The organism is Isoptericola sp. NPDC055881, assembly GCF_053615895.1.
The window spans coordinates 1-42122 of sequence record NZ_JBSHCR010000039.1 but is presented as its reverse complement, the minus strand read 5'-3'; the positions used below and the strand labels follow the sequence as shown (position 1 = coordinate 42122).

The 42122-nt window shown below is 74.3% G+C and carries 40 protein-coding genes and 1 tRNA gene; 25 read left to right on the top strand and 16 right to left on the bottom strand.

Translation table 11 applies throughout. The features are described 5' to 3' along the window. Nucleotides 1-74: 74 nt before the first annotated feature. A complete protein-coding gene (locus ACWGKI_RS13090) occupies nucleotides 75-914 on the bottom strand; it encodes an aldo/keto reductase (protein WP_452187530.1) in 840 nt (279 codons plus the stop codon). Between the two features lie 183 nt (nucleotides 915-1097). Continuing rightward, a complete protein-coding gene (locus ACWGKI_RS13085; RefSeq protein WP_452187528.1) occupies nucleotides 1098-1829 on the bottom strand; it encodes a cation diffusion facilitator family transporter in 732 nt (243 codons plus the stop codon). Between the two features lie 127 nt (nucleotides 1830-1956). Between ACWGKI_RS13085 and ACWGKI_RS13080 the strand changes: the two genes are divergently transcribed. Continuing rightward, nucleotides 1957-2178 (top strand): hypothetical protein, encoded by a 222-nt coding sequence (locus ACWGKI_RS13080; protein WP_380243356.1) that lies wholly within the window; start codon nucleotides 1957-1959, stop codon nucleotides 2176-2178. A 19-nt stretch (nucleotides 2179-2197) separates the two neighbouring features. On the opposite strand, the gene ACWGKI_RS13075 is transcribed toward ACWGKI_RS13080, so the two are convergent. Continuing rightward, the gene (locus ACWGKI_RS13075; RefSeq protein ID WP_452187526.1) at nucleotides 2198-2806 is read right to left on the bottom strand and encodes a TetR/AcrR family transcriptional regulator; all 609 of its coding nucleotides are present in this window, start codon (nucleotides 2804-2806) and stop codon (nucleotides 2198-2200) included. 102 nt (nucleotides 2807-2908) lie between these two features. Here ACWGKI_RS13075 and ACWGKI_RS13070 point away from each other — a divergent pair, with 102 nt between their 5' ends. The 5 genes from ACWGKI_RS13070 to ACWGKI_RS13050 all read left to right on the top strand — a co-directional run bounded on the left by ACWGKI_RS13070 (nucleotide 2909) and on the right by ACWGKI_RS13050 (nucleotide 8197). Further along, nucleotides 2909-4105, top strand: a complete 1197-nt coding sequence (locus ACWGKI_RS13070) for an FAD-dependent monooxygenase (RefSeq protein ID WP_452187524.1) — start codon at nucleotides 2909-2911, stop codon at nucleotides 4103-4105. Nucleotides 4106-4198: 93 nt separating this feature from the next. Beyond that, nucleotides 4199-6160, top strand: a complete 1962-nt coding sequence (locus ACWGKI_RS13065) for an NHL domain-containing thioredoxin family protein (protein WP_452187522.1) — start codon at nucleotides 4199-4201, stop codon at nucleotides 6158-6160. Between the two features lie 103 nt (nucleotides 6161-6263). Beyond that, the gene (locus ACWGKI_RS13060) at nucleotides 6264-6884 is read left to right on the top strand and encodes a calcium-binding protein (protein ID WP_452187520.1); all 621 of its coding nucleotides are present in this window, start codon (nucleotides 6264-6266) and stop codon (nucleotides 6882-6884) included. A 48-nt stretch (nucleotides 6885-6932) separates the two neighbouring features. After that, on the top strand, nucleotides 6933-7337 hold the full coding sequence (locus tag ACWGKI_RS13055; RefSeq protein ID WP_452187518.1) for a DUF5655 domain-containing protein: 405 nt from the start codon (nucleotides 6933-6935) through the stop codon (nucleotides 7335-7337). Beyond that, a complete protein-coding gene (locus tag ACWGKI_RS13050) occupies nucleotides 7334-8197 on the top strand; it encodes a carbohydrate kinase family protein (protein WP_452187516.1) in 864 nt (287 codons plus the stop codon). The genes ACWGKI_RS13055 and ACWGKI_RS13050 overlap by 4 nt, the downstream gene beginning before the upstream one ends. 20 nt (nucleotides 8198-8217) lie before the next feature. Here ACWGKI_RS13050 and ACWGKI_RS13045 read toward each other — a convergent pair whose 3' ends face one another. Then, nucleotides 8218-8943, bottom strand: coding sequence for a response regulator (locus ACWGKI_RS13045; protein WP_452187514.1), 726 nt, complete (start codon nucleotides 8941-8943; stop codon nucleotides 8218-8220). Next, nucleotides 8940-10277 carry a sensor histidine kinase gene (locus ACWGKI_RS13040; RefSeq protein ID WP_452187512.1) on the bottom strand — a complete coding sequence of 446 codons (1338 nt, stop codon included), beginning with the start codon at nucleotides 10275-10277 and terminating at the stop codon, nucleotides 8940-8942. The genes ACWGKI_RS13045 and ACWGKI_RS13040 overlap by 4 nt, the downstream gene beginning before the upstream one ends. A gap of 121 nt (nucleotides 10278-10398) precedes the next feature. On the opposite strand from ACWGKI_RS13040, the gene ACWGKI_RS13035 reads away from it, so the two are divergent. After that, the gene (locus ACWGKI_RS13035; RefSeq protein WP_380243337.1) at nucleotides 10399-11160 is read left to right on the top strand and encodes a GAP family protein; all 762 of its coding nucleotides are present in this window, start codon (nucleotides 10399-10401) and stop codon (nucleotides 11158-11160) included. Nucleotides 11161-11184: 24 nt separating this feature from the next. On the opposite strand, the gene ACWGKI_RS13030 is transcribed toward ACWGKI_RS13035, so the two are convergent. Further along, nucleotides 11185-11829, bottom strand: a complete 645-nt coding sequence (locus ACWGKI_RS13030; RefSeq protein ID WP_452187509.1) for an HAD family hydrolase — start codon at nucleotides 11827-11829, stop codon at nucleotides 11185-11187. An 88-nt stretch (nucleotides 11830-11917) separates the two neighbouring features. On the opposite strand from ACWGKI_RS13030, the gene ACWGKI_RS13025 reads away from it, so the two are divergent. Beyond that, complete coding sequence (locus ACWGKI_RS13025; protein WP_452187507.1) at nucleotides 11918-12802, top strand: sugar phosphate isomerase/epimerase family protein; 885 nt, start codon at nucleotides 11918-11920, stop codon at nucleotides 12800-12802. A gap of 45 nt (nucleotides 12803-12847) precedes the next feature. Here the strand turns inward: ACWGKI_RS13025 and ACWGKI_RS13020 are convergent, their stop codons facing one another. Next, on the bottom strand, nucleotides 12848-13450 hold the full coding sequence (locus tag ACWGKI_RS13020) for a TetR/AcrR family transcriptional regulator (protein WP_380243334.1): 603 nt from the start codon (nucleotides 13448-13450) through the stop codon (nucleotides 12848-12850). A 52-nt stretch (nucleotides 13451-13502) separates the two neighbouring features. On the opposite strand from ACWGKI_RS13020, the gene ACWGKI_RS13015 reads away from it, so the two are divergent. Both ACWGKI_RS13015 and ACWGKI_RS13010 read left to right on the top strand, forming a co-directional pair. Beyond that, complete coding sequence (locus ACWGKI_RS13015) at nucleotides 13503-14069, top strand: DinB family protein (RefSeq protein ID WP_452187505.1); 567 nt, start codon at nucleotides 13503-13505, stop codon at nucleotides 14067-14069. 829 nt (nucleotides 14070-14898) lie between these two features. Then, nucleotides 14899-15930, top strand: coding sequence for a pirin family protein (locus tag ACWGKI_RS13010; protein WP_452187504.1), 1032 nt, complete (start codon nucleotides 14899-14901; stop codon nucleotides 15928-15930). Nucleotides 15931-15964: 34 nt separating this feature from the next. Here the strand turns inward: ACWGKI_RS13010 and ACWGKI_RS13005 are convergent, their stop codons facing one another. Then, the gene (locus ACWGKI_RS13005) at nucleotides 15965-17386 is read right to left on the bottom strand and encodes a hypothetical protein (RefSeq protein WP_452187503.1); all 1422 of its coding nucleotides are present in this window, start codon (nucleotides 17384-17386) and stop codon (nucleotides 15965-15967) included. Nucleotides 17387-17568: 182 nt separating this feature from the next. Then, on the bottom strand, nucleotides 17569-18039 hold the full coding sequence (locus ACWGKI_RS13000; RefSeq protein ID WP_452187501.1) for a nitroreductase family deazaflavin-dependent oxidoreductase: 471 nt from the start codon (nucleotides 18037-18039) through the stop codon (nucleotides 17569-17571). A gap of 100 nt (nucleotides 18040-18139) precedes the next feature. On the opposite strand from ACWGKI_RS13000, the gene ACWGKI_RS12995 reads away from it, so the two are divergent. Both ACWGKI_RS12995 and ACWGKI_RS12990 read left to right on the top strand, forming a co-directional pair. After that, nucleotides 18140-19024: a LysR family transcriptional regulator gene (locus ACWGKI_RS12995; RefSeq protein WP_452187499.1), complete on the top strand. Its 885-nt coding sequence runs from the start codon at nucleotides 18140-18142 to the stop codon at nucleotides 19022-19024. Beyond that, on the top strand, nucleotides 19021-19998 hold the full coding sequence (locus ACWGKI_RS12990) for a serine hydrolase (RefSeq protein ID WP_452187497.1): 978 nt from the start codon (nucleotides 19021-19023) through the stop codon (nucleotides 19996-19998). The genes ACWGKI_RS12995 and ACWGKI_RS12990 overlap by 4 nt, the downstream gene beginning before the upstream one ends. On the opposite strand, the gene ACWGKI_RS12985 is transcribed toward ACWGKI_RS12990, so the two are convergent. From ACWGKI_RS12985 to ACWGKI_RS12975, 3 genes are all read right to left on the bottom strand, one after another. Continuing rightward, a complete protein-coding gene (locus ACWGKI_RS12985) occupies nucleotides 19971-20939 on the bottom strand; it encodes an MBL fold metallo-hydrolase (protein WP_452187495.1) in 969 nt (322 codons plus the stop codon). The genes ACWGKI_RS12990 and ACWGKI_RS12985 overlap by 28 nt on opposite strands. Before the next feature lie 168 nt (nucleotides 20940-21107). Beyond that, nucleotides 21108-21181 (bottom strand) — tRNA-Gly (locus ACWGKI_RS12980). 125 nt (nucleotides 21182-21306) lie between these two features. Continuing rightward, entirely contained in the window at nucleotides 21307-21510 is a 204-nt protein-coding gene (locus tag ACWGKI_RS12975; protein WP_380244697.1) for a cold-shock protein, read from the bottom strand. Between the two features lie 615 nt (nucleotides 21511-22125). Here ACWGKI_RS12975 and dcd point away from each other — a divergent pair. From dcd to ACWGKI_RS12915, 12 genes are all read left to right on the top strand, one after another. Beyond that, nucleotides 22126-22701, top strand: coding sequence for a dCTP deaminase (dcd, locus tag ACWGKI_RS12970; RefSeq protein WP_380244698.1), 576 nt, complete (start codon nucleotides 22126-22128; stop codon nucleotides 22699-22701). A gap of 146 nt (nucleotides 22702-22847) precedes the next feature. Continuing rightward, nucleotides 22848-23966, top strand: a complete 1119-nt coding sequence (locus tag ACWGKI_RS12965) for a hypothetical protein (protein WP_452187493.1) — start codon at nucleotides 22848-22850, stop codon at nucleotides 23964-23966. Between the two features lie 160 nt (nucleotides 23967-24126). Further along, nucleotides 24127-25008, top strand: a complete 882-nt coding sequence (locus ACWGKI_RS12960) for an ABC transporter permease (protein ID WP_452187491.1) — start codon at nucleotides 24127-24129, stop codon at nucleotides 25006-25008. A 62-nt stretch (nucleotides 25009-25070) separates the two neighbouring features. Next, nucleotides 25071-26120, top strand: a complete 1050-nt coding sequence (locus tag ACWGKI_RS12955) for an ABC transporter substrate-binding protein (protein ID WP_452187489.1) — start codon at nucleotides 25071-25073, stop codon at nucleotides 26118-26120. An 11-nt stretch (nucleotides 26121-26131) separates the two neighbouring features. After that, complete coding sequence (locus tag ACWGKI_RS12950) at nucleotides 26132-26947, top strand: ABC transporter ATP-binding protein (protein WP_452187487.1); 816 nt, start codon at nucleotides 26132-26134, stop codon at nucleotides 26945-26947. Nucleotides 26948-27095: 148 nt separating this feature from the next. After that, complete coding sequence (locus ACWGKI_RS12945) at nucleotides 27096-30065, top strand: Na+/H+ antiporter subunit A (protein WP_452187485.1); 2970 nt, start codon at nucleotides 27096-27098, stop codon at nucleotides 30063-30065. Next, the gene (locus ACWGKI_RS12940; RefSeq protein WP_380244725.1) at nucleotides 30062-30646 is read left to right on the top strand and encodes a Na(+)/H(+) antiporter subunit C; all 585 of its coding nucleotides are present in this window, start codon (nucleotides 30062-30064) and stop codon (nucleotides 30644-30646) included. The genes ACWGKI_RS12945 and ACWGKI_RS12940 overlap by 4 nt, the downstream gene beginning before the upstream one ends. Beyond that, nucleotides 30646-32241: a Na+/H+ antiporter subunit D gene (locus ACWGKI_RS12935; RefSeq protein WP_452187483.1), complete on the top strand. Its 1596-nt coding sequence runs from the start codon at nucleotides 30646-30648 to the stop codon at nucleotides 32239-32241. The genes ACWGKI_RS12940 and ACWGKI_RS12935 overlap by 1 nt, the downstream gene beginning before the upstream one ends. Further along, nucleotides 32238-32852 (top strand): Na+/H+ antiporter subunit E, encoded by a 615-nt coding sequence (locus ACWGKI_RS12930; RefSeq protein WP_452187481.1) that lies wholly within the window; start codon nucleotides 32238-32240, stop codon nucleotides 32850-32852. The genes ACWGKI_RS12935 and ACWGKI_RS12930 overlap by 4 nt, the downstream gene beginning before the upstream one ends. Beyond that, complete coding sequence (locus ACWGKI_RS12925; protein WP_452187479.1) at nucleotides 32849-33244, top strand: monovalent cation/H+ antiporter complex subunit F; 396 nt, start codon at nucleotides 32849-32851, stop codon at nucleotides 33242-33244. The genes ACWGKI_RS12930 and ACWGKI_RS12925 overlap by 4 nt, the downstream gene beginning before the upstream one ends. After that, nucleotides 33241-33597 (top strand): monovalent cation/H(+) antiporter subunit G, encoded by a 357-nt coding sequence (gene mnhG, locus ACWGKI_RS12920; protein ID WP_452187477.1) that lies wholly within the window; start codon nucleotides 33241-33243, stop codon nucleotides 33595-33597. The genes ACWGKI_RS12925 and mnhG overlap by 4 nt, the downstream gene beginning before the upstream one ends. A 24-nt stretch (nucleotides 33598-33621) precedes the next feature. Then, complete coding sequence (locus ACWGKI_RS12915) at nucleotides 33622-34752, top strand: cation diffusion facilitator family transporter (protein ID WP_452187476.1); 1131 nt, start codon at nucleotides 33622-33624, stop codon at nucleotides 34750-34752. 65 nt (nucleotides 34753-34817) lie between these two features. Here ACWGKI_RS12915 and ACWGKI_RS12910 read toward each other — a convergent pair whose 3' ends face one another. The 4 genes from ACWGKI_RS12910 to ACWGKI_RS12895 form a co-directional block, all read right to left on the bottom strand. Beyond that, nucleotides 34818-35363, bottom strand: a complete 546-nt coding sequence (locus ACWGKI_RS12910; RefSeq protein ID WP_452187474.1) for a methylated-DNA--[protein]-cysteine S-methyltransferase — start codon at nucleotides 35361-35363, stop codon at nucleotides 34818-34820. Nucleotides 35364-35430: 67 nt separating this feature from the next. Further along, nucleotides 35431-37089, bottom strand: coding sequence for an AlkA N-terminal domain-containing protein (locus ACWGKI_RS12905; RefSeq protein WP_452187473.1), 1659 nt, complete (start codon nucleotides 37087-37089; stop codon nucleotides 35431-35433). Between the two features lie 75 nt (nucleotides 37090-37164). Continuing rightward, nucleotides 37165-38208: an alpha/beta hydrolase gene (locus ACWGKI_RS12900; protein WP_452187471.1), complete on the bottom strand. Its 1044-nt coding sequence runs from the start codon at nucleotides 38206-38208 to the stop codon at nucleotides 37165-37167. After that, a complete protein-coding gene (locus ACWGKI_RS12895; RefSeq protein ID WP_452187469.1) occupies nucleotides 38201-39265 on the bottom strand; it encodes an LppM family (lipo)protein in 1065 nt (354 codons plus the stop codon). Before ACWGKI_RS12895 ends, ACWGKI_RS12900 begins: the two co-directional genes overlap by 8 nt. Before the next feature lie 138 nt (nucleotides 39266-39403). Between ACWGKI_RS12895 and clpB the strand changes: the two genes are divergently transcribed. Then, the gene (clpB, locus tag ACWGKI_RS12890) at nucleotides 39404-42010 is read left to right on the top strand and encodes an ATP-dependent chaperone ClpB (RefSeq protein ID WP_452187467.1); all 2607 of its coding nucleotides are present in this window, start codon (nucleotides 39404-39406) and stop codon (nucleotides 42008-42010) included. Nucleotides 42011-42122: the final 112 nt, after the last annotated feature.

Below are 42122 nucleotides of genomic sequence, written 5' to 3'. Positions count from 1 at the left end.
TACGAAAACGGCGAGAATTCGCGACCGAATTCTCGCCGTTTTCGTACCCACAACACCCGGGGTGGCGGGTCGGGTCAGCGGCCGGTGTCGTTCATCTGGTCCGGGTGGGAGCCGATGCGCTCGTCGCGGTCGAGGCCCGTGATGGCGGCCATGTCCTCGCCGGTCAGCTCGAAGTCGAAGATCTCCAGGTTCTCCCGGATGCGCGCCGGCGTCGCGGACTTGGGGAAGACGACGTCGCCCCGCTGCACGTGCCAGCGCAGCACCACCTGGGCGGGGGTGCGCTCGTGCTCGGCGGCGATGCGCGCCAGGGTCGGGTCCTCCAGCACCCGCCCGCGGCCGAGCGGGGACCACGCCTCCGTGGCGATGCCGTGCTCGGAGTCGAACGCGCGGACCTCCTCGTTGCCGAACCAGGGGTGGATCTCCACCTGGTTGACGGCGGGCACCACGGTGCCCTCGTCGAGGATGCGGCGCAGGTGGTGCGGCTGGAAGTTGGAGGTACCGATCGCCCGCGCGCGGCCCGAGCGGTAGAGCTCCTCGAGCGCGCCCCACGCCTCGGCGAACCGGCCGACCGCGGGCAGCGGCCAGTGGATGAGGAACAGGTCCACGTGGTCGAGGCCCAGCTCGTCCAGCGACCGGTCGAAGGCCTCCAGGGCGGCGTCGTGCTCGTGGAACGCGTTGTTCAGCTTGGTGGTGACGAACAGGTCGTCACGCGGCAGGCCCGAGGCGGCGAGCGCCTCGCCGACCCCGCGCTCGTTGCGGTACATCTGCGCGGTGTCGATGTGCCGGTAGCCCGCCTCCAGGGCGGTCAGCACCAGCTCACGGGTGTCCTCCGGCGGGACCTTGAAGACGCCGTAGCCGAGCTGCGGGATCGACGTGCCGTTGTTCAGGGACAGGGACGGGATCGCGGTGCTCATCGCTCCATCCTGTCCCGCCCTGGCCCGTGACGCAGAGGGCGCCCGGGAGATGACCGCACCGCGTGATCGATCCCATGCCGTCCGGGCTCGCCCCGGGGGTCACGCCGGAGCAGGCTGGAGGGGCGTCCCCGCTCGTCAGCCCGACCCGGCGGGGCGGCCCGGCGTCATCGGCGCCGCCGGTGGTCAGCGTGGACCGGCCGCCTCGCCGCCGCGGGGTGAGCAGCACCCGTCGTCGCACCCGTCATCACACCCGTCCTCACACCCGTCGTCGCCCGTGAGGAGCGCGCCGACGGGCGTGCAGCAGGCGTCCCCCCGCCATGCCTCGACGCCCTCCTTCGCGGCGAAGCCGGCGATCACGAGGGCCGCGAGCGGGTCGGCCCAGGTCCAGCCGAGCGTGGCGTTGAGGACCAGGCCGACCAGCAGCACCGCCGACAGGTACGTGCACAGCAGGGTCTGCTTCGAGTCGGCGACCGCGGACGCCGAGCCGAGCTCTCGCCCCGTACGGCGCTCGACCCACGACAGGAACGGCATGACGGCGAGGCTGACGGCGGCGAGGACGATGCCGACGGGGGAGTGGTCGGGCTCGGCTGCGCCGAGGAGGGTGCGGGCCGCGTCGACGGTGACGAACAGCGCCAGCCCGAAGAACGACACGGCGATCAGGCGCAGCGCCGCGCGCTCGCGGCGGTGCGGGTCGGGCGCGGCGAACTGCCACGCGACGGCGGCGGCGGACAGCACCTCGACGACGGAGTCGAGGCCGAAGCCGACGAGCGCGGCCGAGGACGCGGCCCGACCGGCGGTGATGGCGACCACCGCCTCCACCACGTTGTAGACGATGGTGGTGGCCACGACCCAGCGGACCCTGCGTTCGAGCAGGGCGCGGCGGGCAGGCGGGACGGGGCGCAGCGCGGTGGTCACCCCACTGAAGGTACAGGGAACTGTGTACTGTCGGAAGGTCGTCCGCTCTCGGGCGCCGGCGTCCCGGCTCCCGGCCTGTGCCCCGGGGCGCCCGAGGCGCACAATGGGAGTCAGTCGGAGGTGTTCCATGGTCACGATCGACGAGGCGCGCGCCGCCAAGCCTGCCCTGCGCGAGGTGCTCCGGAGCGTCGAGGGGGTGCGCGGCGTCGGGCTCGCGCAACGCGGTGACGAGACGGACTGGGTGCTCCAGGTCAACGTCGTCTCCCTCGGTGCGCGCAAGGACGTGCCGCCGCAGGTCGACGGCGTCCCGGTCCAGGTGACCGTCGTCGGGGCGGTCACCGCGCTCTGACCCGGGGCCGCGGTCCGGCTCAGCGGGTCAGGTCGACCAGCGCCGACGCCTGGGCGAGCAGCTCGTCCGCGCCGACGGTGTCGGCAGGGTCGAGCAGCACGTGCGAGACCGCCCCGAGGAGCAGCATCTGCACGAGGGGGCCCTGCTCCGCGGGGAGCCCGAAGAGCGCGGCCAGCGCGGTGCGCGCCTCCGCGTTGGCGCCGGCCAGCGACGCCGCCCGCTCGGGGTCGCGCGCCGCGTCCGCGAGGAGCTCGAACTGCACCGCCCACAGGGTGCGGTCCTCCGCGGCCGAGGCGACCACGCGCTCCCAGACCGCACGGAACCGTTCGCCCGGCGTCGACCCGTGGTCCTCCGCGCCGATCGCCTCGAGGGTGTCACCCCAGTCGCGCAAGGCGTCGACGAGTGCGGCGTCGAGCAGCGCTTCCTTGCTCCCGAAGTGGTAGCCGATCGCCGCGAGGCTGACGCCCGCGGAGCTCGCGATGTCGCGGGCGGTGGTCCGCGCGTAACCCCGCTCCCGGAGGCAGTCGCGGGCCGCGACCAGGAGCGCCGCCCGGTTTCCGGGGGCCCTGTTCTCAGAGGTCGAGCTTCCGTCGGCCCCGGTCCCGGTGTTCTTGCTGCTGCGGGTCATGGCGCCATGTTAACTCAAACGTCTGAAACAAACGTCTTGCACAACTGTCTCAACCGTGGCTACGGTGGTCTCTGTCACGTTCCCTCGGCTGGAGGTCTTCCCATGAACCGCTCGATCCTCGTCTCCGGCGCAGGCGTCGCCGGCCTCGCCCTCGCCCACCGGCTCGCGGCGGGCGGTGACGACGTGACCGTCGTCGAGCGCGCGACGTCGCCTCGCGCCGGCGGCTACAAGGTCGACGTGCGGGGTGCGGCCCTCGAGGTCCTGGACCGGATGGGCCTGCTGGCGGAGGCGCGCACGATGCGGACCGAGGTGCGCGCGGGCACGGTCGTCGACGCTCGCGGCCGACGCGCGGCCAGCATGGACGGCGACACGTTCGGCGGCCGGGTGCACGACGACGTCGAGCTGCTGCGGGGCGACCTGCACCGCCTGCTGCGCGAGGGCGCGGCCGGGGCCGAGCACGTCTACGGCGACTCGATCGCGTCGCTCGACGACACGGCCGACGGCGTCGAGGTCGGCTTCGCCTCGGGGCGCACGGGCCGCTACGACCTGGTCGTCGGCGCCGACGGGCTCCGGTCCACGACGCGCAACCTCGCCTTCGGCCCCGACGAGAGGTACGTCGCGGACCTCGGCTACTACGTCGCCGTCGCGACCGTCCCCAACCGCCTCGGCCTCGACCGCGAAGAGGTCACCTACGTCGGGCCCGGCCGCACGGCCCTGGTGTACGCGACCGCGCGCGAGGAGGGCGCGCGGGCGATGTTCCTGTGGTCGTCCGGGCCGCTGGGCCACCAGGGCCTCGACCGCGCCGGCCGGGAGGGGCTGCTCGCCGAGGCCTACGCCGGCGAGGGGTGGGAGGTGCCCGCCCTGCTCGCGGACGTCCCCGCCTCGCCCGACCTGCTGTTCGACTCCCTGAGCCAGGTGCGCATGGACCGTTGGTCGCAGGGCCGCACCGTGCTGCTCGGGGACGCCGCGCACTGCGCCTCGCCGGCGTCGGGGCAGGGGACGAGCATGGCCCTGGTCGGCGCGTACGTCCTGGCGGCCGCCCTCGACGCCCATGACGACCACGTCGCGGCGTTCGCCGACTACGAGCGGACGATGCGCCCGTTCGTGGACGCGAACCAGGCTCTCGGACCGGCGAACATCAAGCGGATGGTCGTCGGCTCGCGCGGGCAGGTGCGCGCCTCGCTCGCGATGCTGCGGGTGATGGACAAGCTGCCCGGCAAGGAGCGGATGATGGCCGCGATGACCGCGCCCATCCACCGGGCCGCCCGCGCCGTCGAGCTGCCTGCGCTGGTGCACTGACCACGTCAGAGCGGCAGTTCGTTCGCTGGTCGGCAGCTCAAGCTGCCGACCAGATCCCGAACTGCCGCACGGAAACCGGGAGAGAATGCTCGGGTGACTTCTCCCACCCGACTGCCCCGTGTCCGCGCCTCCGAGCTGGTGGGTCGCGGCTGGCTCAACACCGGCGGCCGCGACGTCTCGCTCGCGAACCTGCGCGGAAGAGTCGTGGTCCTCGACTTCTGGACGTTCTGCTGCATCAACTGCCTGCACGTGCTGGACGAGCTGCGCGAGCTGGAGGAGCGCCACCGCGACGAGCTGGTGATCGTGGGGGTGCACTCGCCCAAGTTCGCGCACGAGGCGGACCCGGACGCGCTGGCCGCCGCCGTCGAGCGGTACGAGGTGCACCACCCGGTGCTCGACGACCCGGAGCTCGTCACCTGGGGCGCGTACACGGCGCGGGCGTGGCCGACGCTGGTCGTCGTGGACCCGGAGGGCTACGTCGTCGCGCAGATGGCGGGGGAGGGGCACGCGTCGGCGATCGAGGCGATCGTGGACGAGCTGGTCGCGGAGCACGACGCGAAGGGCACGCTGCACCGCGGCGACGGCCCGTACGTGCCGCCCACGCCGGCGCCCAGCACGCTGCGCTTCCCCGCGAAGGCAGTGACGCTGCCCGGCGGGAACGTGCTCGTCGCGGACGCCGGGCACCACTCGCTGGCCGAGCTCGCACCCGACGGCGAGACGCTCGTGCGGCGCATCGGCAGCGGGGAGCGCGGTCTGGTCGACACGCGGGGCGCCGGCCCCGACGAGCCGCGGTTCAGCGAGCCGAACGGCCTGTGCCTCGTCCCCGACGAGCTGCGGCCCGCGCTCGGTTACGACGTCCTCGTCGCGGACACCGTGAACCACGCGCTGCGCGGCGTCCGGCTCGACGACGGCGCCGTGACGACCGTCGCGGGCACCGGCGAGCAGTTCATGGTGGGCGGTCAGGAGAACATCGTCGGCGCGCCCCATACGTTCGACGCGAGCGCGGCCCACCGGGCGCGGTCGGTCCGTCTCAGCTCGCCGTGGGACGTCACGTGGTCGCCGCGGCTCGGCGTGTTCGTCGTCGCGATGACGGGGAACCACACGCTGTGGGCGTTCGACCCCCTGGCGGACGACGGGCAGGGCACGATGGCGGTCGTCGCCGGCACGATGAACGAGGGGCTGGAGGACGGCCCCGGCGCGGGCGCGTGGTTCGCCCAGCCGTCGGGGCTGGCGCCGGCGACCGGCCCGGACGCCGGGGACGCGATCTGGCTGGCCGACGCCGAGACGTCCGCCCTGCGCCGCGTCGTCCCGGACGGCACGGGGCTCGCCGTGACGGTGCACACCGCCGTGGGGCAGGGGCTGTTCGACTTCGGCCACCGCGACGGCCCGGCGGCCGAGGCGCTGCTGCAGCACCCGCTCGGGGTGGCGGCGCTCGCCGACGGCAGCGTCGTCGTCGCCGACACGTACAACGGTGCGCTGCGGCGCTACGACCCGGCGTCGGACGTCGTCACCACGCTCGCCACGGGCCTCGCGGAGCCGAGCGACGTGCTGGTCGAGGTGACCGGGGACGCGGTCCACCTGCTCGTCGTGGAGTCCGCGGCGCACCGGCTCACGCGGGTCGCGCTGCCGGCCGACGTCGCGGGCGAGGTGCTCGACGGCGGGGCGCGACGCGTCGCGCGCCCGGCCACCGAGGTCTCCCCGGGCGAGCTGCGGCTGGACGTGCCGTTCGTGCCCGCGCCGGGCCAGAAGCTCGACGACCGGTGGGGTCCGTCCACGGAGCTGCGGGTCAGCGCCACCCCGCCAGAGCTCCTGCTCGACGGCGCGGGCGACGGCGTCGACCTCGCCCGGGACCTCGTCCTCAACCCCGACGTCGCCGAGGGTGTGCTGCACGTGACAGCCAAGGCCGCGTCGTGCGACGTCGTCCCCCTCGGCCCGGACGGCGAGCCCGACCCGGGCGTCTTCCCCGCGTGCCACCTGGCGCAGCAGGACTGGGGCGTCCCGGTGCGGATCACGCCCGGTGGCGACGCGACCCTCGTCCTGCCGCTGCGGGGCTGACGCCCGCGCGGGATGAGAAGGCCCTCATCCCCGCTCCACGTGCCGCTCATCGGGCCGCCGCACGCTTCAGGTGTCCGCACCGGAACGACACGGAGGTTCTTCGATGAGCACGCACACCGCACCCCTGGGCCGCGCCCGCCGGATCACGGCGCTGTCCCTGGCGACGCTGACGGCCGCCGGCCTGTCCGCCACGGCCTTCGCCTCCTCCGCGCAGGCCGCCGCCCCCACCTGCTTCGGCCTGCGCGCGACGATCGTCGGCACGGACCGGGCCGACGACATCCGCGGCACGTCCGGGCGCGACGTCATCGTCGCCCTCGGCGGCGCGGACGAGATCGACGGCCGGGGTGGCGACGACGTGATCTGTGCCGGGTCCGGCAACGACGAGGTCGAGGGCGGCTGGGGGCACGACAAGATCAAGGGCGGCACGGGCCACGACGAGATCGAGGGCGGCTCGGGCAACGACCGGATCGAGGCGGGCAGCGGCAAGGACCAGGTCGACGGCGACAGCGGCCGCGACGTGATCAAGGGCGGGGACGGCAACGACCACCTCGAGGGTGGCTCCGGCAACGACTCGCTGTCCGGCGGGTCGGGCCGCGACCTCCTGGAGGGGCAGCGGGGCGACGACCGGCTGAGCGGCGGCTCCGGCACCGACGTCGTGCGCCAGGGCAGCGCGTCGGAGCGCGACGAGGACCGGTGGGAGGCCCGGTACGGCTTCGACGACTGAGTCCGGGTCCGCGGACCGACGTCGGTGGTGGCCGGTAGCGTCCCGGCCATGACCGACACCGCGAGCGGCGAGGGGCCGGCGGCGTGGACCGTCGACCGGCACCTCGCGGACCTGCCCGCCTCGACGCTGGCGCTCTACCGGGCGTTCATGGACCGGGCCGAGGGGATCGGTCCGTTCACGCTGGCCGTCTCGAAGTCGGCCATCACCCTCAAGGGGTCGCGCCGCGGTTTCGCCGGTGTCGTCCCGCGTGCCGGTGTGCTGCGCGGCTACCTCGACCTGCAGCGCGTGGTCACCGACCCTCGCATCACGAGCTCCGCGCCGTACACCCGGCGGCTGTTCGTGCACTACTTCCGCATCACGGAGCCCGGGCAGCTCGACGGCGAGTTCGTGGGCTGGCTGCGCGAGGCGTATGCCGTCGGCGCGGGCGCCCACGTCGGCAAGGTCGGCGGATGACCGGCCGCAGGGACGGCGTCCTCGTCGCCGGACCCGCCTCGTGGAACCGCATCGTGCACCTGGACGCGTTGCCGGAGCCGACCCCGCACACCGTGTTCGCGCGGGGCGCCTACGACACGGTGGGCGGGACGTCGGCCGGCAAGGCGCTCAACCTCGCCGGCCTGGGCCGCGGCGTCGTGCTGCGCACGGTCCTGGGCGACGACGACGAGGGCGCGCGCGTACGCGAGGTGCTCGACGACGCCGGCGTGCGCGTCCTCGCCGAGCCCGCGCCGGACGGGCGCACCGAGAGCCACCTCAACCTCATGGACGCCGGTGGCGGACGCCTGTCCGTGTACGTGCGCGCGCCCGGCGAGGTCCCAGCCTCCGGGCCCGTCTGGGACGCGACGCTCGAGGCGGTGGACACGGCGGCGACCGTCGTCGTCGACCTCGCCGCCCACTCCCTCCCGGTGCTCGCCGCGGCCGCCGAGCGCGGGCGCGACGTGTGGGTGGACCTCCACGACTACGACGGCGCCGCCGCGTTCCACCGCCCCTGGGCGGAGGCCGGCACGCACGTGTTCCTCAGCTCCGACCGGCTGCCCGACCACCGGGCCTTCATGGCCGACCGGCTCGCCGCGGGTGCGCGGCTCGTGGTGTGCACGCACGGGGCGCGCGGGGCCACGGCCCTCACCGCGGACGGGTTTCTCGACGTCCCCGCCGAGCGCGTGGACGACGTCGTCGACACGAACGGCGCGGGCGACGGCTTCTTCGTCGCGTTCCTCGACGCGCACCTGCGCGGGGCGGACGTGGCGGAGGCGCTCTCCGCCGCCACCGCGCACGCCGCCCGCGTGGTCCGCAGCCCGGGGCTCGCGCCGGTCTCCTGACGCGACCGCGGGCGCCGCGGTCAGGCCAGGCCGACGTCGCGCGCGACGATCGCCGCCTGCATGCGAGAGGCGACCCCCAGCTTGGCCAGCACCCGCGACACGTGCGTCTTGGCCGTCGCCTCGGTGATGACGAGCTCGTCCGCGATGCCCTGGTTGGACAGCCCCCGCCCCAGCGCGCCCAGCACGTCCACCTCGCGCGGGGTGAGGCCCGCGAGCCGAGGGTCGTCGTCCGGGGCAGGGACGGGCAGCCCGGCGCCGGGCTGTGGCGCGCCCTCCCCGGGCGCACCGGGAGTGGCCGACGGCGCGGCACCGGCCGTCAGCTGCGCGAGCACCCGCCGCGTGACCTCGGGTGCGAGGACGCCGTCGCCGGCGGCGACCCGCCGCACCGCGTCGAGCAGCGCGGCGGGCTCGGCCGACTTGAGCAGGAACCCGGCGGCTCCCGCCCGCAGCGCGCCGTCCACGTACTCGTCGAGGTCGAACGTGGTGAGCACCAGCACGTCGGCCAGGCCCTCCGCGGTGATGAGGCGCGTCGCCTCGATGCCGTCCGTCCCGGGCATGCGCAGGTCCATCAGCACGACGTCGGGCCGCAGCGCCCGCGCGTTCGCGACCGCGGCGAACCCGTCGGCGGCCTCACCCACCACCTCGACGCCGTCGGCGGCGTCGAGGAGCAGGCGGAGCCCGGCGCGGATCGCGGCGTGGTCGTCGGCGAGCAACACCCGGACCGGGCCGGGCGGCGGAGAAGTCATCGGGCCAGGTCTCCGTCCCGTGCTCCGGCGCCGTCCCGGGCTCCGGCGGGGACGCACGCCCGCACCACCCAGCCGCCGTCGGCCGTGGGCGCCGCCTCGAACGTGCCGCCGAGCGCCTCGGCCCGCTCGCGCATGGTCAGCATCCCGGTCCCCGCGCTGAGGGGGAGGGGCACCGCGTCCGGGCCGCCAGCCGGCCGCTCCGGTGGCGGCGCGTTGCGCACCTCCAGCGTCACGCCGGTGGCGGGGCCCGGCGCCCGGGCCAGCCGCACGGCGACCGGGGCGCCGGGCGCGTGCTTGCGTGCGTTGGTCAGGGCCTCCTGCGCGATCCGGAACAGGGCGTGCCCGACGGCCGCCGGCAGGTCGGCGCGGGCGACGTCGCCGGGGTCGTCCACCACGACCGTCGCTCCGCCCGCCCGGGCGCTGCCGACCAGGTCGTCGAGCCGGTCGAGCCGCCCCGGGGCCGCGAGCGGGTCGCGGGGCGCGTCGGCGCGCAGCAGCTCGATCATCGACCGCATCTCGGTGAGCGACTCGACCGCGCTCGCCCGCACCTGCTCGAGCGCGCCGCGGTCCCGGTCGACGTCCGGCGGGGTGCTGAGCGCCGCGCCCGAGTGGATCGCGATCGTGGACAGGTGGGAGGCGATGACGTCGTGCAGGTCGCGCGCCATCGCCGCCCGCTCCGCCTGGACGGCCTCGTGCCGGTCGAGCTGCGCGATGCGGGCGAGGTCGGCGGCGCGCTCGCGCTCCAGCTCGGCGGTGCGCGCGGCCTCGTCGGCCCGCGACCGCTCCAGCGCCGCCAGCTCGGACTTCTGCCGCACGTTGGCCGCCCACCACATGGGGACCAGCAGGATCGCCCCGAGGTTCAGGCTCATGGCGACGAAGGCGCGCACGTCACGTGTGGCCTCGCCGACGGCGACCGCCCCGGCGACGCTCAGGACGATCGCCGTGCCCCACAGCCATCGGCGGGCGGTGGCGCCCGACCACGTCGCCGCCGCGAACAGCAGGTCCCACAGGACGAGCAGGATGGCGAGGCTGCCGCCCCAGGCCAGGTCGACGAGCGTGACCGCGACGCCACCGGCGAGCGCCGGCATCGGGTGGTGTCGCTTGGCGAGCGTGAGGGCGCACCCCACGGCGAGCAGCGCGACGCGCCACCACGGCTCGGGGGTGGTCGCGCCGACGGGGCCGACGTCGAACAGGCCGACGAGGCCCACCTGCAGGAAGAGCCAGCCGAGCACGAAGATGCCGACCGCCGTGCGGACGTCCCCGCGCCGGTCGTCGCCGCCCCACAGCCGCGCGAGGCCGCCCAGGGTGTGGGGCGCGGCGCGGTCGGTGGTCACCCGGCCATCCCAGCACAACGGGGCCGCGGGCGGATCGTCCGAAGGAGGTATGCCGGCCGGTGCGCGAGGATCACTCGTCCGGCCGACGACGTCGTGGCGCCCGCCGCCGAGGATCGGTGGCATGGACCTTCCCTTGCAGCTCGGCGGCGTGGAGGGCGTCGGGCTCGGCGCCCTGGCGGGCGTGCTGGTGGTGCTCGCCCTCGTGGACTCGACCAGCTTCGGCACCCTGCTGATCCCGGTGTGGTTGCTCCTGGCCCCCGGTCGCCCCCGGGCCTGGCGCATCCTCGCGTATCTCGGCACGGTCGCCCTCTTCTACCTGGCGGTGGGCGTGGCGGTGCTGCTCGGGGCGGGCGCCTTCCTGGAGCGGTACGGCGACGTGCTGGACTCAAGGCCGGCCATGATCGTGCAGCTCTTGCTGGGTCTCGGCCTCTTCGCGCTGAGCTTCCGCTTCGACGGCAAGAGGGCCGCGGCCCGCGCCGAGCGCGAGGGTGCCCGGCCGGGGCGGCTGTCGCGGTGGCGGGCCCGCGCGACAGGGCTGGAGGGCGGGTCGCTGCTGCCGCTCCTGGGTCTCGCCCTGGGGGCCGCGGCGCTCGAGGTCGGCACGATGCTGCCGTACCTGGCCGCGATCGGCCTGATCACGACGTCGGACCTCGCGACGGGCGCCGGCGTGGGCGTGCTGGCGGCGTACTGCGTGGTGATGGTGCTCCCGGCGCTGCTCCTGCTCGGCGGGCGCCTGGTCGCGGCCCGTGCCGTCGACCCGCTGCTGCGCCGCCTGGACGGGTGGCTGTCCAGGAACGCGGCGGAGATGACGGGCTGGGTCCTCGGCATCCTCGGGGTGCTGCTCACGCTCAACGCGATCGGCGCCCTCGGCTGGACCGGGTGACGCCTGCCGCGCGCCCGCGGCCGGTCAGCCTGCCAGGAGGGCGGGCAGCTCGAGCAGCGAGTCGACGACGGTGGCGCGCGCCGCCTCGGGCCGCGCGGCGTGCAGGTAGCCCCACGGGCCGCGCCGGAGGAGGACGGGCAACATCCCGGCGTCCGCGGCGGGCAGGACGTCGTTGTCGAGGCGGTCGCCGACGTAGGCGATCTCGGCGGCGGGCAGGCCGCTGAGCTCGGCGACCTTGGCGAAGAACTCCGGGTCGGGCTTCTGCACCCCCCACTCGTCGGAGGTGCGGATCGCGTCGACGGGCAGGTCCATCGCCTCCAGCGCCGCCCGGGCCTGGGGCGGCTGGTTCCCGGCGACGACGACGGCGAGGCCCGCGGCGCGCAGGGCGGCGAGCGCCTCGCGCACGTCCGGGTACAGGTCGTCGGCGTCGAAGTTCTCCCGGAGCCCGTCGGGGTCGTCGAGCGCCCAGCGCTCGATCTCGGCGGCCACGTCGACGTCGGGCCGCACCATCTCGAACGCGCGCTGGTGCGACAGGTCGAGCGCGGCGCAGCCGCCCAGGATCCCGAGGAACGTCAGGGCCGGGACGCCCAGCCGGTCCGCCCACCGGGTCCAGATCCGGGTCTCGTCGATCAGGGTCTCGCCGACGTCGAACACCACCGCACGCACCATGCCCGCGACCCTATCGGGCACGCCGCGCGCTGCCCGAGGACAGCCGGTTGTCAGCCTCCGTTCAGCCGCTGCGGCTATCGTGCGGAGCATGGCTGGTGCCGACGAAGACGTGACCGTTCCCGTGACGCTCTCCACCGCGTCGGTCTACCCACGCCGCGCGGCGTTCGCTTTCGAGGTCGCGGCGGAGCTGGGGTACGACGGGGTGGAGGTCATGGTCTGGGGGGACCAGGCCACGCAGGACCCTGCCGCGCTGCAGCGGCTCTCCGACGAGCACGGCTTGCCGATCCGGTCGGTGCACGCCCCGACCCTGCTGGTGAGCCAGCGGGTGTGGGGCCGGTCGCCGGCGGACAAGCTGCGGCGCGCGGTCGACATGGCCGGGGAGCTGGGCGCGCCGACGGTCGTGGTGCACCCGCCGTTCCGCTGGCAGTACAAGTACGCCCGGCAGTTCCAGGAGCTGGTGCACGAGCTCAACGAGGCCAGCGTCCACCAGCCCGGTGGGGTCACCGTGGCCGTCGAGAACATGTACCCGTGGAAGCCGCGCTCGCGGGGCGACCGGGAGCTGAAGGCGTACCTGCCCGGCTGGGACCCGGCGGAGCACGACTACGACGCCGTCACCCTGGACCTCTCGCACGCCGCGATCGCGCACCAGGACGGGCTCGCCCTCGTGCACGGCTTCGGCGACAAGCTGCGGCACGTGCACCTCGCCGACGGGACGGCGTCGGGACGCGACGAGCACATGGTGCCCGGGCGCGGCGACATGGCCTGCGACAAGGTGCTGGAGGAGCTGGTGCGGCGCGGCTACGCCGGCGACGTCGTCGTCGAGATCTCGACGCGCAAGGCGCGCACCGCGAGCGAGCGGCACGCGGACCTGCAGGCGGCCCTCAAGTTCGCGCGGGCGCACCTGGCGTCCGTGCCCGAGCCGTACCAGCCGCCTCCGCCCGAGCACCACCACCTGCCCGCCGACGCCTGGTAGGCGTCAGGCGGCCGGGACAGGCAGCCGGACGGGTGGGGCCCGCCGTCAGGCGACGGGGACGCGGGCGCCGACGGCCCGCAGCACGAACGCCTCGGTGGCGCGGACGGCGCGTTCCCGAGCGTCGGGGTCGTCCGGGACGAGGCGGCCCGACAGGCACGCGTTCACCAGCTGCACGGTCGGCTCGATGTCCTGCTCGGGGAACTCGCCCTCCGCGATCCCGGCCCGCAGGATGCGCTTGAGGATGGACTCGACGATCTCCGCGTGCTCGCGCAGTCGTGCCTGCGTGGTGCGCGAGAGCACGGTGCGCAGGTCCGGGCCAGGAGCGAGGTGGAAGACGCGGGTGAGCTGCGCCTGCTGGCGGATGTAGGTGCGCAGCTGCTCCACGGGGTCGTCGACCTCGGCGAGCGCCCGCTCCAGGGTCTGCGCGTACTGCTCGGTCTCGTGGGTGATGAAGCCCAGCAGCAGCGCTTCCTTGTCCGGGAAGTGGTTGTAGACCGCGGTCCGCCCCACGCCGGCCGCCGTCGCGATGTCGGCGAGGGTGACCGAGTCGAAGCCGCGCTCGGACATCAGCGTCGACAGCGCGGTGAACAGCTTGTGCCGGGTCATCTGGCGGTGCTCGTGGAGGCTCTTCCCGATGATCTTGGGCATGCTGACATCATAGGCATCCGTTGTCAGCACCTCGGGACGCTAGGGTGCCGGTGTGACCGAGCCCACCGCACCGTCCGAGCCCGTGCCCGCCGACCGTCCGGCCAGCATCGTGCCCGACACCAAGGACTGGACCTGGGTGCTCGCGCGCCCGTGCCCCGAGTGCGGCTTCGTCGCCGCCGACGTCGCCGTCGCGGACGTCGGCCCCGCGGTCCGGGAGTCCCTGCCGCGGTGGCGCGCCGCCCTGGAGCGTCCCGACGCGGCGACGCGGCCCAGCCCTGAGGTGTGGTCGCCCCTCGAGTACGCCGCGCACGTGCGCGACGTCTTCCGGATCTTCGACGAGCGGCTGGCGCTCATGCTGACGCAGGACGACCCCGCGTTCGAGAACTGGGACCAGGACGTCACGGCCGTCGAGAGCGGCTACGCCCACCAGGTCCCGTCGGCTGTCGCGGACGAGATCGACGTCGCGGGGCACGTGGTGGCGGCGGCGTTCGATGCCGTCGACGCGGGACAGGAGGGGCGCACCGGCCGGCGGTCGAACGGGTCGGTGTTCACGGTGCTCACCCTCGGGCAGTACTTCCTGCACGACGTCGTGCACCACCTGCACGACGTGCGCGCCTGACCCGGGCGTCGTCCACAGGCTCTGTCCACAGGCACTGTCCACAACTGTCCCCGGCAGAACCCTCGTGCGCGCCGCGCGGCCCTCACCTGCGACGTTCCATGCTGGAACCGTGCCGGAGTTGACGGTCGACCCGTCACGAGCATGCCGCCAGAGCCGTGGAAAGGTGCCCGGAGCCGCGGAATTCCGCGGTTCCTGACGTGTCCGGGAGCCGGGTGCCCGGGCACTCGGAGGCGCGGCCACCGGTGCGTCGTCGTCGCTGGCGCGTGTCGCCCCCGGCGCGTCGTCCACAGATTTCTTCCACAGCCCTGTGGGTGGTGTGGGGATTCCGCGGGTGAGGTTGTGGACAAAGCTGTGGCCGGAGACCCGGCCGAAATTCTCCTCCCCGCACCCCTTGCACCGCACCCGTGGCGGGTCTAGAAACGTGCCTACCGGTCTTGTGGAGATCGGGTCGGCGTACCTCTTCAGAACGGCGGTCGCCTGCCCTCTCCCCGGGACACGGTCGACCGGAGAACGACGGGCCGTCCCGTACCGCGGTGCGGGTTGTGGGTGACGACACAGGTGTCTGTACGGGGCCGGAAGACCACCCGCGCCCGGCTGTTCGTGGAGAACGGGTTCCTGAGAGGCGACGACGCACCAGGCCTCGCGGACGGGACACGACGAGCGGTCGGGGTCGTGACGTCGCCACGGCACCCCTGGTCCCCGGGAAAGTCGACCAGGGGTACGCGGTTCTCCGAGGCCCCCCGGCCGCCCCGGGGGGCCTCGGCACGTTCCGGGCCGCCGCTGCCGCCGGCCGCTCCTCGGTCCGACCCCCGCGGCCTAGGCTCGGGCCATGAGCAACCTGGAGACGCGCCCCACGGAACGCACCTGCACCGCCGGTGAGCGACCGACCGGCGTCGAGCTGCTCACGGCGCGTGAGGTGCCGCTCGGCGGCCCGCGTGCCATGAACGTGCGCCGCACCATCCCGCAGCGGCAGCGCTCGCTCGTGGGGGCGTGGTGCTTCTGCGACCACTACGGGCCGGACGACGTCTCGGGCTCGGCGGGCATGCAGGTGCCGCCGCACCCGCACATCGGGTTGCAGACGGTCTCGTGGTTGTTCGCCGGCGAGATCCTGCACCGGGACTCGGTGGGGTCCCTGCAGACGGTGCGTCCAGGCGAGCTCAACCTCATGACGGCAGGCGTCGGCATCTCCCACTCCGAGGAGTCCCCGGCGCAGGGGCGGCCGCCGATGCTGCACGGGGTCCAGCTGTGGACGGTGCTGCCCGATGCGGACCGCCGGTCGGAGCCGCACTTCGAGCACCACGGTGACCTGCCGGTCGCGACGCACGACGGCGCGCGGGTCCAGGTGTTCATGGGTGCGCTCGACGTGGCGGGGGAGCGGCTGTCGTCGCCGGCACGCACGTACACCCCGCTGGTCGGCGCGCAGCTCGACCTGCCGGCGGGCGCGACCCTCGAGCTGGGCACCGACCCGTCGTTCGAGCACGCGCTGCTGGTGGACGCCGGGGACGCCGCCCTCGAGGGGGAGACGGTGCCTCCGGCGCAGCTCGGCTACGTCGCCCCGGGGCGCGACCGGCTGGTCGTGACCGCGGGCGCCGCGCCCGTGCGCGCCGTCCTCATCGGCGGCGAGCCCTTCACGGAGGACGTCGTCATGTGGTGGAACTTCGTGGGCCGCACGCACGACGACGTGGCACAGGCGCGTGCCGACTGGATGGCCCAGGTGGCGGACGACGGCGAGGCGTCGCCCACCCGGTACGCCGACGGTGCCACGGGGCGACGGTTCGGGCAGGTGCACGGGTACGCGAGCGGGCCGCTGCGCGCGCCCGCCCTGCCCGACGTGCACCTGCGGCCGCGCACCCGCCGCTGAGCGCGGTGCCGGGTGCGCGGCCGGGCGCCCCGAGTCAGGTCCGGGGGAACGTGACCCGCAGCGTGGCCGTGCCGTCCGTCGTCGAGCGCACCGTCAGCCGCAGCGCCCCCGAGCGGGTGGTGAACGTCGAGCCCTTGCGCAGGTTCGAGTGCCGGGCCGACTCCTTGCCCATCGGCACGATGAGGTGCTCGCCCGGGTAGGCCCAGGTCGAGCCCTCCCGGCCGAACCGGCTCACGGTGACGCCGTACGACACCGTGTAGTCGGACGCGGCACGCCAGGGCATGCCGCCCAGGTACGGGTAGCGCGCGCCGGACTGCCGGCGGAGCTCGACGTAGTAGTACTGGCCGGTCTTCGGGTCGACGGCGCGCAGCAGCGTCGGCCGGCTCGTGCTCCGGTGCCGGGCGTCGATCACGACGGTGCGGGCGCCGGACTTCTTCGTCACGGTGGCGACGTCGGACCCCGGTAGGACGCCCAACCGCTTCAGCTGGGCACGGGACAGGGGCGAGGTGCCCACGGCCGCGAAGTCGGACCCCATGAGGTCCATCGGGTCCAGGCCCTGGGCCATGCCGCAGCGCGGCGACGTGAAGCTGCCGTCGGGGGCGCCGGTGCACCACCCCACCCCGGAGTGCTCGAGGCCCAGGTTGTGGCCCAGCTCGTGCGCCAGCGTCGAGACCGCGGTCGCGTACTGGGCGTGGGAGAAGCGCGAGCTGCGGGCCTCGCCGTCGGCGCCGCCGAACAGGGAGAACGACCAGCCGCCAGGGTTGTCGCGGCTCGCCTTGTTCGGCAGGGAGCCGAGCCCCAGCGTGCCGAGGCACGTGTCGCCGTAGCGCGAGCCGCCCGGGTAGTCGCCCCGGACGTAGGGGAACAGCACGACGAGGTGCTCGCGCGTGCCCGGACCGAGGGTGCGGGAGTCGAACCATCCGGTGCCGTAGTGCGCCCGGCCGCCTGCCTTGACCTGCTTGAGGATGCCGCCCGTCGTCGAGCAGGACCCGTCCCCGGTCTTGATCCGTTCGATCGCCGAGCTGCGCACGAACTTGATCCGCCCGCCCGACTGTGCCGACCAGTACGCCGAGACCTTCGCCAGCAGCGCGTCGACGTCGCGGTCGCGCACCAGCTGGGCGGCACGGTTCTGCGTCATCCAGCGCGGCGTCGCGACGGCGACGTCCACCCGGTGCACGCTGCGGTCCGTCTGGGCCCGCATCGTGGAGCGTGCCATGTCGGGCGAGGCGCCCACGGCCGACTGCCAGCGGACGACGTCGTCGACGGTGCCGGCGCCGACGTCCGGGCGGACCGGGTCGATCGCACCGACGGTGGAGGCGGCGACGCCGGACGCCGCGACCGACGTGGTCGACGCCGCCGACGCGGTCGCCACGGGTGGTGCGCCGGACGCGGCGAGCGGCTCGGCGAGCAGTGCGGCGGTGACGAGGGCGGCGACGGTGACCGCGCGAGCCTGCATGACGTTCCCCCTGGGGCTCCGGCGTGGCGCCGGGAGGCGCGCACGGGTGCGAGAAGCGTAGGCGTCCCCCCGCGCTGCTGCCTGCCCGGTCCACGGTGACGTCGCCCGTCCGCAGGGTGAAATCGTCGCCCGGGGCTCCGGCGTCGCGCCCGAGCCCCCGAGGCGTCGCAGTGCGAGCGCGGTCAGAGCAGGCGGAGCTCCACCACGGGGACGACACGCAGCCAGTCGGCCTCGCCCTGCTCCCGGGCCAGGGGTGCGGCCCACTCCTCGAGCACCGGGCGCAGCTGCGCCCACGGGCCGGGGTGGGCGTCGGTGTACGCGCGCAGGACCGCTGCGCCCTCGTCGGGGGGCAGCACGACCGCCCGTGCCCGCGCGTCGCGCCGCAGGCCGAGGGAGACGAGCACCCGCGGGTCCGCCCGCACGTTGCGGAACCACTGCGACAGCGGCCCCAGGCCGGCGACGACGACGGCGCGGTCGCGTGCCGGCCGCGCGACGACCTCGAGCACGACGTACCGCCGCTGCCCGCTGCGGCGGCCGCGGTGCTGCATCATCAGCAGCCGCCCGCCGGCGAGGAAGCCGAGACCGGACCGGAACAGCCCGATCGGGGCGCGGACGAACCACCGGGTGTGCAGGGCGCGGGACGCGAGGCTCATGCCCTCGAACCTAGGTTCCGTCGCGCGCGCCGACACGTCGAGGGCGACTTCCCGCCCGCCGCGCCTGGCCGTGAGGGAGCCGGTGGGGATAATCGCCCGCGTGGACATCGAGAGCGGCTGCCGCGCGTTCGTCGCGGTGAGCGAGCGCCGAAGCTTCACCGGGGCGGCGTCGGCGATCGGTGTGCCGCAGCCGGTGGTCAGCCGCCGGGTCGCCGCCCTCGAGGCCCACCTGGGCGGAACCCTGTTCGACCGGACGACGCGCGAGGTGTTCCCGACCGCGCTGGGACGGCGGTTGCTCCCTGCCGCGCAGCGCGTCGTCGACGCGGTGGACGACCTGCGGGCGACAGCCGCCACGCAGGAGGCCGCTCCCGTGCGGCTGGCCGTCCCGGACGACATGTCGCCGACGGCCACGGCCACGCTGATCGGCGACGCCCAGCAGGAGGGCATCCTGCTGCGGGTCGTCCCCGCCCCGCCTGCCCGACGTGCCGAGCTGGTTCGGGACTCGCTCGCCGACGCGGCGCTCGTCGCCGCCACCACGGGCGCGGCGCGCTGGACGGCGCCGCTCGGGCTGGGCGGGTGCGGTCCGGACGGCGGGGCGCGGACGTATCTCGACGAGCTGGCACCCCGCCGCGGTGAGGGCGGTCCTGCGCGCCGCGTGTGGGTCACCCCGGAGGACGACAACGCCCTGGTGGGGGACTTCCTCGTGCGGCACGCCGTCGCCGCGGGGTGCCTGCCAGGACAGGTGCGGGTGGCGCCGCTGGTCCCCGGCCTGGCGGCCGTGACGACCAGCGCGGACCTGCTGCTGTGCACGCCGGCGCAGGCCCGCGAGCTGGGCCTCTCCTGGACGGCGCTCGGCGGGATCGACCTCGCCCGCACCTACCGCCTGGAACGCCGGGCCGGTGGCCAGGCGGCCGTGGACGCCGTCCTGGACACGTTGGCCGCGGCTGTCGCGCTCGCGCTGGGCGCGGCGGAGGTCGCGGCATGAGGGGCGGGTCCGGCGGGTCCGTGGTGGCGCACGAGGTCCGGCGCGTGCGGGACGACCTGGCAGACGCCGGGCTGACGGCCGGGATCCTCGTGCGCGACCTGGACTCCGGGCACGAGGTCGGCATCGACCCGCACCTGGACCTGCCGGTCGCCTCCTTGGTGAAGATCCCGGTGGCGCTGGCGACGCTCGAACGGATCCGCCGCGGTGATCTCGACGGCGGTACGCCGATCACGGTCGCCCCAGGGCGGGTCACGACCGCCGGGCCACCGGGCACGACCCGCTTCCGCCATCCCGCCTCGGTGGCGCTCGAGGACCTCGTCTACCTGGCCGTCTCGCTGAGCGACAGCAGCGCCTGCGACGCACTCCTCGCGCTCACCCCGCCCGCCCGCGTCGGGCAGCTGCTGCGGGAGCTCGGGCTGCCGGACATCGAGATCCGGCACGGTCTGGGCGAGCTGGGCGACACCCCCGTCGAGGCGCTGGAGCACCGGCATCCCGGCCTGGGCCACGCCTTCGCGGCGATGGCCACCACGGCGAACGGCGGCAGCGTGATCCGGTGGCTCGACGTGTCCGTGACGACGACCTCCTCCGCCCGGGTGCTGGCCGACCTCCTCGCCGCGGTCTGGGACCCGGACCGGCTGGACCCCGCGGTGTCTGCCCGGTTGCGCGAGCTGCTCGCCGCCAACGTGCACCGGCAGCGCCTGGCGCCGGAGTTCGACCGCGACTCCTCCCTCTGGTCCTCCAAGACGGGCACGGTGCTCAACCTGCGGCACGAGGCAGGCGTCGTCGAGCACGCAGACGGCGGCAGAGTCGTCGTCGTGGTCCTCAGCCGCTCCGACGTGCCGGCGGGCGCGCAGCCGGCCGCGGAGATCGTCCTCGGGCGGGCGGCGCGCCGGCTGCACGACCTGGTGCGTCGCACCTCGCCGCCCGCCCGGGGGGCCGCTCCTGGTCAGAGGAGGTCGAGCGGCGTCCGGTAGTCAGGCACGACGACCCGGGTGCGTGGCGAGGCGCGGCGGACCGACCGCACCATCGAGCGCAGCTGCCCGGCGGTCTTGGCGTCCTGCACGGTGGGCGGGTCGGTCGGCGGGGCCTCGAAGTGGTCCCAGTGGACGGGGACCACCAGCCGCGGCCCCCCGAGCGCGTCCATGAGCCGGGCGGCGTAGTCGCTGGTGACGTCGTTGGCAGGCACCGGCACGGCGACCGCGTCCGGCCGCAGCCCCCGCAGCGACACGTCGTCGAAGTCGCTCGCGCCCAGGAGCAGCACGCTGCGCCCCGAGGGCGCGCGCAGGAGGTACGCGAGGGTGTCGCCCTCCGGCAGGTCCGCGACGGTCGCCGGGGGAGCGGGCACGGTGTGCCGCACGCCGGGAAACAGCACGCCGCCGTTCCCGGAACGGCTGTGCAGCGACCGGACCGCGCGGACCACCAGGTCGCCCACGACGATCTCCTCGCCGCCCTTGAGCACCGCGACCTGAGCGGCGGCCGTCCCGAGGGACTGTGCGAGGTGGTAGCCGGTGAGGGTGGTGAACACCGTGCCGCCCCGGGTGGCGGCGATGTGCGGGACGTCGCCGAAGTGGTCCCAGTGCGTGTGGGTGACCAAGGTGGCGGTGACCGGGTCCGAGGCGTCCGCCGGTCCCAGGGCGGCATCGACGGCCGTGGGGTCCACCGTGAGCCCCGTGCTCGGCACGAACCGGCCCTTCGCCAGGCCGGTGTCGAAGCGGGTCAGGTAGGGATCCACGAGCAGCCGCGTCCGGGGCGAGCGGACCTGCCAGCCCGCGACGCCCAGCCAGCGGAACGTCGCGAAGCCGCCGACTCCCGTCGCTCGTGACGCAGCCAGGGCGGAGGGTGTGCCGCTCAGGGCTCCGGCGGCGGCCGTGCCGGCCGCGGCGAGCAGGGTCCGGCGGCGGACAGGGTGGGGCATGGTCGTCTCCTCAGGTCGTCGTGGTGACGACCGTGGCAGCCGGAGATCGATGCGCACCAAGACGGCGAGGCGCGTACTCATGCACGAGGTGCATGAGTGGCCGGTGGCTGCGTGCGGCCGTGCCCGAGAACGACGAAGGCCCGGACCGTGTCGGTCCGGGCCTCGCGATGGAGCGGGTGACGGGAATCGAACCCGCGCTGTCAGCTTGGGAAGCTGAAGTTCTACCATTGAACTACACCCGCGCAGCAGCACCTGACGGTGTGCGCGCCCCGATCATACCCAACGGGGACGGATGCTCCGAACCCCGTGCGTCGTCGTCGGGACAACCGGCGGCCGGCACGCCGCGGGCGGCGTGCCGGCGACGGCGTCAGAGCGGACGGATGTCCGAGGCCTGGAGGCCCTTGGGGCCCTGGGTGACCTCGAACTCGACCTGCTGGCCCTCGTTCAGGGTGCGGAAGCCGCTGGCCGAGATCGCGCTGTAGTGCGCGAACACGTCGGCGGTGCCGTCGGAGGGGGCGATGAAGCCGAAGCCCTTCTCCTCGTTGAACCACTTCACAGTTCCGGTGGTCATGTTGTCTTCTCTCGTTGATGCGACGGACCCGCGAACGTGGGTCCGGTCGTCGCGCCCGATCGGGCACGGACGGTGTGGGTGCGGGCTCGACGAGCGCGCACGGTGCCCTGGCGTGACGGGGCAGGAAGCCGCGTCGCCTGGGCAAGGGTGGGGACGACCGCGACCAGCCGCGTGTAGCGGTCGTGGACGTGGAAGCCGTCGGGAAGTCGGGTGATCATGCCGCCGTACTCGCCGTCGACCGTCGCGACCCACAGGTCGTCGTCGGCCCGGCGCCACACGGGGATCGATCGAGATTCGCCCTCTGCCGCAGACGCGGAGGCGGGCCGTTCGATGGTGGAAGAAGTGATGCTCTCTGCTCTCGCTCCGCGCTCGCTGGGCGGAGATCGTCGGTGGACAGCGGTGCTGTCACGTGCGCGGGACCATGCTTCGATGCCGTGGACCGAAGAGTGCCATGGAGTCGTTCCCCAGGCGTGCGCAGCGTCCAGGATACACGAGGCCGGACGCCGTCCGGCATCGGGGCCCCCAGGGAGCATGGTCGCGGCGGCTCAGCGCGCCACGCGCACGGTGCGTGAGCGTACGTGGGCGCCCGGCGGGCCCGGCGACTACCGTGTCCCCGTGCTGCTCTCCGACCGCGACATCCGGGCCGAGCTCGACGCCGGGCGGGTCGTCCTCGACCCGTACGAGGCGTCGATGCTCCAGCCCTCCAGCATCGACGTCCGCCTCGACCGGTACTTCCGGCTGTTCGACAACCACAAGTACCCGTTCATCGACCCGTCGCAGGAGCAGCCGGAGCTGACGCGGCTGGTCGAGGTCGCGCCGGACGAGCCGTTCGTGCTGCACCCGGGGGAGTTCGTGCTCGGCTCGACGTTCGAGTCCGTCTCCCTGCCCGACGACGTCGCGGCGCGCCTGGAGGGCAAGTCCTCGCTGGGGCGGCTCGGGCTGCTCACGCACAGCACGGCGGGCTTCATCGACCCGGGCTTCTCGGGCCACGTGACGCTCGAGCTGAGCAACGTCGCGACGCTGCCGATCACGCTGTGGCCGGGCATGAAGATCGGCCAGATGTGCTTCTTCCGGCTGTCGTCCCCGGCCGAGCACCCGTACGGCTCCGACGCGTACGGGTCGCGGTACCAGGGCCAGCGGGGCCCGACGGCGAGCCGGTCGTGGCAGTCCTTCCACCGGAGCACGGTCTGACCGGCGCGCGGGGCCGCGGCCCCGGGGCCGACGGCGGGGCGCAGGACGCGTTCCGCGACGGGTCGCGTCGTCGCTACGCTCGGTCCCGCCGCGCCGGCACCGGCGCGGGGCGCACCGCGTCCGTGTCTCGGAAGGAGCTCCGCCAGATGGCCCAGCACCAGCCTGCCCTGCCCCCGCTTCCGACGGTGTCGGCGCAGGGTCACCAGGCCCGCCACCTGCTCGGGGTGCCCGCCGACGTCGTCGTCGACGAGATCGAGGTGCTGGCGATGTCGCGCTTCGTCGGCACGCGCTGGGACGTGGTGCCGGCGGACCTGCCCGGTGCCGACGTCCCGGTGGGCCGGATGGCGAACCCGGGGGAGCCGGGCGTGCTGCGGCTCTCGCGGCACAGCGCCCTCTCGGGGCCGTACGCGCCGTCCGGCAAGGGTGTCGACGCGGGGCTGCCGCCCGGCACCGAGATGGTCTTCGACGTCGTGTGCCCGCGGGAGCGCTGGGACGACGCCACCCGCTTCGGCGGCGACCGGGACGGCATCGGGCGCGCGTTCCCCGCGGCGCTGCCGAACCGGGAGGAGGAGCGCGTCGTGCAGTGGCTCGTGCAGGCCGCGCGTCGCCTGGGCGGCTCGGTACGCCTCGACGTCGCCGGCACCTGGGCCGACGACGACGGCGGCCGGCGCAGCGCCGGGCCGGGCGTGGTGCTGACGCCGGACCCGGGCCGCGACGTGGACCTCACCGTGTACTCCGACATCTGGCTGGACCCGCAGGCCGCGCACCGCGTGCTGCAGGCGGTGCACCCGCGCGTCGTGCTCGCCACCGAGGGCAAGCCCTACCAGGGCCCGCCGCGCGGGCTCGCCGACCGCCCCCTGTACCCGGGCGAGCCGCTGGACCCCGAGGTCCGCAAGGCCATCCACGAGCGGGCGGACGACGTCGACATCGACGCCCTGCAGGCGCCGATGGTGCTGGACGCCTACGGGCTGACCAGTGACCTCGGCCTCGACGGGTCGATCACGGTCGAGGTGGTCGGCGACGAGACCCTCCCGCTGCTGGTGCGGGAGTTGCCCTGGGCGGCGTCCGGTGCCGTCTGCTACCACGTGCGCTGGGACGCCCCGGACGTCTACGAGGCCAACCAGGAGTTCCCGCAGGCGGCGCACGTCGTCGCGCGGCGCCGCGCGGCGGACCTCGTCGGGAAGATGGCGGTGGCGATCCACGCCGCGGTCGGCGGCGAGATCGCGGACGAGTCCGACTTCCTCCTCGCGCCCGAGGACCTCTGACCGCCTCTCTGCTTGGTGCTCTCCCTGCCACGCTCCTTGCCGCGCTCCGCTCCCGACGGGCCTGGCCTGCCTGTTTGACACCCCCTGCGGACGCCGCTTAGCGTTCACCTCGGAAAGCGTATTCCGCGAGGTTCATCACAGTGGCGTGAGGAGCAGCATGGTGACGACGACACCGGGGTCGGCGATCGGGCGCACGAGCCGAGCGGTCGAGGAACCCCAGAACGAGGCACGGCGCGCACGGCCGCTGCCCGCACCCGTGCGCTGGGCGCTGGACCAGTGGCGGCCCATCGCGTTCGTCGTCGCGCTGTTCCTGGTGTGGTGGTTCGTCACGGCGCAGGGGCTCGTCGCGCCCTACGTGCTCCCGTCGCCCGCGGACACCTGGGCGGCGGCGACCGAGAACGTCGACTACCTGCTGCACCACACGTACGTGACGACCTACGAGACCGTCGTCGGCTTCGTGATCGCCGTCGTGGTCGGCGAGCTGGTGGCCGTGCTGATGGCCTACTCGCGCAACACGGAGAAGACGCTCTACCCGATCATCCTCGTGGCCCAGGTCATCCCGAAGATCGCCGTCGCCCCGCTGTTCGTCGTGTGGCTCGGCTTCGGGCTGGCGCCCAAGATCACCGTCGCCGTGCTCATGGCGTTCTTCCCCGTGGTGGTCTCCGGCCTGGCCGGGCTGCGCTCCGTGGACCCCGAGATCCTGCAGCTCACCTCGACGATGGGCGCGAGCCGCGTCAAGACGTTCGCCAAGGTGATGTTCCCGGCCTCGCTGCCGCAGCTGCTGTCCGGCCTCAAGGTGGCCGCGACGCTCGCCGTCACGGGCGCCGTCGTCGGCGAGTTCGTCGGGGGCAACGACGGGCTCGGCTACGTCATCCTGCAGGCCAACGGCAACATCGACACCGCGATGCTCTTCGCCGCCCTGTTCATCATGTCCGCCCTCGGCATCGTCCTCTTCGCCGTCATCCAGGTCGCCGAGCGCTTCCTCATCGGCTGGCACGCGTCGCGGCGCCTCGAGTCGGCCGCGACCACCGTCGCGGCCTGACCGCAGTCTCCGTGCGCCACCCGCGCAACCCGCAGGACCCCCACGTGCAAAGGAGCACCCAGATGTCTCTCCGATCGTCCGTCCGGTCGAAGGCCCTCGTCGCCGCCTCGGCCGTCTCCGCCGTCGCCCTCACGCTCGCCGCCTGCGCGCCGTCCACCGACGGCGGCACCGAGGCCGAGGCCCAGGGCGCGGCCGACGCGACCGACGTCACCCTGATGCTCAACTGGTACCCCTACGGCGAGCACGCCCCGTTCTACTACGGGCTCGAGGAGGGCATCTTCGCCGACCACGGGATCAACCTGAAGATCGAGGCCGGGCAGGGCTCCACCAAGACGGCCCAGGCCGTCGGTGCCGACCAGGTCCAGTTCGGGTGGGCCGACACGCCCGCCGTGCTGGCCAACATCGACAAGGGCGTCAAGATCCGCAGCCTGGGCGTGTTCCTCCAGACCACCCCGTCGTCCGTGCAGGTCTACACCGACTCCGGCATCAAGGAGCCCGCAGACCTCGCGGGCAAGACGATCGCCGTCTCGGCGGGCGACGCCCCGACCACGACCTTCCCGCTCTACCTCGAGGCCGCCGGCGTGCCCGAGGACGCGGTGACGCAGCAGAACCTCGACCCCGCGGGCAAGATCTCGGCGATGCTCACGGACAAGGTGGACGGCCTCATCGGGTTCGCGCACGACCAGGGCCCGACGATCGCCGCCAAGAGCGGCCGGGACATCACGTACCTGCGCTACTCGGACGTCGGGCTCAACTTCTACAGCAACGGGCTCATCGCCTCCGAGGGCACCATCGAGTCCGACCCCGACCTCGTGAAGGAGATGGTCGCGGCGACGTCCGAGGCGTTCGCCGCGGCCGCCGAGGACCCGGACGCCGCCGTCGCCTCCATGGAGGGCAAGGACCCGCAGATGCCCGCGGCCGACGTGCTCACCGAGCAGTGGAAGCAGACCATCGACCTGCTGCACACCGACGCCACCGCCGACGAGGCGCCCGGCGTGAACGCGCCCGAGGACTGGGCGGCGACCCTGGACGTGCTGTCCAGCTCCGGCCTCATCGCCGAGGGCACCACGGCAGACGACTACTTCGACGACTCGTTCGCCCCGGCGAACTGAACGGAGGCGTCATGACCACCACGACCACGGGCGGGCTCTCGGGCGGGACCACCGCGACCGACACCGTCGTCGACGTCGAGGACGTCTCGGTGACGTTCCGCAGCCGTCGGGTGTCGACACCCGCGCTGGGGTCGGTCGACCTCCGGCTCGCGCGCGGCGAGTTCGTCACGATCGCGGGGCCGTCGGGTTGCGGCAAGTCCACGCTGCTCAAGGTCGTGGCGGGCCTGACCGCCCCGACGACGGGGCAGGTGCGGCTGCGCGGCGAGGTGGTGCGGGGGCCCCGTCAGGACATCGGCTTCGTCTTCCAGCGCGCGGCGCTGCTGGAGTGGCGCGACGTCCGGGCGAACATCCTGCTGCAGGCGGAGATGCGTGGCATGGACGGCGCCACCGCGCGGCGGCGGTGCGACGAGCTGGTCGAGATGACCGGGCTGTCCGGCTTCGAGAAGGCGATGCCGCACGAGCTGTCGGGCGGCATGCAGCAGCGCGTGTCCCTGTGCCGCGCCCTGCTGCACGAGCCGGACGTGCTCCTCATGGACGAGCCGTTCGGCGCGCTCGACGCGCTCACCCGGGAGCGCATGAACGTCGAGCTGCACCGCATCTGGCGCGAGACCGGCATCTCGGTGCTCCTGGTCACCCACTCGGTGGCGGAGGCGGTGTACCTCGCCAACCGCGTCGTCGTCATGGGCCCCCGCCCGGGCACGATCATCGAGGAGCTCACGGTCGACCTGCCGGCCGAGCGCGACTACGGCGAGACGGTGCGCGACGCCGAGTTCGGCCGGGTCTCGGGGCGGGTGCGCGAGCTGCTCGGGTCGCCCGGCGGGGACTGACGACGCGGGCCGCTCCCCGCCCCGCCAGCCCGAGAGGGCGGGGAGCGGCCCGGGTCACACGCACGTGTCAGCTCGTTCGCACCGGGACCATCGCTTGTTGCCGGTAAGGTAAAGGGCATCGCCCCGCCCCTCGACCGGACGGAGTGCTGTGCTCCCAGTGCTGCTCTTCACCTTCCTGCTGGCCCTCGCGGCGCCGGCTCTGGTGGCATGGCTGGGCAGACGGGCGTTCTGGGTGCTGGCCCTCGGGCCGGCGTCGGCGGCGGCCTACGCGCTCGCGATGACCCCCCGGGTCACGGCGGGAGACTTCCCGACCACCCAGGTGCCGTGGGTCCCCGGCCTCAACCTCTCGATCACCCTGCAGCTCGACACGCTGGCGTGGTTCATGCTGCTGGTGGTCGGCGGCGTCGGCGCCCTCGTCCTCCTGTACTGCTCGGCCTACTTCGCGCGCGACGCCCTCGGGCTGGGGCGGTTCGCGGCCGTCCTGACGGCCTTCGCCGCCGCGATGGTCGGCCTGGTCGTCGCCGACGACCTGCTGCTCCTGTTCGTGTTCTGGGAGCTCACGACCGTCTTCTCCTACCTGCTGATCGGCCACTACGCCGACCGCAAGGCCTCCCGCCGCGCAGCGATGCAGGCCATCGTCGTCACGACGGCGGGCGGGCTCGCGATGCTCGTGGGGCTCATCATCCTCGGCGTCGCCGGCGACACCTGGCGCGTGTCGGAGCTCGTCGCAGACCCGCCGTCGGGTACCGCCGTCACCTGGGCGGCGGTGTGCCTGCTGGCGGGCGCGGCGACCAAGTCCGCGCTCATCCCCTTCCACTTCTGGCTCCCTGCGGCCATGGCTGCCCCGACGCCGGTGTCCGCCTACCTGCACGCCGCGGCCATGGTGAAGGCCGGCGTCTACCTGGTGGCGCGCTTCGCCCCCGCGTTCGCCGACCTGCCCGTGTGGCGGTGGCTGGTCCTGGTCCTGGGCGGCGGCACCCTGTTGCTGGGCGGCTACCAGGCGCTGCGCCAGCACGACCTCAAGCTGGTCCTCGCGTTCGGCACCGTCTCCCAGCTCGGCCTGATCATCCTGCTGCTCGGGCTCGGCTCGAAGGCGCTCGCGCTCGCCGGCCTGGCCATGCTCGGCGCGCACGCCATGTTCAAGGCGGCGCTGTTCCTCGTCGTCGGGGCGGTCGACGTCGCCACCGGCACGCGTGACCTGCGCAAGCTCTCCGGGCTGTGGCGGACGATGCCGTTCACCGCGACGGCCGGCGTGCTCGCGACCGCGTCGATGATCGGGTTCCCGCCGTTCGCCGGGTACGTCGCGAAGGAGGCCGCGCTCGAGGGCCTGTGGCACGACGTCACGCACGGCGCCGGGACCGTCGAGGCGGTCGCGCTGGGCGCGCTCGTGGTGGGGTCCGCCCTCACGGTGGCGTACGGCCTGCGGTTCGTGTGGGGCGCGTTCGGCACGAAGCGGCGCCCGGGGGCGGAGGCCGTGCGCGGGGAGGCGACGACGCGCGACGCCGCGGCGGAGCCCGCGTCGGCGACGCCCGTGCGGCGGCAGCCGTGGCTGCTCGTCACCCCGCCCCTGGTGCTCGCGGCCCTCGGCCTCGCCGTCGGGCTCGTGCCGGCCGTCGGGGAGCGGCTGCTCGCCCCGTACGCGGACCTCTACCCGACGGGCGACGCGGGCCACCTGACGCTGTGGGGCGGGTTCACGCCCGTGCTCGCGCTGACCGTGCTCGTGCTCCTCGCCGGCTTCGTGCTCTTCTGGCAGCGGTCGCGGGTGGAGCGGGCCCAGGACTTCTTCTGGTCGCCGCGCAGCGCCGAGGTCACCTACCGGCGCACCATGCGCCGCCTGGACGACCTGGCCGCCGACGTCACCGCCGCCACGCAGCGCGGTTCCCTGCCGGTCTACCTCGGCATGATCCTCGTGGTGCTCGCCGTCGCCCCCGGCGCGGTGATCGCCACCGGTCTGGTCGGCGGCACGCCGGGCCTGCAGGTCGTGGCGTGGGACCGTCCGGCCGACGCCGCCGTCGTCGCGATCATCGCGATCTCCTGCGTGCTCGCCGCCCGTGCGCGCCGCCGCCTCAAGGCCGTGGTGCTCGTGGGCGTCGCGGGCTACGCCAACGCGACGCTGTTCATGCTGCACGGCGCCCCCGACCTCGCCCTCACGCAGGTGCTCTGCGAGACGATCACGCTGGTCGTGATGGTGCTGGTGCTGCGACGCATGCCGCCGTACTTCACCGACCGGCCGCTCGCCGCGAGCCGCTGGGTGCGGCTGGTGCTGGGCGTCGTGACCGGGCTCGTGATGATGGCGCTGACCGTCGCCGCCCCGCTGGTGCGGGTGGCCACGCCCATCAGCACCCACTTCCCCGACGAGGCGTACACGTGGGGCGGCGGCAAGAACATCGTCAACGTGACCCTGGTGGACATCCGCGCCTGGGACACCGTCGGCGAGATCTCCGTCCTGCTCGTCGCGGCGACCGGCGTCGCGTCGCTCATCTTCCTGCGCCAGCGCAGCGGAGAGGTGCTGCGCCTGTCCCGCGTGGAGGAGGTCAGCCGGCCCGACCCGCACACCCGGCGGGTGTGGCTCGCCGCCGGCAGCACCATGGAGCCCGAGCGACGGTCCGTGATGTTCGAGGTCATCACCCGCGTCATCTTCCACGCCATGATCGTGTTCGCCCTGTTCCTGCTGTTCAGCGGGCACAACGCGCCGGGCGGGGGCTTCGCCGCGGGGCTCGTCATGGGCATCGCGTTCACCGTGCGCTACCTCGCGGGCGGGCGGTACGAGCTCGGTGAAGCCGCGCCCGTCAGCCCCGGCGTGCTGCTCGGCACCGGCCTGTTCCTCTCCGCCGGCGTCGGGCTCGCCACGCTCGTCGCCGGGCAGGAGGTGCTGCAGAGCACCGTCCTCAACCTGCACGCTCCCGTCCTCGGCGAGATCCACCTGGTGACGTCGCTGTTCTTCGACATCGGCGTGATGCTCGTCGTCGTCGGGCTGGTGCTCGACCTGCTGCGCACGCTCGGCGCCGAGATCGACCGGCAGGGCCCGCTGCCCGCACGCACCCTCGTCGGCGAGGTCGCCGCGCCCGGCGCGCCCGACCCGGCAGACGACGCCCGGCACGAGGAGGCAACCCGATGACCGTCCTCGAGAACACCCCCTCCGCCGTGCTGGTCCTCGCGATCGGCGTGCTCTTCGCGACCGGCGTCTACCTGATGCTGGAGCGCCCGCTCACGCGCGTGCTGCTCGGCTTCGTGCTCATCGGCAACGGCGTCAACCTCATGCTGCTGGTCATGGGCGGCCGCTCCGGGGCGTCGCCGATCATCGGCAACGCCCCCGACGGCGTGCGGATGAGCGACCCGCTGGCGCAGGCGATGGTGCTCACCTCGATCGTCATCACGCTCGCGCTCACCGCGTTCGTGCTGGCCCTGGCCTACCGGTCCTGGCAGCTGCACGGGCACGACGAGGTCGCGGACGACGTCGAGGACCGCCGCGTCGCCCGGCACGCCGCCCTCAACGCGCCCGCGTTCGAGGACGCCGACGACACCGAGCTCGACCAGACGCTCGACGAGGAAGCCGCCGACGCGCACGACGACGTCGACGACAGCGACGACGACCGCCGCGAGCGCCGGGCCGACCGCAGGACCGGGCCGACGCACGACGCGGGCGGCGCGCCCGGCACGGGCGGCACGGGCGGCACGGACACCGAGGAGCGCCCGTGATGCCGTGGTCCGTCGAGACGCTCGTGCCGCTGCCGGTCATGCTGCCGCTGTTCGCGGCCGGTCTCACGCTCGCCCTGCACCGGCACGCCCGCGTGCAGCGCATCATCAGCGTGACGGCGCTCGCTGCCGCCCTCGCCGCGTCCGTGGGGCTGCTGTTCGCCGCCGACTCCGGGCCGATCGTCGTCGAGGTGGGCAGCTGGGCGGTGCCCGTCGGCATCGACCTGGTGGCCGACCGCATCTCGGCGGTGATGCTCACGGTCTCGTTCGTGATGCTGCTGTGCGTGCTCCTGTACTCCCTGGGCCAGGGCGTCCCCGAGGGCGACGACGACCCGGAGGGCAGGCGCGGCGACCCGATCCCCGTCGCGATCTTCCACCCGACGTTCCTGATCCTGGCCGCGGGCGTGGCGAACGCGTTCCTCACCGGCGACCTGTTCAACCTGTACGTCGGCTTCGAGATCCTGCTCGCGTCGTCGGCGGTGCTGCTGACCCTCGGGGGGACGGCCGAGCGCGTCCGGGCCGGGTCCGTGTACATCATCGTCACGCTCATGTCGTCGCTGCTGTTCCTCACGGCGATCGCGCTGATCTACGGCGCGACCGGCACGGTGAACATGGCGCAGCTCGCGGAGCGGCTGCCGGACATCGACCCCACGGTGCGCACCGCGCTGCAGCTCCTGCTGCTGCTCGCGTTCGGGATCAAGGCCGCGATCTTCCCGCTGTCCGCGTGGCTGCCCGACTCCTACCCGACGGCGCCGGCGCCGGTCACGGCCGTGTTCGCCGGCCTGCTCACCAAGGTGGGGGTGTACTCCATCCTGCGCACGCAGACCCTGCTGTTCCCGGACAACCCCACCGTGGACCAGGTGCTCATGGTGCTGGCGCTGCTCACGATGGTCATCGGCATCCTGGGCGCCGTGGCGCAGAACGACGTCAAACGTCTGCTCTCGTTCACCCTCGTCAGCCACATCGGCTACATGATCTTCGGCATCGCGCTGGCCACCGAGGCGGGCACGGCGGCGGCCGTGTACTACGTGGTGCACCACATCTCTGTCCAGACGGCGCTGTTCCTCGTCGTCGGGCTCGTCGAGTGGCGGGGCGGGTCGACGTCGCTCGACCGGCTCGGCGGCCTCGCGAAGCTCGCGCCAGGGCTGGCCGTGCTGTTCTTCGTGCCCGCGCTGAACCTGGCCGGCATCCCGCCGTTGTCGGGGTTCCTGGGCAAGGTGGGGCTGCTCACCGAGGGGGCGCGCGTCGGGACGGGGCTCGCGTGGGTGCTGGTCGTGGGGTCGGTCGTGACGTCGTTGCTCACGCTCTACGCGATCGTCAAGGCGTGGAACAAGGCGTTCTGGCAGGCGCCGTCGAAGGAGATCGAGTCCGACGTGCCGCTGCCGCGCGGGATGGTGTGGCCCACGGGGGCGCTCGTCGCCTTCGGCCTGCTGCTCACCGTCGTCGCCGGCCCGCTGTACGGCTACGCGGAGCGTGCCGCCACCGCGTCGATGGACGGGCACACGTACGTGGACGCCGTCTTCCCCGGCGGGGCGGACCGCGGCCAGGGGGAGTCCGTCGCGGTGAGCGACGACAGCCACGACGGAGGTGACCGGTGAGCCCGTACCCGCGCCGACGACCCGCCGAGCTGCTGCGAGGGCTGGGTTCGCAGTGGCACGCGCTCACGCTGCTGACCGCGATCTGGGTGCTGCTGTGGGGCGACCTGTCGTGGGCCAACGTCATCGCCGGCGCCCTGATCGCCGCCGTCGTGGTCACGCTGTTCCCGCTCCCCGACGTCACGATGCACGGCACGGTGCGGCCGTGGCCTGTCGCCGTCCTGGTGGGCAGGTTCGTCTCCGACCTGTTCCTCGCGTCGTTCGAGGTCGCGTGGACCGCCGTCCGGCCCGGTCCGACGCCGCAGGGCGCGATCGTCGCGGTGCGGCTGCGCAACCCCGAGGACGCGTACCTCACCATCACGGCCGTGATGTCGTCGCTGGTGCCCGGGTCGCTCGTCGTCGAGGCGCGGCGCAGCACCGGCGTCGTCTACCTGCACGTGCTCGACATCCAGGGCGCCGGCGGGCCGGAGGCGGTGCGTCGTGACACGCTCGCGCTCGAGGAGCGTGTGCTGCGTGCGTTCGCCAGCAGGTCGCTGCTCGCCCGATGCGGGCTCGCGCCCGACGACGACACCGCGGGTGCCGTGCACACCGGACGTGGAAAGGGGGACGCATGATCCTCGCCGCCGTGATCGCGGCGGCCGTGCTCGTGGCCGTCGCGGCGATGCTCGCGCTGGTCCGGGTCGAGCGCGGTCCGTCCATGCTCGACCGCGCCGTCGCCCTCGACGCCCTCACCATCACGCTGGTCGGTGCCATCGCCATCGAGGCGTTCTGGTCGCGACGCACCGAGACCATCCCCATCCTCGTCGCGCTCTCCATGGTCGGCTTCGTCGGCTCGGTGACGATGTCGCGGTTCGCCGCGAAGGAGCCCGACGGCGAGTGGCGGGTCCGCACGCCGGAGGAGGTCGCGGCCCAGGCGCGGGCCGCCGACGTGCCCCGCGGCGAGCAGCGCGACGGGCCGCGCGGCGCCGAGGCCGAGCCGGAGGACGACGGAGGTGGCTCGCGATGACCCACGTCGAACCGGGCGTGTGGACCACGATCGCCGACACGGTCGCCGCCGTGTGCCTGCTCGCCGGGGCCTTCCTCACCCTCGCCGCGGGCGTCGGGCTGGTCCGGTTCCCGTCGCTCCTCGCCCGCATGCACACCGTCACCAAGCCGCAGGTGCTGGGGCTGGTGCTCATGCTCGCGGCGCTCGCGCTGCGCGTGCGCAGCTGGTCGGCCGTCGCGATGCTCGTGCTGGTCGTCGCGTTCCAGCTGGCGACGTCTCCCGTCGCCGCGCACATGGTGGGACGGGCCGGCTTCCGCACCGGCAAGGTCGACCCGCAGGACCTGCGCCCCAACGAGTTCGGCGAGCCCGACTGACCCTCGGCTGGTAGACCGGGGCGCATGCGCCCTGCCGAGCCCCCTGTCGATCCTCCTGCCGGTCCTGCCGCCGGTCCTGCTGCCGGGCCCTCCACCGGGCGACCCGACGAGCACCCCGCCGGCGGTCCGGCCCAGCCCGACCCGTTCGCCGCGCTCGCGCGGCCTGCCGAGCCCGAGCCCGGTGCCGCCCCGCCGCACCCGGGCGTCAGCCCGCGCGTCGTGCAGGACACCGACGGCGGCGAGAGCACGCTCACGGTGGTCATCGCGTTCGCCGCGAACGCCGTCGTCGCCGCCGCGAAGACCGCGGCGGCCGTGATCACCGGCTCGGCGTCCATGCTCGCCGAGGCCGTGCACTCGTGGGCGGACACCGGCAACGAGATCTTCCTGCTCGTCGCCGACCGGCGCTCCCGCCGCCCCGCCGACCACCTGCACCCGCTCGGCTTCGGACGCGAGGCGTACGTCTGGTCCATGTTCGCGGCCATCGGCCTGTTCGCCGTCGGCGCGGGCGTGTCCATCACGCACGGCATCCAGGAGCTGGTGCACCCCGAGCCCGCCAGCGACTACGGCGTCGCCTACGCCGTGCTCGGCGTGGCGTTCGTGCTCGAGGGCGTGTCGTTCCTCCAGGCCAGCCGGCAGGCGCGCGCGGAGGCGAAGAAGGCGGAGCACGACGTGCTGCACCACGTGCTCGTCACGTCCGACCCGACGCTGCGGGCCGTCTTCGCGGAGGACGCCGCGGCGCTCGTCGGGCTCGTCGTCGCGTTCGCCGGTGTGCTCGCCCACCAGCTCACCGGGTCGCCCGTGCCGGACGCCCTCGGGTCGATCGTCGTGGGCGTCGTCCTGGCGGTGGTGTCCCTCGTCCTGGTGGACCGCAACCGCCGCTTCCTCGTCGGCGAGGCGGCGCGGCCCGAGACCCGGGCCGCCGTGCTCGCGCACCTCGTCACCATGCCGCAGGTGGAGCGCGTGACCTACCTGCGGCTGGAGTACGTCGGGCCGCGGTCCCTGTACCTCGTCGCGAGCGTCGACCTCAGCGGCAACGAGCCCGAGTCGAACGTCGCCCGGCGGCTGGACGACCTCGAGCGGGCCGCCACCCGGGTGCCCGTCATCGCCGGTGCCGTCTTCACCGTCTCGACCCCGGAGGAGCCGTCGCTGGTGTGACGCCCGCCCCTGACCCGTCCGGCATCGTGCGTGCTGACTTGATCCTCAAACTCGCCGTTCGAGGATCAAGTCAGCACGCTCGATGACGTTCCGGCGGGGGCGTGCTGGGCCTCGTGCGCGAGGAGGCTGCGCTTGACGTCGAGGCCGTACCGGAAGCCGCCGAGGCTGCCGTCGGTCCGCAGCACCCGGTGGCACGGGACGAAGAGGGCGGCCGCGTTCATCGCGCACGCGCCGGCGGCCGCGCGGACGGCGGCGGGCCGTCCGGAGAGCTCGGCGTACCGGGTGTACGTCACCGGCTCGCCGGCGTCGACCGTGCGCAGCACGTCCCACGCGTGCGCGCGGTACGGGCCGGACACCTGCCGGACGGGGACGGCGTCGATCGCGCGCACGTCGCCGGCGTAGTAGGCGCGCACCGCGGCGACGGCGGGCGCGACCGCCGGGTCGTCGTCCGGCACGGGGACGGTCGCGGCGGGCCGGACGTCGGGGTGGGTGAGCCCGACCAGCGCGTCCGCGTCCGTCGTCCAGCCGGAGGCGAGCACCGTGCCGTCGGGTGCGACGACGACGGTGAACGGGCCGTCGGGGGTGGTCAGGGTGGTGGTCCGAGCAGACATGGTTTCTCTCCGTGATGTCGGATGCCGAACAGGTGGTTGTACCCGGAAAGCGGGTCGAGAAGGTGCGTTACCGCCTGGTCGGCGGGAGGGCGGCGCGCCACAGGTGCATGGCGGCGTACGAGCGCCAGGGCGCCCACTGCTCCGCGCGGGCGGCGAGGGCGCGGGATCGGGCGGCACGCGGTGCGTCGTCGGGCACGCCGGGCAGGTCGATGCCCGCGGCGGCCGCGCCCGCGAGGAGGGCGACGTCGCCGTCGAGCCAGGCGTCCGGGTCGCGCAGCACCCGCATCGCCACGTACGCCGCGGTCCACGGGCCGATGCCGCGCCGGGCGACGAGCGCGGCGCGCAGCTCGTCGCCGTCGTCGCCCACGCCGACGGCGAGGGAGCCGTCGTCGAGCGCGCGGGCCGTGTCCGTGACGGTGGCCAGCGACCGGGCGGGCAGGCGCAGGTGGTCGGCTGCCGACGCCGCGACCTGGGCGGGCGTCGGGAACAGGCGGGTCAGGCCGGGCACTGCCGAGTCGTAGGCGCTGCCCGCGCCGGCGGCGAGCCGGCCCAGGTGGGTGCGGGCCGCGGCCACGCTGATCTGCTGGCCGACGATGGCGCGCACCACGATCTCGTGCGGGTCCACCGTCCCGGGGACGCGCAGCCCGGGGGTGCGGGCGACGAGCGGCGCGAGGGCGGGGTCGTCGGCGAGGGTGGTGTCGACGGCGGCCGGGTCGGCGTCGAGGTCGAGCAGCCGGCGCAGCCGCGCCACCGCGACGGAGACGTCCGCGGCGGACGCGAGCTCCAGCCGCACCGCCACCCGCCCGCGCCCGACGCCGGGCCCCGCGACGACCTCGGCCGCGCCCGGGCCGTGGGGCAGTCGCAGCGTGCGGGCGTACCGCACGTCCGCGCCGGAGAGGTCGGCGACCTCCACGCCGTCGACGGCGCGGGCCGTGAGGAACGCCACCACCCCGCGGGCGTCGTACGGCTCGCGGACCGGCAGCTCGAGGTCGAGCCGGACCCGGGCGACCTCCCCGCCCGCCCCGGACGCCGCACCGCCGGCGAGCACCTGCTCGCCCGCGGTCCCGGGCGGCACGACGCGAGCGCTCGCGCGTGGGACGGCGGTGGGACGGCGTCGGGCGCGGGCGCGCAGGTCGCTCGGCGTGGTGTCGAAGACCTCGGCGACGGTGTCGTTGAACTGGCGGATCGAGCCGAAGCCGGCGGCGAACGCGACGTCCGCGAGCGGCATGTCGGACCCGACGACCAGGCTGCGGGCCGTCTGCGCCCGCTGGGCACGGGCGAGGGCGAGAGGGCCGGCGCCGAGCTCCGCCGACAGCATCCGGTGCACGTGCCGCGCGCTGTACCCGAGGCGGGCGGCGAGCCCGTCCGTCCCCTCGCGGTCGACGACGCCGTCCGCGATGAGCCGCATCGCGCGCCCCGCGAGGTCGTGGCGCAGGTCCCAGGCCGGGGTCCCGGGCGCGGCCTCGGGCAGGCAGCGCTTGCAGGCGCGGAAGCCGGCCTCGTGCGCCGCCGCCGACGTGACGTAGAAGGTGACGTTCTCCGGCTTGGGCGTGCGTGCGGGGCACGACGGGCGGCAGTAGATACCGGTGGAGCGCACGGCCGTGAAGAACTGCCCGTCGAACCGGGTGTCGCGGGCCGCGATCGCCCGGTACCGCTCCGCGAAGACCTGCGGGTCCTCCGTCCTCGCGGTCTGGGCCGGGGTGCTGGGCCGCGCTGTCGTCGTCATGTCCTCATCCTCACGCGAGCCCGGCGTCTCGGGCTAGCGGGAATCGGACATGGCTCTAGACGCGCGGGCCGGTGGTTACGGGAGCGACTCGACCCAGTCGAGGACGGTGACGAGGTACGTGTCGCGGGCGGGCTGTGGTGAGAGGGCGAGGTCGTGCGCGCCGCCGGCGACGGTCCGCACCGTGACGTCCCTGCCCAGACGTGGGGCGCGGTCGCGGATGTGCACGACGTCGAGCACGGAGTCGGTGGTCACCAGGTCGGGGTGCCACGACCGCGCCGGGCCGGACCGGTCGGAGGCCAGCACGAGGATCGGGATCGTCAGGTCCAGGCCGTGCGCGACCCGACGGTGCGCGCGCCGCACCGAGCGCAACCAGCCGGCGCGGACCGGGAAGCCGGCGTGGGGCTTCCACGCCAGGTCGAAGTCCCACTCGCCGCCCGTCTCGCGGTGCAGGGCCGTGCCGTAGTGCTCCCCGAGCGAGCCCACGGCGAGCCGAGGCGCGAACCGCCCCACCACGTCGATCGCCCAGGTCGCCGGGCCGCGCATCAGCCAGCTCTCGTTGAGCTCCAGCCACGGGCTGTTCAGCACCAGCGCGTCGGCCCGGCCTGGCCGTCCGTTCGCCCACAGCGGGGCGATCAGCCCGCCTGTCGAGTGCCCGAGCACCACCAGCCGTTCGTGCCCCGCGGCGCGCACGACGGCGGCGGCCGCGTCGAGGTCCTGCGCGTACAGGGCCAGGTCGTCGACCAGGTTGGGGTCGCGGCCGGCGGCCACGTGCGCGGCGAGCGCCCGCCCGTGGCCGCGCAGGTCGACGGCGTAGAAGGCGTACCCGCGCGCGGCGAACGCCCGCGCGACGTGCGGGTGGAGGAAGTAGTCCACGAACCCGTGCACGTACAGCACGGCGATGCGCGCCGGCCGACCAGTGCCCGCCCCCGGAGAAGGAAGCGCGGGCGCTGCCAGGGCGGCTGGTGTCGGGCCGGCAGGCTCCGGGGTGGACGGCACGTGCCGCACCAGCACGGCCTCCGCACCGCCGGGCAGCGGGAGGGTCCGCGCCTGGAACTCCGGGCCGAGGATGTCCTCGCGCCAGGGCCCAGCGGGGGCCGGCGCGGCCTGCGCGTCAGGCACCCTGCGGCGGGTCGGTCGGGCGTCGGGCACCCGGCGCGGCCCCCGGGCCGTCGGGGCGGTCCTGGTCCGGCCGGGGCTCGACGGGGCCGGGCTCCTGGCGGTACGCCTCCTCCTCGCCGGGGCGCCCGGGCTCCAGCGGCTCTGCGACGGGGCCGGTCGAGGTGTCCGCCGCAGGCCCGGCCGGCGGTGCGGGCTCGGGCTCGAAGGGCTCGGCGATGGGGCCGGTCGTCGGCGTGGTCGGCGTGGTCGGCGCGGTCGGCGCGCCGCCGAAGACCTGCTCGTGCGGCGTCGGTCCCGCCGCGGGCACGGTCCCGGGGGCAGCCTCCGCGGCGAGCGCGGCGTCCCCGGAGGCGGAGCCCGTCACGGGCGCGGGCCGGCGGTTGTTCCGCACGACGAGCCACACGACGAGCGCGATGACGACCAGGCCGATGACGAGCCCGACGATCCACCACGGGAACCCGCCCCCGCTGTCGGCGGCACCCACCGCGTGGATCTCGGTGGTCTCGCCGAGCTGCGGCGTCCAGGTGACCGTGTTGCCCTCGATCTGGCCGCTGGCGTCGCTCACGGCACCGGGGAAGGTGATGGAGATCTGCACGTCGAAGGCGTCCTGCACCTTCTGCGGGAGCGACTTGAGCTGGTCGGCGCCCTGGGACAGGTCGAGCGTGCCGTCGACCACGTAGTTGTCGCCGTCGCGCGTGATGGTCAGGTCCTCGTCGCCCGACCCGGACATGTCGCCGATCGGCGTGTCGGTGAACGTGTACTTGGTGCCCGTGTACTCGTCGTCGGAGTACGGCTCCTGCGTGGCGCCCTGCGGTGCGGACTGGCCCACCTCGCCGCCGGCCTGCTTCCACAGGTCGCCGGGCTTCATCCCCATGGTCTCGGCCAGGCTGTTGGAGACCGCCATGATCATCGTGCCGGAGACGGTGTCGTCCTCCGACAGCGTCATGTCCAGGTCGACCTTCATGCACCCGGACAGGGCGAGGAGTCCGACGGCGGCGAGCGTCGCCGCGATCGCGGTGCGGAGGCGGCGCAGCGGGCCGCGGGCTGGAGTGGTCACCGGCCCAGCATCCCGCAGCGCCGCGCGGTGAGCCACCGGGCGTCCACAGGGGCTTGCGTCCAAAGTTGAGCGGAATAGACTCAACTTTGACGACGTTCCCTCCACAGACGTCTTTCCCGTGTCATCCCCGGAGGTTCCATGGACATCAAGCTCACGACCATGTCGCAGCAGGCGCTCGGCGACGCCGTCCAGTCGGCGGCCGCCGCCGGCAACCCCCAGCTCGAGCCGGTGCACCTGCTGCAGGCGCTGCTCCAGCAGTCGGGTGGCGTGGCCGTCGGCCTGCTCGAGGCCGTCGGCGCCGACGCCCAGCAGATCGGCCAGCGCGCCCGCGCGGCCCTCGTGGCGCTCCCGCAGGCCAGCGGCAACGCCGTCGCCCAGCCCTCGCCGTCGCGCGCGATGAGCGCCGTCCTGGAGAACGCCGGCAAGGAGGCGGAGGCGCTCGGCGACGAGTACGTCTCCACCGAGCACCTGCTCATCGCCCTGGCCGCCGGGCAGTCCGCCGCCGCGCAGGCCCTGGCCGGGGCGGGCGCCACCGCCGACGCCCTGCGCGCCGCGCTGCCCGCCGTCCGCGGCTCGTCGCGCGTGACCAGCCCGAACCCCGAGGGCACCTACAAGGCGCTGGAGCAGTACGGCACCGACCTCACGCAGCGCGCCCGGGACGGCCGGCTCGACCCGGTCATCGGGCGGGACGCCGAGATCCGCCGCGTCGTGCAGGTGCTCAGCCGCCGCACCAAGAACAACCCCGTCCTCATCGGCGAGCCCGGCGTCGGCAAGACGGCCGTCGTCGAGGGCCTCGCCCAGCGCATCGTCGCGGGCGACGTGCCGACCTCCCTGCAGGGCAAGCGCCTCGTCGCGCTCGACCTGGCCGGGATGGTCGCGGGCGCCAAGTACCGCGGCGAGTTCGAGGAGCGGCTCAAGGCGGTCCTGGAGGAGATCACCGCGTCCGACGGCGAGGTCGTCACCTTCATCGACGAGCTGCACACCGTCGTCGGCGCCGGGGCCGGCGGCGAGGGCGCCATGGACGCGGGCAACATGCTCAAGCCGATGCTCGCCCGCGGCGAGCTGCGGCTGGTGGGCGCCACCACCCTCGACGAGTACCGCGAGCACATCGAGAAGGACCCCGCGCTCGAGCGCCGGTTCCAGCAGGTGTTCGTCGGTGAGCCGTCCGTGGAGGACACCGTCGCCATCCTGCGCGGCCTCAAGGAACGGTACGAGGCGCACCACAAGGTGACGATCGCCGACTCCGCGCTCGTCGCCGCCGCCGCGCTCTCCGACCGGTACATCACCGGCCGCCAGCTGCCCGACAAGGCGATCGACCTCGTCGACGAGGCCGCGTCGCGCCTGCGGATGGAGATGGACTCCTCGCCCGTCGAGATCGACGAGCTGCAGCGCGCCGTCACGCGCCTCGAGATGGAGGAGGTCGTGCTCAAGGAGTCCGACGACGCCGCGTCGAAGGACCGCCTGGAGCGGCTGCGCGCCGACCTCGCCGACACGCGCGAGCAGCTCGCCGCGCTCACCGCGCGGTGGGAGTCGGAGAAGGCAGGGCACAACCGCGTCGGCGACCTGCGCGCCCGCATCGACGAGCTGCGCACGGAGTCCGACCGGCTGCAGCGCGAAGGCGACCTCGAGTCCGCCGCCCGGCTGCTGTACGGCGAGATCCCGCAGGTCGAGCGCGAGCTCGACGAGGCAGAGCGCGCCGAGGCGTCGCAGGAGGCCGAGGACGTCGCGGACGCCCAGGCGCCGATGATCGCCGACAAGGTGGGCTCGGACGAGATCGCCGAGGTGGTCTCCGCCTGGACGGGCATCCCCGCCGGACGCCTGCTGCAGGGGGAGTCCGAGAAGCTCCTGCACATGGAGGACGTCATCGGCGAGCGCCTCATCGGCCAGAGCGACGCGGTCCGGGCGGTGTCCGACGCCGTGCGGCGCTCGCGGGCCGGCGTGGCCGACCCCGACCGGCCGACCGGGTCGTTCCTCTTCCTCGGCCCGACGGGCGTCGGCAAGACGGAGCTCGCCAAGTCGCTCGCGGACTTCCTCTTCGACGACGAGCGCGCCATGGTGCGCATCGACATGTCGGAGTACTCCGAGAAGCACTCGGTCTCGCGGCTGGTCGGCGCGCCCCCCGGGTACGTCGGCTACGAGGAGGGCGGGCAGCTCACGGAGGCCGTGCGGAGGCGGCCCTACTCCGTCGTCCTGCTGGACGAGGTGGAGAAGGCGCACCCCGAGGTCTTCGACATCCTGCTGCAGGTGCTCGACGACGGGCGGCTCACCGACGGCCAGGGCCGCACGGTCGACTTCCGCAACGTCATCCTGGTGCTGACGTCGAACCTGGGTTCGCAGTTCCTCGTGGACCCGGCCCTCGACGACGACGCCCGCCGGGAGGCCGTCATGGCGGCCGTGCGCGCGTCGTTCAAGCCGGAGTTCCTCAACCGGCTCGACGACGTCGTGGTGTTCGACGCGCTGAGCGTCGAGGAGCTGGGCGAGATCGTCGACCTGCAGGTCGCGGCGTTCGCGCAGCGGCTGGCCGACCGGCGCATCACGGTGGACGTCACGCCCGCGGCGCGGGAGTGGCTGGCGCTGGAGGGCTTCGACCCGGCGTACGGCGCACGCCCGCTGCGGCGACTGGTGCAGCGCGAGATCGGCGACCGCCTTGCCCGGGAGCTGCTCTCCGGCGCGGTCACCGACGGCGGGGCCGTCGTCGTCGACCTGGACCCGGCCGCCGCGGGCCTCAGCGTCACGCCGAGGTAGTCGGACCCGTGCCGAGGTAGCACGAGACCTGCCGAGGTAGGTGGACACGTGCCGAGGTAGCACGAAAGCCGCCGAGGTAGTCGGAAGGGGCGGCCCGCATCCTGTGCGGGCC

Bases quoted from the DNA above. Each gene is read 5' to 3' on its own strand.
- ACWGKI_RS13090 (WP_452187530.1), bottom strand. From the start codon at position 914: ATGAGCACCGCGATCCCGTCCCTGTCCCTGAACAACGGCACGTCGATC.
- ACWGKI_RS13080 (WP_380243356.1), top strand. From the start codon at position 1,957: ATGGTCACGATCGACGAGGCGCGCGCCGCCAAGCCTGCCCTGCGCGAG.
- ACWGKI_RS13075 (WP_452187526.1), bottom strand. From the start codon at position 2,806: ATGACCCGCAGCAGCAAGAACACCGGGACCGGGGCCGACGGAAGCTCG.
- ACWGKI_RS13070 (WP_452187524.1), top strand. From the start codon at position 2,909: ATGAACCGCTCGATCCTCGTCTCCGGCGCAGGCGTCGCCGGCCTCGCC.
- ACWGKI_RS13060 (WP_452187520.1), top strand. From the start codon at position 6,264: ATGAGCACGCACACCGCACCCCTGGGCCGCGCCCGCCGGATCACGGCG.
- ACWGKI_RS13055 (WP_452187518.1), top strand. From the start codon at position 6,933: ATGACCGACACCGCGAGCGGCGAGGGGCCGGCGGCGTGGACCGTCGAC.
- ACWGKI_RS13050 (WP_452187516.1), top strand. From the start codon at position 7,334: ATGACCGGCCGCAGGGACGGCGTCCTCGTCGCCGGACCCGCCTCGTGG.
- ACWGKI_RS13045 (WP_452187514.1), bottom strand. From the start codon at position 8,943: ATGACTTCTCCGCCGCCCGGCCCGGTCCGGGTGTTGCTCGCCGACGAC.
- ACWGKI_RS13035 (WP_380243337.1), top strand. From the start codon at position 10,399: ATGGACCTTCCCTTGCAGCTCGGCGGCGTGGAGGGCGTCGGGCTCGGC.
- ACWGKI_RS13030 (WP_452187509.1), bottom strand. From the start codon at position 11,829: ATGGTGCGTGCGGTGGTGTTCGACGTCGGCGAGACCCTGATCGACGAG.
- ACWGKI_RS13025 (WP_452187507.1), top strand. From the start codon at position 11,918: ATGGCTGGTGCCGACGAAGACGTGACCGTTCCCGTGACGCTCTCCACC.
- ACWGKI_RS13020 (WP_380243334.1), bottom strand. From the start codon at position 13,450: ATGCCCAAGATCATCGGGAAGAGCCTCCACGAGCACCGCCAGATGACC.
- ACWGKI_RS13010 (WP_452187504.1), top strand. From the start codon at position 14,899: ATGAGCAACCTGGAGACGCGCCCCACGGAACGCACCTGCACCGCCGGT.
- ACWGKI_RS13005 (WP_452187503.1), bottom strand. From the start codon at position 17,386: ATGCAGGCTCGCGCGGTCACCGTCGCCGCCCTCGTCACCGCCGCACTG.
- ACWGKI_RS13000 (WP_452187501.1), bottom strand. From the start codon at position 18,039: ATGAGCCTCGCGTCCCGCGCCCTGCACACCCGGTGGTTCGTCCGCGCC.
- ACWGKI_RS12990 (WP_452187497.1), top strand. From the start codon at position 19,021: ATGAGGGGCGGGTCCGGCGGGTCCGTGGTGGCGCACGAGGTCCGGCGC.
- ACWGKI_RS12985 (WP_452187495.1), bottom strand. From the start codon at position 20,939: ATGCCCCACCCTGTCCGCCGCCGGACCCTGCTCGCCGCGGCCGGCACG.
- ACWGKI_RS12975 (WP_380244697.1), bottom strand. From the start codon at position 21,510: ATGACCACCGGAACTGTGAAGTGGTTCAACGAGGAGAAGGGCTTCGGC.
- ACWGKI_RS12965 (WP_452187493.1), top strand. From the start codon at position 22,848: ATGGCCCAGCACCAGCCTGCCCTGCCCCCGCTTCCGACGGTGTCGGCG.
- ACWGKI_RS12955 (WP_452187489.1), top strand. From the start codon at position 25,071: ATGTCTCTCCGATCGTCCGTCCGGTCGAAGGCCCTCGTCGCCGCCTCG.
- ACWGKI_RS12950 (WP_452187487.1), top strand. From the start codon at position 26,132: ATGACCACCACGACCACGGGCGGGCTCTCGGGCGGGACCACCGCGACC.
- ACWGKI_RS12940 (WP_380244725.1), top strand. From the start codon at position 30,062: ATGACCGTCCTCGAGAACACCCCCTCCGCCGTGCTGGTCCTCGCGATC.
- ACWGKI_RS12935 (WP_452187483.1), top strand. From the start codon at position 30,646: ATGCCGTGGTCCGTCGAGACGCTCGTGCCGCTGCCGGTCATGCTGCCG.
- ACWGKI_RS12925 (WP_452187479.1), top strand. From the start codon at position 32,849: ATGATCCTCGCCGCCGTGATCGCGGCGGCCGTGCTCGTGGCCGTCGCG.
- mnhG (WP_452187477.1), top strand. From the start codon at position 33,241: ATGACCCACGTCGAACCGGGCGTGTGGACCACGATCGCCGACACGGTC.
- ACWGKI_RS12915 (WP_452187476.1), top strand. From the start codon at position 33,622: ATGCGCCCTGCCGAGCCCCCTGTCGATCCTCCTGCCGGTCCTGCCGCC.
- ACWGKI_RS12910 (WP_452187474.1), bottom strand. From the start codon at position 35,363: ATGTCTGCTCGGACCACCACCCTGACCACCCCCGACGGCCCGTTCACC.
- ACWGKI_RS12905 (WP_452187473.1), bottom strand. From the start codon at position 37,089: ATGACGACGACAGCGCGGCCCAGCACCCCGGCCCAGACCGCGAGGACG.
- clpB (WP_452187467.1), top strand. From the start codon at position 39,404: ATGGACATCAAGCTCACGACCATGTCGCAGCAGGCGCTCGGCGACGCC.